Origin of the sequence: Klebsiella sp. CB_Kp196 (assembly GCF_040061575.1) — a bacterium.
GTDB classification, from domain to species: Bacteria; Pseudomonadota; Gammaproteobacteria; order Enterobacterales; family Enterobacteriaceae; genus Klebsiella; species Klebsiella michiganensis.
This window is the reverse complement of the sequence record NZ_JBEAFH010000081.1, coordinates 110590-167313: the sequence shown is the minus strand read 5'-3', so window position 1 is coordinate 167313 and position 56724 is coordinate 110590. Positions and strand designations below refer to the sequence as shown.

51 protein-coding genes (2 of these 51 cut by a window edge) are annotated in these 56724 nt (G+C 57.4%); 22 read left to right on the top strand and 29 right to left on the bottom strand.

The window, feature by feature from the left end:
- The 3 genes from ABLU87_RS27345 to iraM form a co-directional block, all read right to left on the bottom strand.
- Positions 1 to 922: the 5' portion of an EAL domain-containing protein gene (locus ABLU87_RS27345; RefSeq protein WP_196942019.1), read on the bottom strand. The gene continues 851 nt to the left of window position 1, outside the view; only the first 922 of its 1773 coding nucleotides appear in the window; it begins with the start codon at positions 920 to 922; its stop codon lies off the left edge, out of view.
- A 309-nt stretch (positions 923 to 1231) separates the two neighbouring features.
- Complete coding sequence (rstA, locus tag ABLU87_RS27340) at positions 1232 to 1948, bottom strand: two-component system response regulator RstA (protein WP_004851385.1); 717 nt, start codon at positions 1946 to 1948, stop codon at positions 1232 to 1234.
- A 348-nt stretch (positions 1949 to 2296) separates the two neighbouring features.
- Positions 2297 to 2644 carry an anti-adapter protein IraM gene (gene iraM / locus ABLU87_RS27335; protein ID WP_014229571.1) on the bottom strand — a complete coding sequence of 116 codons (348 nt, stop codon included), beginning with the start codon at positions 2642 to 2644 and terminating at the stop codon, positions 2297 to 2299.
- A gap of 1029 nt (positions 2645 to 3673) precedes the next feature.
- Here iraM and ABLU87_RS27330 point away from each other — a divergent pair.
- Positions 3674 to 4009 carry a GlpM family protein gene (locus ABLU87_RS27330; RefSeq protein WP_014229570.1) on the top strand — a complete coding sequence of 112 codons (336 nt, stop codon included), beginning with the start codon at positions 3674 to 3676 and terminating at the stop codon, positions 4007 to 4009.
- On the opposite strand, the gene folM is transcribed toward ABLU87_RS27330, so the two are convergent.
- The 3 genes from folM to ydgH form a co-directional block, all read right to left on the bottom strand.
- Complete coding sequence (gene folM, locus ABLU87_RS27325) at positions 4006 to 4731, bottom strand: dihydromonapterin reductase (RefSeq protein ID WP_014838648.1); 726 nt, start codon at positions 4729 to 4731, stop codon at positions 4006 to 4008. The genes ABLU87_RS27330 and folM overlap by 4 nt on opposite strands.
- A gap of 36 nt (positions 4732 to 4767) precedes the next feature.
- Positions 4768 to 6150 carry an amino acid permease gene (locus ABLU87_RS27320; protein WP_348865973.1) on the bottom strand — a complete coding sequence of 461 codons (1383 nt, stop codon included), beginning with the start codon at positions 6148 to 6150 and terminating at the stop codon, positions 4768 to 4770.
- 179 nt (positions 6151 to 6329) lie between these two features.
- Positions 6330 to 7280 (bottom strand): DUF1471 family protein YdgH, encoded by a 951-nt coding sequence (ydgH, locus tag ABLU87_RS27315; RefSeq protein ID WP_032748948.1) that lies wholly within the window; start codon positions 7278 to 7280, stop codon positions 6330 to 6332.
- 522 nt (positions 7281 to 7802) lie between these two features.
- Here ydgH and pntA point away from each other — a divergent pair.
- The 3 genes from pntA to ABLU87_RS27300 all read left to right on the top strand — a co-directional run bounded on the left by pntA (position 7803) and on the right by ABLU87_RS27300 (position 11064).
- A complete protein-coding gene (pntA, locus tag ABLU87_RS27310; RefSeq protein ID WP_004851372.1) occupies positions 7803 to 9332 on the top strand; it encodes a Re/Si-specific NAD(P)(+) transhydrogenase subunit alpha in 1530 nt (509 codons plus the stop codon).
- A gap of 10 nt (positions 9333 to 9342) precedes the next feature.
- The gene (gene pntB / locus ABLU87_RS27305) at positions 9343 to 10731 is read left to right on the top strand and encodes a Re/Si-specific NAD(P)(+) transhydrogenase subunit beta (protein WP_004851370.1); all 1389 of its coding nucleotides are present in this window, start codon (positions 9343 to 9345) and stop codon (positions 10729 to 10731) included.
- A 144-nt stretch (positions 10732 to 10875) separates the two neighbouring features.
- Entirely contained in the window at positions 10876 to 11064 is a 189-nt protein-coding gene (locus ABLU87_RS27300) for a YdiH family protein (RefSeq protein WP_004102581.1), read from the top strand.
- A 128-nt stretch (positions 11065 to 11192) separates the two neighbouring features.
- Here ABLU87_RS27300 and uspE read toward each other — a convergent pair whose 3' ends face one another.
- From uspE to ABLU87_RS27270, 6 genes are all read right to left on the bottom strand, one after another.
- A complete protein-coding gene (gene uspE / locus ABLU87_RS27295; protein WP_004851366.1) occupies positions 11193 to 12143 on the bottom strand; it encodes a universal stress protein UspE in 951 nt (316 codons plus the stop codon).
- Positions 12144 to 12280: 137 nt separating this feature from the next.
- Positions 12281 to 13033: a fumarate/nitrate reduction transcriptional regulator Fnr gene (gene fnr, locus ABLU87_RS27290; protein WP_004851364.1), complete on the bottom strand. Its 753-nt coding sequence runs from the start codon at positions 13031 to 13033 to the stop codon at positions 12281 to 12283.
- A gap of 194 nt (positions 13034 to 13227) precedes the next feature.
- On the bottom strand, positions 13228 to 13743 hold the full coding sequence (gene ogt, locus ABLU87_RS27285) for a methylated-DNA--[protein]-cysteine S-methyltransferase (RefSeq protein WP_014229564.1): 516 nt from the start codon (positions 13741 to 13743) through the stop codon (positions 13228 to 13230).
- Between the two features lie 454 nt (positions 13744 to 14197).
- Complete coding sequence (abgT, locus tag ABLU87_RS27280; RefSeq protein WP_122117362.1) at positions 14198 to 15724, bottom strand: p-aminobenzoyl-glutamate transporter; 1527 nt, start codon at positions 15722 to 15724, stop codon at positions 14198 to 14200.
- Between the two features lie 112 nt (positions 15725 to 15836).
- Positions 15837 to 17282, bottom strand: a complete 1446-nt coding sequence (locus tag ABLU87_RS27275) for a M20 family metallopeptidase (protein WP_032748956.1) — start codon at positions 17280 to 17282, stop codon at positions 15837 to 15839.
- Positions 17282 to 18592, bottom strand: a complete 1311-nt coding sequence (locus ABLU87_RS27270) for a M20 family metallo-hydrolase (protein ID WP_064357293.1) — start codon at positions 18590 to 18592, stop codon at positions 17282 to 17284. Before ABLU87_RS27270 ends, ABLU87_RS27275 begins: the two co-directional genes overlap by 1 nt.
- A 166-nt stretch (positions 18593 to 18758) precedes the next feature.
- On the opposite strand from ABLU87_RS27270, the gene ABLU87_RS27265 reads away from it, so the two are divergent.
- Together ABLU87_RS27265 and smrA are read left to right on the top strand one after the other, a co-directional pair.
- Positions 18759 to 19667, top strand: coding sequence for a LysR family transcriptional regulator (locus ABLU87_RS27265; protein WP_014229560.1), 909 nt, complete (start codon positions 18759 to 18761; stop codon positions 19665 to 19667).
- 82 nt (positions 19668 to 19749) lie between these two features.
- Positions 19750 to 20313 carry a DNA endonuclease SmrA gene (gene smrA / locus ABLU87_RS27260; protein WP_004851345.1) on the top strand — a complete coding sequence of 188 codons (564 nt, stop codon included), beginning with the start codon at positions 19750 to 19752 and terminating at the stop codon, positions 20311 to 20313.
- On the opposite strand, the gene ABLU87_RS27255 is transcribed toward smrA, so the two are convergent.
- Complete coding sequence (locus ABLU87_RS27255) at positions 20310 to 21116, bottom strand: IclR family transcriptional regulator C-terminal domain-containing protein (RefSeq protein WP_122117363.1); 807 nt, start codon at positions 21114 to 21116, stop codon at positions 20310 to 20312. The two genes, smrA and ABLU87_RS27255, sit on opposite strands and share 4 nt — an antisense overlap.
- Positions 21117 to 21283: 167 nt before the next feature.
- Between ABLU87_RS27255 and ABLU87_RS27250 the strand changes: the two genes are divergently transcribed.
- The 6 genes from ABLU87_RS27250 to pcaC are packed head-to-tail and all read left to right on the top strand — an operon-like array spanning position 21284 to position 26342.
- Complete coding sequence (locus ABLU87_RS27250; protein ID WP_122117364.1) at positions 21284 to 21970, top strand: 3-oxoacid CoA-transferase subunit A; 687 nt, start codon at positions 21284 to 21286, stop codon at positions 21968 to 21970.
- A gap of 10 nt (positions 21971 to 21980) precedes the next feature.
- Positions 21981 to 22637 carry a 3-oxoacid CoA-transferase subunit B gene (locus ABLU87_RS27245; protein ID WP_014229557.1) on the top strand — a complete coding sequence of 219 codons (657 nt, stop codon included), beginning with the start codon at positions 21981 to 21983 and terminating at the stop codon, positions 22635 to 22637.
- Between the two features lie 10 nt (positions 22638 to 22647).
- Positions 22648 to 23850, top strand: a complete 1203-nt coding sequence (gene pcaF, locus ABLU87_RS27240) for a 3-oxoadipyl-CoA thiolase (protein ID WP_122117365.1) — start codon at positions 22648 to 22650, stop codon at positions 23848 to 23850.
- A gap of 9 nt (positions 23851 to 23859) precedes the next feature.
- Positions 23860 to 25212, top strand: a complete 1353-nt coding sequence (locus ABLU87_RS27235; protein WP_122117366.1) for a 3-carboxy-cis,cis-muconate cycloisomerase — start codon at positions 23860 to 23862, stop codon at positions 25210 to 25212.
- Positions 25202 to 25969 (top strand): 3-oxoadipate enol-lactonase, encoded by a 768-nt coding sequence (pcaD, locus tag ABLU87_RS27230; RefSeq protein ID WP_048262166.1) that lies wholly within the window; start codon positions 25202 to 25204, stop codon positions 25967 to 25969. The genes ABLU87_RS27235 and pcaD overlap by 11 nt, the downstream gene beginning before the upstream one ends.
- Complete coding sequence (gene pcaC / locus ABLU87_RS27225; RefSeq protein WP_046876593.1) at positions 25959 to 26342, top strand: 4-carboxymuconolactone decarboxylase; 384 nt, start codon at positions 25959 to 25961, stop codon at positions 26340 to 26342. The genes pcaD and pcaC overlap by 11 nt, the downstream gene beginning before the upstream one ends.
- A gap of 80 nt (positions 26343 to 26422) precedes the next feature.
- Here the strand turns inward: pcaC and fumA are convergent, their stop codons facing one another.
- Together fumA and ABLU87_RS27215 are read right to left on the bottom strand one after the other, a co-directional pair.
- Positions 26423 to 28078 carry a class I fumarate hydratase FumA gene (gene fumA, locus ABLU87_RS27220; protein ID WP_122117367.1) on the bottom strand — a complete coding sequence of 552 codons (1656 nt, stop codon included), beginning with the start codon at positions 28076 to 28078 and terminating at the stop codon, positions 26423 to 26425.
- A gap of 52 nt (positions 28079 to 28130) precedes the next feature.
- Positions 28131 to 29636 (bottom strand): anion permease, encoded by a 1506-nt coding sequence (locus ABLU87_RS27215; RefSeq protein WP_004851326.1) that lies wholly within the window; start codon positions 29634 to 29636, stop codon positions 28131 to 28133.
- A gap of 626 nt (positions 29637 to 30262) precedes the next feature.
- Here ABLU87_RS27215 and ABLU87_RS27210 point away from each other — a divergent pair.
- Complete coding sequence (locus ABLU87_RS27210) at positions 30263 to 33040, top strand: flavocytochrome c (protein ID WP_122117917.1); 2778 nt, start codon at positions 30263 to 30265, stop codon at positions 33038 to 33040.
- Positions 33041 to 33107: 67 nt separating this feature from the next.
- The gene (locus ABLU87_RS27205; RefSeq protein ID WP_122117918.1) at positions 33108 to 34058 is read left to right on the top strand and encodes an FAD:protein FMN transferase; all 951 of its coding nucleotides are present in this window, start codon (positions 33108 to 33110) and stop codon (positions 34056 to 34058) included.
- Here the strand turns inward: ABLU87_RS27205 and dcuR are convergent.
- From dcuR to ABLU87_RS27190, 3 genes are all read right to left on the bottom strand, one after another.
- Positions 34039 to 34758 (bottom strand): two-component system response regulator DcuR, encoded by a 720-nt coding sequence (dcuR, locus tag ABLU87_RS27200; protein WP_004851320.1) that lies wholly within the window; start codon positions 34756 to 34758, stop codon positions 34039 to 34041. The two genes, ABLU87_RS27205 and dcuR, sit on opposite strands and share 20 nt — an antisense overlap.
- Entirely contained in the window at positions 34755 to 36368 is a 1614-nt protein-coding gene (locus ABLU87_RS27195; protein ID WP_032750118.1) for a sensor histidine kinase, read from the bottom strand. The genes dcuR and ABLU87_RS27195 overlap by 4 nt, the downstream gene beginning before the upstream one ends.
- A gap of 80 nt (positions 36369 to 36448) precedes the next feature.
- Complete coding sequence (locus ABLU87_RS27190; RefSeq protein WP_122117984.1) at positions 36449 to 37372, bottom strand: LysR family transcriptional regulator; 924 nt, start codon at positions 37370 to 37372, stop codon at positions 36449 to 36451.
- A 107-nt stretch (positions 37373 to 37479) separates the two neighbouring features.
- Between ABLU87_RS27190 and ABLU87_RS27185 the strand changes: the two genes are divergently transcribed.
- The 4 genes from ABLU87_RS27185 (at position 37480) to ABLU87_RS27170 (ending at position 42454) form a co-directional block, all read left to right on the top strand.
- Positions 37480 to 38220, top strand: a complete 741-nt coding sequence (locus ABLU87_RS27185; RefSeq protein ID WP_122117985.1) for an SDR family oxidoreductase — start codon at positions 37480 to 37482, stop codon at positions 38218 to 38220.
- Between the two features lie 231 nt (positions 38221 to 38451).
- A complete protein-coding gene (locus ABLU87_RS27180) occupies positions 38452 to 39357 on the top strand; it encodes an N-acetylmuramic acid 6-phosphate etherase (protein WP_196942021.1) in 906 nt (301 codons plus the stop codon).
- Positions 39358 to 39656: 299 nt separating this feature from the next.
- Entirely contained in the window at positions 39657 to 41312 is a 1656-nt protein-coding gene (gene mqo / locus ABLU87_RS27175) for a malate dehydrogenase (quinone) (protein WP_196942022.1), read from the top strand.
- A gap of 215 nt (positions 41313 to 41527) precedes the next feature.
- Positions 41528 to 42454 carry a LysR substrate-binding domain-containing protein gene (locus ABLU87_RS27170; RefSeq protein ID WP_004135593.1) on the top strand — a complete coding sequence of 309 codons (927 nt, stop codon included), beginning with the start codon at positions 41528 to 41530 and terminating at the stop codon, positions 42452 to 42454.
- On the opposite strand, the gene mdcH is transcribed toward ABLU87_RS27170, so the two are convergent.
- The 9 genes from mdcH to ABLU87_RS27125 form a co-directional block, all read right to left on the bottom strand.
- A complete protein-coding gene (gene mdcH, locus ABLU87_RS27165) occupies positions 42444 to 43346 on the bottom strand; it encodes a malonate decarboxylase subunit epsilon (RefSeq protein ID WP_122117000.1) in 903 nt (300 codons plus the stop codon). The two genes, ABLU87_RS27170 and mdcH, sit on opposite strands and share 11 nt — an antisense overlap.
- Complete coding sequence (locus ABLU87_RS27160; protein ID WP_049082733.1) at positions 43343 to 43963, bottom strand: malonate decarboxylase holo-ACP synthase; 621 nt, start codon at positions 43961 to 43963, stop codon at positions 43343 to 43345. The genes mdcH and ABLU87_RS27160 overlap by 4 nt, the downstream gene beginning before the upstream one ends.
- A gap of 2 nt (positions 43964 to 43965) precedes the next feature.
- Positions 43966 to 44925, bottom strand: coding sequence for an AEC family transporter (locus tag ABLU87_RS27155; protein ID WP_004851304.1), 960 nt, complete (start codon positions 44923 to 44925; stop codon positions 43966 to 43968).
- Between the two features lie 129 nt (positions 44926 to 45054).
- A complete protein-coding gene (mdcE, locus tag ABLU87_RS27150; RefSeq protein ID WP_048262146.1) occupies positions 45055 to 45855 on the bottom strand; it encodes a biotin-independent malonate decarboxylase subunit gamma in 801 nt (266 codons plus the stop codon).
- Positions 45855 to 46688 carry a biotin-independent malonate decarboxylase subunit beta gene (locus ABLU87_RS27145; protein ID WP_004851300.1) on the bottom strand — a complete coding sequence of 278 codons (834 nt, stop codon included), beginning with the start codon at positions 46686 to 46688 and terminating at the stop codon, positions 45855 to 45857. The genes mdcE and ABLU87_RS27145 overlap by 1 nt, the downstream gene beginning before the upstream one ends.
- Positions 46681 to 46980: a malonate decarboxylase acyl carrier protein gene (mdcC, locus tag ABLU87_RS27140; protein ID WP_004102520.1), complete on the bottom strand. Its 300-nt coding sequence runs from the start codon at positions 46978 to 46980 to the stop codon at positions 46681 to 46683. The genes ABLU87_RS27145 and mdcC overlap by 8 nt, the downstream gene beginning before the upstream one ends.
- A 17-nt stretch (positions 46981 to 46997) precedes the next feature.
- Complete coding sequence (locus ABLU87_RS27135) at positions 46998 to 47840, bottom strand: triphosphoribosyl-dephospho-CoA synthase (protein ID WP_048262144.1); 843 nt, start codon at positions 47838 to 47840, stop codon at positions 46998 to 47000.
- Positions 47840 to 49495: a malonate decarboxylase subunit alpha gene (mdcA, locus tag ABLU87_RS27130; protein WP_048262142.1), complete on the bottom strand. Its 1656-nt coding sequence runs from the start codon at positions 49493 to 49495 to the stop codon at positions 47840 to 47842. The genes ABLU87_RS27135 and mdcA overlap by 1 nt, the downstream gene beginning before the upstream one ends.
- 436 nt (positions 49496 to 49931) lie before the next feature.
- A complete protein-coding gene (locus ABLU87_RS27125) occupies positions 49932 to 50966 on the bottom strand; it encodes an AI-2E family transporter (protein ID WP_004119683.1) in 1035 nt (344 codons plus the stop codon).
- Between the two features lie 525 nt (positions 50967 to 51491).
- Between ABLU87_RS27125 and mdtJ the strand changes: the two genes are divergently transcribed.
- The 3 genes from mdtJ to ABLU87_RS27110 all read left to right on the top strand — a co-directional run bounded on the left by mdtJ (position 51492) and on the right by ABLU87_RS27110 (position 54432).
- Positions 51492 to 51854, top strand: a complete 363-nt coding sequence (gene mdtJ, locus ABLU87_RS27120; RefSeq protein ID WP_004851286.1) for a multidrug/spermidine efflux SMR transporter subunit MdtJ — start codon at positions 51492 to 51494, stop codon at positions 51852 to 51854.
- A complete protein-coding gene (gene mdtI / locus ABLU87_RS27115; RefSeq protein WP_004851284.1) occupies positions 51841 to 52170 on the top strand; it encodes a multidrug/spermidine efflux SMR transporter subunit MdtI in 330 nt (109 codons plus the stop codon). Before mdtJ ends, mdtI begins: the two co-directional genes overlap by 14 nt.
- Before the next feature lie 105 nt (positions 52171 to 52275).
- Positions 52276 to 54432, top strand: a complete 2157-nt coding sequence (locus ABLU87_RS27110) for a bifunctional diguanylate cyclase/phosphodiesterase (protein WP_122116999.1) — start codon at positions 52276 to 52278, stop codon at positions 54430 to 54432.
- A gap of 4 nt (positions 54433 to 54436) precedes the next feature.
- On the opposite strand, the gene ABLU87_RS27105 is transcribed toward ABLU87_RS27110, so the two are convergent.
- On the bottom strand, positions 54437 to 55249 hold the full coding sequence (locus ABLU87_RS27105; RefSeq protein ID WP_014229539.1) for a serine protease: 813 nt from the start codon (positions 55247 to 55249) through the stop codon (positions 54437 to 54439).
- 802 nt (positions 55250 to 56051) lie between these two features.
- Between ABLU87_RS27105 and ABLU87_RS27100 the strand changes: the two genes are divergently transcribed.
- Entirely contained in the window at positions 56052 to 56348 is a 297-nt protein-coding gene (locus tag ABLU87_RS27100; RefSeq protein ID WP_224373493.1) for a hypothetical protein, read from the top strand.
- A gap of 112 nt (positions 56349 to 56460) precedes the next feature.
- On the opposite strand, the gene asr is transcribed toward ABLU87_RS27100, so the two are convergent.
- Positions 56461 to 56724 carry the 3' portion of an acid resistance repetitive basic protein Asr gene (gene asr / locus ABLU87_RS27095; RefSeq protein ID WP_009654716.1) on the bottom strand. The gene runs 162 nt beyond the window's last position, so only the last 264 of its 426 coding nucleotides appear in the window; the start codon falls outside the window, past its right edge; its stop codon occupies positions 56461 to 56463.

Below are 56724 nucleotides of genomic sequence, written 5' to 3'. Positions count from 1 at the left end.
CTTCATGCAGTGCGCTCACCGCGCGCCGCAGAATTTCATTTGGCGTCATGTCGCTATCGCAAATACCGGAGTCACCCATGTGAATATTCAAATCCAGGGGAACGTCCGGGCCGATCCTGGCCTGGGTTCCCTGAAGCCGTAGTGCTATACCCTCCAATGACAGCGCCATGGGTTCCGGGGTGAAAAAGGCAAAGCGTCCCACCGCCACGGCGTAAAGTTTGCTCGCCATGGGCAGGCGCGCCTGCAGCGCGACGGTCATGTCACGAAGCAAATTCTCTACCGCCAGCATCCCCAATGAGCGGGCCATCTCGTAGGCAAATGGCATATCAATGCAGTCAATAATGACCAGCCTGAAAGTACCCTCCGCCGACACCTCAATGTCCTTGAGCAGGCGCTGCCGATTGGGTAAAAGCGTGACGACGTCGATATACCCCACTGAGTGCCAGGAGGCTAAGAAATCCGATATCAGCTCGGCCAGAGTCTTAAAAATAGCGATCTGCTCATCTGAAAGTGTCCTGGGTTGCGTATCTAAGATACTCAAGGTACCCACGGTCACTCCATCGCGGGTTTTCAGCGGGCATCCTGCATAAAAGCGAATGAATGGCGCTTCTCTGACCGCCCGATCGCGATGAAAGATCGGGTGCTGATGCGTATCAGGACAAAGGAGAGTCTCACCCTGTTTCAGGGTCTGTTCGCAAAATGCTCCGCCCAGGCTGGTGTCCGTGGGGGCGATATTCTGAGCGGATTTGATGTACTGCTTTTCATCGTCAAGGATTGACACAAAACTCATTGGCATTTTTAGCAACTGGCAGACCAGATGAGTGTATTTTTTTAACGCTTCGTCTCGCCCTTCGTCCGCGTTTTTTAACAGGTCAATCGCCGCGCGTCTTTTGCTTTCATCGCTGCTGAGATCGTTCAACATATAGATGCTCCCGTGCAGTAGATATTGCGGTCATCCCAACCCACTGAAGGTGTGAATCTCTATACTCACGACGGGTGTCGATACTGGCCAGGCGCCAGCGCTATCACTCCACAGTAGAATGTTTTCCGTTGATTGTCTGCAAAGAGTATCACCCGCCCGGCAAGTCGTGAGGCGCGCCGCGCGGTGAAGCGCGGGTTTTGCGTGGGAAAAGCAATTTCACCCCCTGTTTTAAAAATAATTAACAGGAGGTTGAATTGGCTCTGACGGCTAACTCCGCACAAACAGCTATTCCATCGCCATATGCCAAAATTAATTGTCCCAGGCGTGCGGGGCGAACAGGTAACCTTTATTGCGTACCGTTTTGATACGATATGGCTCAGTCGCATTATCGAGAAGCTTTTTACGCAGCCGCGAGATGGCGACATCGACGCTGCGGTCCATACCATCGTAGCTGACTCCGCGCAGATTTTTTAATAACGCGTCCCGATCCATAATTTGTCCAGCATGGGTCGCTAACTCCCACAGGAGATCGAAATCCGCAGTGGATAAGGCGACGCTTTCGCCGCCGAGCATCACCTGTCTATTCACCGGGTCGATACTCAGGGAGCCAAAAGCGATCGCTTTATGCGGGGTGAGCGAGGAGGGGACGCTGCCGTCCGGCACGGCGATATGCTGGCGCAAATGCAGGCGCAGGCGAGCTAACAGCACCGCGGGCGGCGTGGTTTTCAGGATATAATCGCTGGCGCCCATTTCGAGTGAGAGAATATGGTTCATATCGCTGTCCAGTGAAGTGAGCAATACGATTGGCCCCTGCCACTGGCCGCGTAAATCGCGGCACAGCGTCATACCGTCTTTACCCGGCAGCATGATATCCAGCAGCACCAGGTCCGGCTTTTCGCGCGCGATAACCTCTTCCGCCCGATCGCCGCGCGGTTCTACCACCACGTCCATATCGTGTTTGCCAAGGTAGGCCGCAATCAGTGCGCCGACCTCAGCATCATCCTCAACGAAAACAATTTTATTCATATTGTGTATGCTTGCACTCATCTTTTAATCGCTTGAATCTCTTTACCTGAATCGCGGCTGAGGTGGCGCATTCAGTATCTGAAGTCAGGTGCCTATTCATTCGCTACCGCCATTGTAAACCATCCGGACATTAATATGAGCTATATATTAGCCATGAAATTCGCTATGATTCCCGGAGCTGCGGTTCAGGACTATTTTTTGCGGAGCCAGACAATGATTCAGATACGAGCAGAAGCATTGCGCATTAAGGGAACAGGGTGCGGCACAATGTGGGCACGGGCTGTCAGGACAGCGCGTGCCCACATAGAAAATAAGTACCGGTACGCTAGCGCGAATGATGGGGAAGCCTTATTGCGGCCTCTTTTGCCTGGCGCCGTAGGGGCACAAGGCGAACTTGCAGAGGCTTCTTCGATTGCAGATGAGCAGCATAGGGTTCTGATTACCGGGGCATTCAATATTTTTTGAAAATGTTGACCATAAATTTTCCGTATAGGGGAATGCATGAATAACCTGTAAATCGCCGGGCACACCATTAATGAAAACTTCATTTTGTGTGATGTTAATAACCGAACCAATGCTCAAAAAATAATCCCCACTATACCAAATAATTAATTTCAGATTTTTGGCACTTGCCGCAACTGAAAAACCTGTTCCTGTTACAGGACATACAAGGCTATTTTCAATATTCCACTGCATGCTTGACGCTCTCCGGTAATTTACGAGCATTTTCGCGTTGATGAATATATTTTGATTAAGTTCATGGCCATTTTTACTTTGCGTGAAGCAGGTCCGAACATGGAGATTCCTTTAACTGGTTCTTATGCTGATTAATATAAAATAATAACAATTAGATGAGTGTCTAATACTAGTAATGATAATAGCAACAAGTAAAAGATTCGAAAAACTGGCATGAGCTGAACTAAATGGCTGCATTGAGGATTGTGAACAGAATAAAATTCTGTTCTGGATATCAGGAACAGATCGAAAGATTGTGAAATCATATAATTACGATCATATCTACTACCGCGCCTGTTATTAACGGCAAAGTATGCTTCCTTATGAAATCGGTTTTATATTGATGTAAATCAAAATAATTGGTTTTATTTAGCCATTTTGCTAAAAAATGGCTATGTGCGCTTATTCAGGATTTGCGCAAAAAGAATAATTTCAAAATAACCTCTTATGATAAAAATCAACCATATCAATTAACCACTTTTACTCTATTTTGCCAGTATTGATTTGAATCATTTAGTGCAAAACAATAGCTGCACTGAAACGGTGCGGTTATTGAGCTGGGTATTTTGTAAATGCCCGTCAGTCAAACGCTCGATGCTTAAAATCTGTGTAAATACGTGAGGAAGAGATGCGCCGAAAATAGGCTAATTTGATTTGTATCTAAAAATACGAAAAATAATATGTTATACGTATAACTCAACAATCAGAAAAAACATTCTCTTTTCGATTTAATGAATGTATTTAGCCGAAGAGTTTTTAAGGCAGCAAAAACGGCCATCTAATAACGCGCTCCGCTTGCCAGGGATATCATCCATGCGAACGGTTATCGCCAGGAGCGGATATTCGGCATAGGGGGGGGCGGCAGTGATGAGACCGCTAAAAAATAGGTCTTTTGCTTCTACACGGTATCGGCCGCTCTTGCGCGTTTATAATTGTCGGCGCTTCCGTTATGCTGCGGGGTCTTGTTGTTTAAATGTTAAGGCTAAAGGAATGGGGTTGTTGATAAAAGCGCTGCTCGGCGCGCTGGTCGTTGTCCTGATTGGCGTGCTGTCTAAAACGAAGAACTACTATATCGCCGGGTTGATTCCGCTCTTTCCGACCTTCGCCCTGATCGCGAACTATATCGTTGCCAGCGAGCGGGGGATCGAAGCGCTGAGAACCACCATCGTATTCGGGATGTGGTCGATCATTCCGTACTTTATCTATTTGCTCTCGCTATGGTATTTCACCGGCGTTATGCGCCTGCCGTTCGCTCTGGCAGGCGCAGTGGGGTGCTGGAGCCTCTGCGCGTGGCTGTTAATTATCGGCTGGAGCCGTTTCCACTAGCGCAGATGGCGGCCGCCGTCGACGGCAAATGAGCGACCGGTCACGTAGCGGCTGCTGAACAGGTATTCGATCAGGTCGCTAATCTCTTTTTCACCAGGCGCGATTTTCATCAGCGATTTATCAAGCGCCTGCTTGCGGTATTCCGCGTCATCGCCTTCGTTAAATAAAATCAGCGAAGGGGCGATAGCATTGACCTTAATTTCCGGCGCCAGCTTGCGGGCGAACGAGCGGCTCATATTATCCAGCGCCGCTTTGCTGGCGGCGTAGGCAATGTGTTTGTCGCTGCCGCGCTCCACAACGTAGTCAGTGATATGGATAATGTCGCTGGCCGCATGGCCGTGGCCGCGCAGCAGGCTCTCCAGGGCATGGTTGAGCAAGTAGGGGGCGTTGACGTGAATTTGCATCATGCTAGCGAGCACCGTGGTTAACGGCACCCCGGGCTTTTCCGCCATCCAGCCGCTGGCGTTATGGATGATGGCGCGCAGACCGCTGCCGGCGTGCGCCTTCACCTCTTCGGCGAACGCCAGAATGCTATCGTCAGTGCTGAAATCCGCGTGCAGACAAACGGCGCCCGCTTCACGTAGCGCGTCGATGGCGGGATACCAGGTGCGGTAGCTGATAATAACGGGCTGCTGCCGGGCCAGAAAATGGCGGGCCAGGGCGAGGCCGATACGACGGCCCCCGCCGGTAATCAGGATTGGACGAGGCTGGATGTCAGCCATGGGTATCTCCTTTGAGTTCAGCGGCAGGGTAACCGCTTACCCTACCAACATCCACGTTGCCGGTAAGGCGGCAACCAGCAAAAAACCAATCAATGCCAGGTCACGGCGTTTGAGCGGGCGATCGTGCTGGTGTGTACGACGGGCATACAGGAAAACCAGAAGACCCGGAGCGTAAAGTATCACTGACAACAATAAATGCACAGGGCCGGACGCATATAATAACCATAAGCCATAAATACAGGCACCGACACCGACGGCCTTGTGCAGCGGGCGCTCAGCAATCTTCAGCAAAAATGCGCCGACGAGAAAGTAGGGCACCAGGATCATCTCAGAGGCGATGGTCAGCAGCGTGTTGTAATCTGAGCCGGTAAGCCAAATCAATACCAGCGAAGCCTGTACGCTGACGTTGGTGAGCCACAGCGAAGCCGACGGGGCATTGTTTTTATTGGTCCGGGCAAACAGGCGCGGGAAGGCTTTATGAGTTGCTGCCAGATAGGGCACCTCCGCCGCCATAATGGTCCAGCTCAGATACGCGCCGCAGACGGAAATAATCAGCCCGGCGGCAATAACAATCTCCCCCCATGAGCCCATCATGTTGACCATCAGCCCGGCCATTGAGGGGTTGCGTATTTCCGCCAGCTCGCTACGCGGCACGACGCCTAACGAGAGAAGCGTCACCAGCAGATAGACCGCCAGCGCGGAGAGTACTGCCAGCAGCGTCGCGCGGCCAACATCCTGTTTATTACGCGCGCGTGCGGAAACTACCACCGCGCCTTCGACGCCGATAAAAACCCACAGGGTGATCAGCATGGTGTTTTTCACCTGCTCCCATACCGGTACGCCCAGCGCCAGGCCGCTGAAATCCAGGCGGAATGTCTCCATACGAAACGCGATGGCGGCCAGCGCGATAAACGCGCCGAGGGGCAGCAGTTTGGCCAGCGTCGCGGCCAGGTTGATACCCGCGGCCGTTTGTACACCGCGCAGCACCAGGAAATGGACAATCCACAGCAGGACGGAGGCGCCGACGATGGATTGCCAGGTGTTGCCGTCGCCAAACAGGCGCAGCTCGGGGGTATCGGTAAAGAAGCTTAGCGCAGAGAAGACGATAACCAGATAGGAGACATTGGCAACAACCGCGCACAGCCAGTAGCCCCAGGCGGAGCAGAAGCCTATCAACTCGCCAAAGCCTTCCCGGGCGTAGGTAAAAATACCGCCGTCGAGTTCGGGGCGAATGCGGGTGAGCAGCAGCATGGCAAAGGCGAGGAACAGGATCCCCACGCCGGTGATACCCCAGCCGATAAGCAGTGCGGAAGGGCTGGCGACGGCTGCCATATTTTGCGGCAGGCTGAATACGCCTGCACCCAGCATTGAGCTGAGAACCAGCGCGGTCAGGGCGCTAAGGCCCAGTTTCTTTTCCATTGCATTCCCGAGGTGACAATCATCAAACTAAGAATATTTATTTGGCGAAATCGCATAAAAATGGAGGATTGCGCTAAGGCGCGGGATTTTACGGAGTGTTTTGTATGCATGCAATGGCGAGAAATGAAAAAAAGAAAAAAGGCGGCAGATCGCCGCCTTTTTGTTCAGCTCAGACGCCGTTATTTATACAGGTCGGCGCTGATGGTGATGTTGCCACCGCGCTCCTGCCACTGGCGGGTAATATGGTAGTACTTCGCGCCTTTCTTCGCCGCGCGCTTAGCCGTCTGGTAGGAGATTTCCGTCATGTTACCGTAGTTACCGGTGAACTTGATGCTGTCGTATGGCACCATCTGCGCGGCGGTGATTTTGTTCACTTCCTCGACTTTGGTACCGTCCGGCAGAGTGACGGTGTAACGCCCGCCTTTAGATGATTGCGTTTCAAAGAAGCGGCCTACGCCGGTGCCGGAACCGACCGCTGCGGTGGTCGCTACGCCCGGGATCTCCACTTTCTTCGCGGCTTCTCCGCCTTCAGCCAGCGCAGCGCGACCGGCTTCTGAATCTGCCGGGATAGCGTCCGGGCTTTGCAGAACGCGTTTTTTGGCATCGGCTTTGTAGATATAGGCGGTGATTCGCTGGTTGCCGCCCTGGTTGGCATCAACCTGGCGCACGATAAAGAAGGAGGCGGCGCCCTTGGCCTTAGCGGCTTTGGTGATGGCGTCGTTAACTTCCGGCTGGCTGCGGTAGAAGCCCTGTACGGTGACGGTATCAAACGGCTCCAGCTCGACGGCCTGGTCCTTCGGTAATTCCATTACGCCGTTAATCACACGATTTTTCGGCGCGTCGGCCTGCGGGGCATTTTCTTTATAAAAATCGGCCGTTACGCGCAGGTTGCCGCCGCTGCCAAAATCAGACGTGTCGACAACATAAAAGGATGCTGCGCCATCTTTGTCTGCTTTACGGGAAACGGCCTGCACCGCGTCGCCAATGGCGTTAAAACGGCCGGTAACCACTACGCGATCGTAGGGCTTCAGCGCTGCCGCCTGCTCCGGAGTCAGCTCGGTCGCTGCATGGGCAGACAACGCGGTTGTAGCCAGAAGAGCAGACGCCAGGAGTGAGTTCTTAAGCTTCATAAAAATAATCCTTTGCCTTGCGCAAACCATGTACTGGTATTGTTGTTGACTGAAAACATTTGATTATTGCATTTATCGTGAGTGACTGTCTGCGTCAATTTTCAGTTGTCGCCCTAAACGTATACTGCAGAAATATAACATTTTTCGATATGTTGAAAAAACAGCCGCTTGACCAGCAAAATCGATAATCGATATCACTTTCATAAGTTAACGTAATGTTAATGCGATGATCAAGACGGCGATAAATGGTGAATTAACCCCTCTGCCAAGCGGATTATCAGGCGCTGGCATAAAAATAAGGTAAATATTGCTGCCTGGCACGGTTAGCCGTGCGTTTTACCAATAAAATCAAAATTTCTGTTTTATTGCTGTAGATCACAATCGGTATTTTCAGTAGGTTATAAAAAGTTTGTTACTGTTTTATTTTTTCAGACATATGTTGGAAGGCACGTTCATCCGCCTTCGCGACGGTCGTTTGTAAGAAAAGTAAACCATCATCAAAAACCGATGGAAGGGAAAACTATGCGTATTGGTGTACCAAAAGAGAGACTAGCCCTGGAAACCCGGGCCGCCGCCACGCCGAAAACGGTGGAGCAGCTGCTGAAACTCGGGTTCAGCGTCGCGGTAGAAAGCGGAGCAGGTAAGCTGGCCAGTTTCGACGACGAGGCCTTCGTTCAGGCTGGAGCGGAGATCGTTAGCGGTGATGACGTCTGGCAGTCCGACGTCATTCTGAAAGTGAACGCGCCCGATGACGAAGAGATCCTGCTGCTTAATCCCGGCACGACGCTCATCAGCTTCATCTGGCCGGCGCAAAACCCGCAGCTGATGGAAAAACTGGCGGCGCGTAATATCAACGTGATGGCGATGGATTCAGTGCCGCGTATTTCGCGCGCTCAGTCGCTGGATGCGTTAAGTTCGATGGCTAACATCGCCGGCTATCGCGCAATCGTTGAAGCCGCCCACGAGTTTGGCCGCTTCTTCACCGGGCAGATCACCGCGGCAGGTAAGGTTCCTCCCGCGAAGGTGATGGTTATCGGAGCCGGGGTTGCCGGTCTGGCGGCCATCGGCGCGGCTAACAGCCTCGGCGCAATCGTCCGCGCGTTTGATACCCGTCCGGAAGTGAAAGAACAGGTGCAGAGTATGGGCGCCGAGTTCCTTGAGCTGGATTTTAAAGAGGAAGCGGGCAGCGGCGACGGCTATGCCAAAGTCATGTCTGAAGCCTTTATCAAAGCCGAGATGGCGCTCTTTGCCGCGCAGGCCAAAGATGTCGACATCATCGTTACCACCGCGCTGATTCCGGGTAAACCGGCGCCGAAGCTGATTACCCGCGAGATGGTTGACTCCATGAAGTCCGGCAGCGTGGTGGTTGACCTGGCGTCGCAAAACGGCGGCAACTGTGAATACACCGTGCCGGGCCAGGTGGTTACCACCGCCAACGGCGTGAAGATTATCGGTTATACCGATCTCCCTGGTCGTCTGCCGACGCAGTCCTCACAGCTGTATGGCACCAACCTGGTTAACCTGCTTAAGCTGCTGTGCAAAGAGAAAGACGGCAATGTCGTTATCGATTTTGATGATGTCGTTATCCGCGGCGTTACCGTGGTTCGCGAGGGTGAAATCACCTGGCCCGCTCCACCCATTCAGGTATCTGCTCAGCCGCAGGCGGCAGCGAAAAAGGTTGAAGCGCCAAAAGCAGAGGCGAAACCGAGCTCGCCGCTGCGCAAGTATGCGCTGATGGCGCTGGCGATTATTCTGTTTGGCTGGCTGGCAAGCGTGGCGCCGAAAGAGTTCCTCGGCCACTTTACCGTTTTCGCGCTCTCCTGCGTGGTCGGTTACTACGTCGTATGGAACGTCTCCCATGCGCTGCATACGCCGCTGATGTCGGTCACTAACGCGATTTCCGGCATTATCGTGGTAGGGGCATTGTTACAGATAGGCCACGGCGGCTGGGTCAGCTTCCTGAGCTTTATCGCGGTGCTGATCGCCAGCATTAATATTTTTGGTGGTTTCACCGTCACTCAGCGCATGCTGAAAATGTTCCGCAAAGGATAAGGGGTAACAAATGTCTGGTGGATTAGTTACAGCTGCATACATTGTTGCCGCGATTCTGTTTATTTTTAGCCTGGCGGGGCTTTCCAAACACGAAACCTCCCAGCAGGGGAACTACTACGGCATTGCCGGGATGGCGATTGCGCTGGTGGCGACCATTCTGGGGCCGGATAGCAGCAACGTCGCGTGGATCCTGCTGGCGATGGTTATCGGCGGCGCGATCGGTATTCGTCTGGCGAAGAAAGTTGAAATGACCGAGATGCCGGAGCTGGTGGCGATTCTGCACAGCTTCGTGGGCCTGGCGGCGGTACTGGTTGGCTTTAACAGCTATCTGCAGCATGAAACCGGTATGGAACAGATTCTGGTCAATATTCATTTGACCGAAGTGTTCCTCGGTATCTTCATCGGCGCGGTGACCTTTACGGGTTCCGTTGTGGCGTTTGGCAAGCTGTGCGGCAAGATGTCTTCTAAGCCGCTGATGCTGCCGAACCGTCATAAGCTAAACCTGGCGGCGCTGGTCATTTCTTTCCTGCTGCTGATCGTTTTCGTGCGTACCGACAGCATTGGCATGCAGGTACTGTGCCTGCTGGTGATGACCGTGATTGCCCTGGCGTTTGGCTGGCACCTGGTGGCCTCCATCGGCGGCGCGGATATGCCGGTCGTGGTATCAATGCTGAACTCCTACTCCGGCTGGGCGGCGGCGGCGGCGGGCTTTATGCTCAGCAACGACCTGCTGATCGTAACCGGTGCGCTGGTAGGTTCTTCCGGTGCAATTCTGTCCTACATCATGTGTAAGGCGATGAACCGTTCGTTCTTCAGCGTGATTGCCGGCGGTTTTGGTTCTGACGGCACGGCGTCCACAGGTGATGAAGAAGTGGGCGAGCACCGTGAAATCAGCGCCGAAGAAACCGCTGAGATGCTGAAAGGTTCTCAGTCGGTCATCATCACCCCGGGCTACGGCATGGCGGTTGCGCAGGCCCAGTATCCGGTCGCGGAAATCACTGAGAGACTGCGCGCGCGCGGAATCAAAGTGCGTTTCGGTATTCATCCGGTTGCCGGGCGTCTGCCGGGCCATATGAACGTCCTGCTGGCGGAAGCGAAAGTCCCGTATGACATCGTGCTGGAAATGGATGAGATCAACGATGATTTCTCCGATACCGACACCGTACTGGTCATCGGCGCTAACGACACGGTGAACCCGGCCGCGCAGGACGATCCGGGCAGCCCGATCGCCGGTATGCCGGTGCTGGAAGTGTGGAAAGCGCAGAACGTCATTGTATTTAAACGTTCAATGAACACCGGCTACGCTGGCGTACAAAACCCGCTGTTCTTTAAAGAGAACACCCACATGCTGTTTGGCGATGCCAAAGCCAGCGTCGATGCGATTCTGAAAGCGTTGTAAGGCCTGGTCGTTTAAAACCTGTGCTTCTTAAGCCGTCTCTTCTGAGACGGCTTTTTTATATAGGTGACGAAGGGGTTATTTGCTCATAAAATAATCAGGCGAAGGTGTTACAATAGGCTGTTTTTCACCCAAACTGAGGATATTATGGATACCGAGTTAACCCCCACGCAACTGGCCATCGAATTTCTGCGCCGTGACCCCGCTGCTTTAACCCCCGCGCAGTATCTGAAAAAGCTGAAATTGCTGGAACTTGAGTTCGCCGATTTAATGGCGCTTTCGTCCATGGAGCTTAAAGAAGAGATCGATCACGCCTGGCGCTTAGGTATCCACTAACGTTTTCGTTACCCACAAAGCTGTTGAAATCGGGGCCAAATGGCCCTTTATTTTTGTTAATGGGATGCAAAAAAATCCCCCGCGCGGGCGGGGGATGACGTCTTATTACCACGAATGAAGTCAACGGACTAATCGTCTTCTTCGTCGTCCAGCTCAACCGGCGTCTGGTACTGGTCCGGCTTCAGCGCCAGCAGGTCGCAGCGCAGGTGGTCAATAACCTGTTCAGCGGTATTGCCGAGGAAGGCTGCCGAGAGTCCGGTTCGACCAATCGTACCCAGTACCACGATCCCCGCCTGAAGATGCTCTGACAGGTCGGGAATGACCTCCTCAGGTAACCCTTTTTCAACGTGGGTGCGGCCTTCATCGATGCCGAATTTTTGCCGCAGCGCTTTCATGGCCAGCAGATGCTGACCGCGAATGGCGTCGTTATAGACGCTGGGGTCAAAATCAGGGAGCTCAATCGCGATATTGATGGGCGTGACGGGATAGGCGCCCACCAGGTGAACCTCTGTATGGTTAACCTGTTCCGCCAGCTCAATGGTTTCTCTGACCAGTTTTTCATTGAGCGCGTTGTGGTAGTTCTCTTCACTGGCGAGATTGACCGCCACCAGCGCTTTACCGCCTTCCGGCCACGGCTGATCTTTGACCATCCAGACCGGGCATGGGCATTTACGCAGCAGGTGCCAGTCCGTTGGGGTGAAAATCACCGCTTCCAGCTTGTCGTGCTGGTGCGCCATCTTCAGCACTAAATCATGCTTGTCGCTGATGATTTCCTGAATAATGGCTTCGAAGGGACGATTGTGCCACACCACTTTAATATCAATGGGCACGCCGGACTCTATATAGAATTTTGCCTGCTCGCGGATCCAGGCGGTACGCTGCCCGATGACGCCCTGGCGCATGGCCGTGCGTTCGTCGGGGGAGAGCAGGGTGGTCATTTCATAAGAAAAATCATAGATCGGCAAAAAGGCTTTGATGCGGCCACCAATCCGTTGGTGCAGATACACCGCGCGCCGCAATGCAGGCTGGTCGTCCTGATTGGGGTCGATTACTACCAGCATGTTCTGATACTTCGCCATACAGGGTCTCCTTACAACTGTAACTACAGTCTGTATTAAAAAGATAACCTATATGGATGAAATGAAACAGGGGATGAGCCTGGCCAGATCAACAAATTAGAAAAAAATTCGCGATCCGGCCGGATACGGGAGGACTATCAGGCGACGTTGCGGGCCTGGCCAGCAAGCTGCGCCAGCAGGTCGCTGTTTTCGATGGTGATATATTTGCCTTTAACCGCCAGCATACCGCTTTTCTGGAAACGTCCCAGCAGGCGGCTGATGGTTTCTACCGTCAGGCCCAGATAGTTGCCGATATCGCCACGGGTCATGGTGAGGCGGAACTCACGCGGCGAGAAGCCGCGCTGCGCGAAACGGCGGGACAGATTGTAGATAAAGGCCGCCAGGCGCTCCTCTGCGTTCTTTTTAGAAAGCAGCAGGATCATATCCTGATCGCCTTTGATCTCGCCGCTCATCAGACGCATCATCTGCTGACGCAGGTTCGGCATCTTACCGGAGAGGTCGTCCAGCGTTTCAAACGGAATCTCGCAGACCATTGAGGTTTCCAGCGCCTGGGCAAAGCTCGGGTGGTGGGCGGTGCCGATAGCGTCAAAGCCGACCAAATCGCCGGCCAGATGAAAACCGGTGATCTGCTCATCGCCCTGTTCGGTGATGGTGTAGCTTTTAATGGTGCCAGAACGAATTGCATACAGCGATTTCAGCTCATCACCGGCTTTGAACAAGGTCTGTCCTTTCTGGATAGGCTTTTTCCGCTCGATGATGTTATCAAGCTGGTCAAGCTCATGCTCGTTCAGAGTAAAAGGGATGCAAAGCTGGCTAATGCTGCAATCCTGGCAATGGATTGCACAACCGCCAGACTGAATGCGTCGTATAATTCGCTTTTCCGGGATCATAAGTCTGCTCAGGCTTTAATTGATATTGGTCAATTTTAACATCTTTTTGGTGAGCAGGTAAGTCTCGAACCCCTGAAACACGTAATATTAAAAGGGTAAATCAGTTACCCATTTTATCTCATTGATTATGAATAAGTTATCTGGCGATATTGGATTGTAAAATTACCGGAAGATTCCAGAAAAGGCACTTACGGTCAAAGGAGCAGATAGCCTTCGTGACGCAATAGCCACTCTTTTCGCTGCACGCCGCCGGCGTAACCCGTCATGGTGCCGTTACGCCCGATCACCCGGTGGCAGGGCACCACAATACTGACAGGATTTGAACCGTTGGCGGCACCCACGGCGCGCGCCGCGCCCGGACGTCCCAGCGCCTCCGCGAGCTGACCGTAGTGCATGACCTGGCCGCAGGGGATGGTGCGCAGCGTTTGCCAGACTTCCCGCTGAAACGGCGTCCCGCCGGTGGCGGTAGGTAAGGTGTCGATAACGGCGAGATCGCCCGCGAAGTAATCGCTAAGCTTACGGCTCAGGTTACCGGGATTACGCGAATCAACGCGTTGGTAGCCTTCACGGCGATAATGAACATCCAGCAGTTGTTCCATGCGGTCGCGGTGCTGATCCCACTCAACGGCCCGCAGGTTAAACTGCTCATCGCAAATCACCCACAGCGGCCCCAGCGGGGTGTCAATTTTATCTTGCAACAGCGTGAGCATCGGTCCTCCTTCAGCGAGGTTATTTTGGCAGGGCATCACCATAGCACGACGCGATGTGGGCAAACCATACTCCGAAAAGGTCAACAAACAGGGTCAGCATGGACTATTAATTATGAGGTGAGGAAAGCGATGTTTATTTTTACATTCACTCGCAGACGCGTTGGCAAGGCGATTTTGCTACCTTTATCCGGCGGCGAATTCACCGGCAACCATCCGGCGCGGCAGATAAACAGACTGGCTTTCCTTGAGTCCATGATTTCCCGGCGTTTCTGCGCGGGTTTTTACCAACAAAGGTGGTGATATGCAATATATGATGACTGGCGTTGTAATTGTGATTATCAGCGGCTTAGTAATTCATCTGATCGCTTTGGCGATTGAAGGACTGTATAAAGTCATCAGTAACCGCACGACCTGGCGTTAACGTTTTTGTGGCCTTCCCTGGCCTGTCGCGACGTTAAGGTAATCGCGGATAAATACCCGGTCCGATGGGCAGCCCCACGAGGTACCAGCCAACCAGCAGCAGTAGCCAGACGGCAAGGAATATTAATGGATAAGGCAAGACCAGCGAGTAGTAGGTTCCAAGCTTAGCGTCGGGCCGGTAGCGCTGTAAGAAGCCGAGAAATAGCGGCACAAACGGCGATACCGGCGCCAGCGGCAGCACCGATGAGTCGGCGATGCGAAACAGAATCTGCGCGAATGCCGGGTGAAAGCCCAGCAGCATAAACATCGGCACGAAAATCGGCGCCAGAATCGACCAGATTGCCGAACCGCTGGCGATAAACATACACAAAAAGGCGGATAGCAGCGCCAGGCCGACAAACGCCGGTACGCCGTTCATTCCCGCGCTCTCCAGCAGATCCGTCAAGCCGACGGCCATAAATTTCCCCATATTGCTCCAGTTGAACATGGCGACGAACTGGGCCAGCGGGAAGACCATCACGATAAAACCTGCCATCTCTTTCATCGGCTCAATCATCAGCTGAGGCAGATCGGCCTGGCGGCGAATTTTGCCGGTGGCGATGCCGTAGGCCAGTGAAACGACGAAGAAGAAAAAGATAATGAGCGGGACGATCCCTTTTATAAACGGCGAAGGCATCACGGTATGCTTGATGGGATCGCGCAGGATACCGTTTTCCGGCACGACCATCAGCGCGATCGCCGCCACGAATAACAGCGCGGCCACGCCGGCCACGCGCAGGCCGAAGCGCTGTTCCGGCGTCAACGTCTGCAGCGTTTCATCGCTGTTGCCTTGCCATTGCCCTAACCGCGGTTCCACCAGTTTATCGGTAATCAATCCGCCAACCAGAGTGAGAACGATCACTGAGGTTGCCATAAAATACCAGTTATCAATCACGCTGACGTGGAGCGAGGCGTCAAGGGTTTTTGCCGCTTCGGTGCTGATGCCAGAGAGCAGGACATCGGTGGTGACGATGAGCAGATTGGCCGTGAAGCCGCAGCCGACGCCGGCGATGGCCGCCAGCAGCCCGGCAACCGGGTGGCGGCCGACGGCGAGGAACATCAGGGCGCCCAGCGGCGGCATAATCACCAGCGCGGCATCGGAAGAGATGTGGCTAAAGAAGGCGATAAACAGCACCATATAGCTGGCGTAACGGGCGCTAACGTGGGATGACATTTTCACCATCAGCGAAGGCAGCAGGCCCACTCGTTCCGCAAAACCGGCCCCCAGCACCAGAGCCAGAATGGCCCCCAGCGGCGCGAAACCGCTGAAGTTCTTAATGACGTTCGGTAAAAACCAGTGCAATCCTTCAACGCTAAGCAAATTTTTCACCACCACTCGCGAGCCGTCGGTGGGGTTCTGTACCCCGACGTTCAGCGCCGACAGGATGGCGGTGGCGGCCATTAACGCCACAATCAGATAGATAAACAGTAAAAACGGATGCGGGACCTTGTTACCTATTTTTTCAACCCAGCCATAAAGCTTACCGGTGGGGGAAGGCGACGGTATGGATGACATACTCATGGGCGTTCCTCAGTTGTCGTTGTTGTGTTGGTTGTCTCTTTACCCCTGGGCGTGTCAGCCGTTGTTTTTTTGGCGATTACCGCGTTGCCGTACTCCATCCACGGGGCTTTTATTATTTTAAAATCGACGGCTTGACCTCCTGTGGAATGGGGCACCGGTAGGGCCTTTCGGCTAAGACCTGCGCCAGTTCCTGCTGGCTGGCGGTCAGTAACGCCCTGTCGCTGAACAGACGAATGGCCGTCGCGCCCAGCACTTTCCCCGCCAGCAGCATCCCTTTGTGGGCGATGGAGGTTCTGCCCTGGCTCACCAGTTGCCAGGAGTGCAGCGGCGTCCCGACGGCAAAACAGGGGCTGAAGCACTGGGCCACGGGGGCCTTCCAGCTCACGTCGCCGACGTCGGTAGAGCCCGCAAGGATGTTGTCCGTTGCCGCCCACGGCGCCACTTCATCGATCAGGCGCGTTTCGCGGTGGCGGCGGGCGAACGCTTTCCCGTCCTCGCCGCCGGTGTCGGCAATGTTTTTCAGGCTGTTATTGATATCGTTCGCGCTCAAGGTTGCGCGAATTTCGGCGGCGAATGCGCGCTCTTCCGCGCTCCAGGGCGGCGTGCCGTAATGGCAAACCGCCTGATACATCGCCGCTTCCAGCGTGCGGTTGGGCAGATAGCTGGAACAGGCTTTTTCGAAGCGACAGCTGACGCGGGTCTCGGTCATCAACGCCGCGCCCTGGGCGATTTTCTCGATCCGGGCGAAGATTTGCTGCGCGTCGGCCATTTCCGGCGCGCGAATGAGATACAGCACCTCCGCCTGCGCCTGGACAACGTTGGGCGAGACGCCGCCGGTATCGGTGATGGCGTAGTGCACCCGCGCCTTTTCGATAATATGTTCGTTAAGGAAGTTGCTGCCGGTGGTCATCAGCGTCACGGCATCCAGCGCGCTGCGGCCCAAATGCGGCGAGTTTGCCGCGTGCGCCGCGGTGCCGGTAAACCGCCACGCCGCCTGAATGTTGGCAAGGGTGCGGGTGCTGAACATCCCGGCCCAGGCTTCCGGATGCCAGGTCAGGGCGGCATCGATGTCATCGAATAACCCCTCGCGGACCATGAAGGTTTTCCCCGAGCCGCCTTCCTCGCCGGGGCAGCCATAGAAGCGAAGCGTGCCGGCGCCGCCCTGTTGCTGCAGCCAGTTCCTGGCGGCGAGCGCGGCGGCGAACGCCGCCGTACCAAGCAGATTATGCCCGCACCCGTGGCCGTTTTCTCCCGGCGTCGAAGACGCGGGTTCCGCGCAGTGGGCCTGCTGGCTGAGCCCCGCCAGGGCGTCAAATTCGCCGAGGAGGGCAATCACCGGTTGGCCCGCGCCGAAGCTGGCGATAAAGGCGTTGGGGATCCCGCCGGCATTGCGGGTCAATTGAAAGCCTTCCGCTTCCAGCGCATCGGCCAAACGCGCAGCGGACCAGAACTCCTGAAAGCGGGTTTCCGGATGGTCCCAGATATCATCGGCAATGGCGCAAAAATCGTTGCGCCGCCCCTCAATAACGTCATCGACAAATTGATAAACGTGTTCCATTACACACCTCGCTGCCAGGGAAAGTTCAGGGCGACGCGTGCTAACGTTTCGACGGCCAGGGTCATCACGTTCTCGTCGAAATCGAATTTTTCATTGTGATGACCGGCGCTCAGTTCCGTGCCGAATATCATGTATGAGGCGAGACCGCCGCGCTCCTGGACCCGGGCCATCATCAGGGTGGCATCCTCGGAACCCGCCGGGGCAGCGATACGATCGACAGCCTGTTTAACGCCGGGGACCTGGGCCGTCTGCTGGCGCAGATAGTCCACCCACGCCGGCGACGGGGCGCTGGAGGTGGCCGCGCCCATCAGCTGCAGCTGGTAACTGGCTTCATACATAGTCGCCGCGCCGGCGATCGCCTGTTTAGCCCGCTCAAAGACGTACTGGTTAATGGCATCGGTTTCGCCACGGGTTTCGACTTTTAATAGCGCGGAGGAGGGAACCACGTTACGCCCGGTACCGGCCTGCATGACGCCGACGTTAACCCTTGACGCCCCGGCGCTGTGCGGCGCGATGGCGTGCAGGGCAAGGGCGGCCTGGGCCGCCGCCAGTAGCGCGTTACGGCCATCTTCCGGTTTACCACCAGCGTGGGCGGCGACGCCGCTGAACTGCACATCGAATTTGGTGGTGGCCATAAAGTTATCGCCGCCGCAGACGACGGTGCCGGCAGGGACGCCGGTACCGATATGAATGGCGGTAAAGTAATCCACCTCATCAAGTACGCCCGCCGCGACCATGGCGCGCGCGCCGCGGGTACCTTCTTCTGCCGGCTGGAAAATCAGCACCATCGTCCCGTTGAGCTGCGCGGCATACTCCTTCAGCACATGCGCCAGACCCAGCCCGATTGCGGTGTGACCGTCGTGGCCGCAGGCATGCATCATGCCGTCGTTGCAGGAGGCAAAACGATCGCGATGCGGACGGTGACTATCGTCATGCTGCTCGTTGAGATCGAGCGCATCCATGTCGACGCGAAACGCCAGCGTCGGCCCCGGCCGCCCGGTATTGAGGGTCGCCACCACTCCGGCGAAGCCGCCTTCAAACGCCGGTAGCCAGCGTTCAGACGCACCCTGCGCGCGGGCGCGCTGGAACGCCTGCGCCAGGGTCTCTTCATCAGGCAGGCCCATACGGCTATCGGCATCGATAACGTCACGCCCCAGCGCCAGCTGATAACCCAGACCGTCTAATACTTCCGCCACTTTGCTGGCGGTGCGGAACTCCAGCCAGCCGGATTCCGCATGCAGGTGAAAATCGCGACGCCATTCGGTCATTTTTGGCGCCAGCTGGTTGATGAAATCATAAAGTTGCGGCATAACCTTTCCCGTTATAAGCAAAAACTGTGATGGTGTTCACGAAGTGATAGCCTTTACTTATCACCCATCACTTTCATGCACTCTCATCCTTAACCTGCCACAGCACGATCGATTACAGTAGATGTCATTTTCTTCTGTCTGATAAACAATGGTTATCACTCACAACATGTCATTTCAGATTAAATTTCACCACATTCGCGCCTTCGTTGAGGTCGCGCGCGAAGGAAGTATTCGCGGCGCCAGCCGGGCGTTGGCGATTTCGCAGCCGGCGTTGACCAAAGCGATTAAAGAGCTGGAAGAGGGGCTCTCCGCGCAGCTGTTTGTGCGCCGTAGCCAGGGGGTGGCGCTGACCGAAAATGGCGAAAGCTTTTATCAACATGCGAGCCTGATCCTGGAAGAGCTACGGGTGGCGCAGGATGAATTGCTGCAACGTCAGGGCGAGCAGGCCGGGCAGATTAATATCGGCCTTGGCGCCAGCGTAGCGCGTTCGCTGATGCCTTCGGTTATTTGCCGCTTTCATCAGCAGCATCCGCTGGTGAAGGTGCGGATTATGGAAGGACAGCTGCTGGCGATGATTAATGAACTGCGCCAGGGTGAGCTGGATTTCACCATCAATACTTACTATCCCGGCCCCTACGATCATGAATTCAGCTTTGAGAAGCTATTTGAAAAACCCTTCGCGGTATTCGCCCGCGCCGGTCACCCGGCGGCACACGTCACTTCACTGACCGAGCTGCTCGATCACCACTGGACGATGCCGACGCCGCGCGGCAGCTACTTCAAACAGCTGCAGGAGATGTTTAACCAGGCCGGGCTGGCGCCAAAGGTGGATATCGTTTGTGAGACCTTCTCTTCGTGCATTAGCCTGGTGGTGAAAAGCGATTTTCTCAGCATTCTGCCGGTCGAACTTGGCAACGACCCGATGATGGCGGATAAGCTGGTGATGATCCCCATCCGCGAAGCGTTACCCAAAGCCACCTATTTTCTGATTCAGCGCCGCGATACGCGGCAAACGCCCTTAACCGCGTCATTAATCACGCTGTTTCGTCGTCAGAGCCGACAACTGTTTCCATAATCGCGCAGAGGTGGTTAAACGCGTTGAGGAGGCGCCGCGAGACGGCTATAGTAACCACCCGGTAGTAGCTGGAGGAGCGCGCATGAACCTTGACGACAAATCCCTATTTCTTGGCGCCATGGAGGACGTTCAGCCTCTGAAACATAATCACGACGTTCACTGGCACCCCGCGCGCAATACCCGCGCCGCGCAGCGGATTGATCCCCTGCAGCTGGATAACTTTCTGACCACCGGCTATCTCGATATTGTGCCGCTGGCAACCGCTCTTGAGTTTAAGCGGGAAGGTCTGCAAAGCGGCGTACTGGAGAAGCTCCGGCGCGGCAAATACGGCCAGCAGGCAAGCCTCAATCTGCTGCGCCAGCCGGTGGAGAAGTGCCGACAGAATCTGTTTGCTTTTGTGGTCCAGGCGCAAAAAGAGGGGCTGCGTAATGTGCTGATCGTGCATGGCAAAGGGCGCGACGATAACGCGCACGCCAATATTATTCGCAGCTACCTGGCGCGCTGGCTGGTGGAACTCCCGGAAGTCCAGGCGTTCTGCGCGGCGTTACCGCATCACGGCGGCAGCGGCGCCTGCTACGTGGCCCTGCGGAAATCGGCGGAGGCAAAGCAGGAAAACTGGGAGCGCCACGCCAAGCATAGCCGCTAGCGCATCAGCAGCGTCAGTTCCCGGGCTGCTTTCTGTAGCTCGGGTAACACCCGCTCCAGCATCTCGTGCGTGGAGACCTGCCCGGCGTGTACGCCGACGTTCAGCGCAGCCTGAATCTGCCCCTGAGGGTTAAACAGCGGTACCGCCAGCGAGCGCAGCCCCATCTCGAGCTCCTGATCGTTAAGCGCGTAGCCCTGCTGGTGCACGCGCTTAAGTTCGGTACGCAGCTTCGCAACCGAATCAACGGTTTGCGGGGTATAGCGAATCATCGTGACCCTGCCCAGCATATCGTTCAGCTTCTCTTCCGGCTGATAGCTCAGCAGCACGCGTCCCATGGAGGTCGCCCAGGCGGGCAGGCGGCTGCCGATGTCGAGATCGATGGTCATAATGCGTGAACTCGACGCGCGAGCGATATAAAGAATGTCGTCGCCGTCGAGAGTGGCGATGGAGCAGGACTCATTGATCATTTCGCTTAAATGCTTCAGCACCGGCTGCGCCGAACGCGCCAGCGGCGTGGAGGCAAGCCAGGCGTGGCCCAGCGCCAGAATTTTCGGTCGCAGCTGGAAATTTTTACCATCTTCGGCGTAAACAAAGCCCAGTTTGCTCAGCGTATACAGGCAGCGGCGCACCGCCGCGCGCGGAATGCCGGTCTTTTGGCTGATCTGCGAAATTGAGAGCAGCGGGCGCTGCGGAGTAAACGCCTGGATCACCTCCAGCCCGCGCGCCAGCGAAGCCATAAAGTTCGGATCGCCCTTAAACGGATCGCTATCGCCCGTCAGTAAATCATCTGGATGCTTCTCCATTTTCTTCTCCGTATTTGCCGTCGATCACATTCTTTCGCTAAACATACACGATGTTCGATTATCGCACCATATTTCGATTATCGCCCTTGACCAGCATCGTTAAGCGGGTCACATTTTGTGCGAACAACGAATAAAAGTGCGATTACCGCACATACAGGAGCGACCTGATGATTGATAAAAGCGTGTCGACGCTACGTGATGCCATCGCCGGGATCCACGACGGGGCGACCATAATGATTGGCGGTTTTGGCCCTGCCGGGCAGCCGACGTACCTGATAGATGCTCTGATAGAACAGGGGGCCCGTGATTTAACCATTATCAATAACAATGCGGGCAACGGCGAAGTCGGCCTGGCGGCGCTGCTGAAGGCCGGTCGGGTGCGAAAAATGATCTGTTCGTTCCCACGTCAGGTTGATTCGCAGATTTTCGATGAGCTTTATCGCCGCGGCAAAGTTGTGCTGGAGCTGGTACCGCAGGGCAACCTCGCGGCGCGGATCCAGGCGGCAGGCGCTGGCCTCGGCGCGGTGTTTACCCCCACCGGCTACGGTACGCCGCTGGCAGAGGGGAAAGAGACCCGCGAAATCGACGGGCGTCATTACGTGCTCGAATACCCCATCAGGGCCGACTTCGCGTTGATCAAAGCCCACCAGGGCGACCGCTGGGGAAACCTGGTTTATCGCAAAGCGGCGCGCAATTTTGGCCCGATTATGGCGACCGCCGCGAAAACCACCATTGTAGAAGTTTCGCAGCTGGTGCCCTTGGGCGATCTCGACCCGGAAAGCATCATTACCCCGGGCATTTTTGTGCAGCGCGTCTACTCCCTGGAAAACCTGATTGCCGCTAAAAGCGCCTGAGGAACTCTTAATGCAAAAACTGACTCGCGATGAGATGGCCCAGCGCGTGGCCCGCGATATTCCCGAAGGCGCTTACGTCAATCTGGGGATCGGCTTGCCCACCCGCATCGCCAACTATCTTCCTGCCGATAAAGAAATCTTTCTGCACAGCGAAAACGGCCTGCTGGGGATGGGGCCGAAACCGCTGCCGGGGGAAGAGGATCCGGAGCTGATTAACGCCGGGAAAGAGTATGTGACTCTGCTCAACGGCGGCTGCTACTTTCACCACGGCGACTCCTTCGCCATGATGCGCGGCGGGCACCTCGATATCTGCGTGCTTGGCGCCTACCAGGTTTCCGCCAGCGGCGATCTGGCGAACTGGAGCACCGGCGCGCCCGACGCCATTCCTGCCGTCGGCGGAGCGATGGATCTGGCCATTGGCGCTCGTCAGGTCTTCGTGATGATGGATCACCTGACCCGCGACGGGGAGTGCAAGCTGGTAGAGCACTGCACCTATCCGCTGACCGGCGTCGGCTGCGTGAGCCGTATCTACACCGACCTGGCGGTCATCGATATCAGCGAAAGCGGCCCGGTGGTGCGGGAAATCTTTAACGGCCTCTCTTTTGAGGAACTGCAGCGCATCACGCCGGTGGCGCTGACTTTTGCACAACTGGCGGAAAGCGCGTAAGGAACCTATGATGAATCAGGCATTTATCTGTGATGCGGTGCGGACGCCGTTCGGCCGCTTTGGCGGTACCCTGGCCACCCTGCGCGCCGACGATCTGGCGGCGCTGCCGCTGAAAGCGCTGCTGGAGCGCAACCCGGGACTCGATCCGGCGCGTATTGACGATGTGATTTACGGCTGCGCTAACCAGGCGGGGGAAGATAACCGCAACGTCGCGCGCATGGCGCTGCTGTTGGCCGGTCTGCCGGAAAGCGTACCGGGCAGTACCGTAAACCGCCTGTGCGGTTCCAGCCTTGATGCGATCGGTATCGCAGCGCGCGCGATTAAAAGCGGCGAAACTCAGCTGATGATCGCCGGCGGCGTGGAGAGCATGTCGCGCGCGCCGTTTGTGATGGGCAAGGCCGAAAGCGCCTTTAGCCGTACGATGCGGATGGAAGATACCACCATCGGCTGGCGCTTCATTAACCCGCAGATGAAAGCGCTGTACGGCGTGGATTCGATGCCGGAAACGGCGGAAAACGTGGCGGCCGATTTCGCCATTTCGCGGGAGGACCAGGATACGTTTGCGCTGCGTAGCCAGCTGCGTACGGCGGCGGCGCAGGAGGCCGGACGCTTTGCCGACGAGCTGATTGCCGTCTCGGTGCCGCAGCGTAAGGGCGAACCGCTACTCTTTAGCCGCGATGAGCACCCGCGCAGTACCACGGCGGAGGCGCTGGCCAGGCTGCGCGGCGTTGTGCGCGCCGACGGTACGGTGACGGCAGGTAACGCTTCCGGAGTCAACGACGGCGCCTGCGCGCTGCTGCTTGCCAGCGAGCAGGCGCTGGCCGCCAATGATTTACAGCCGCTCGCCCGCGTGGTGGGCGTCGCGACGGCAGGGGTGGCGCCGCGTATTATGGGATTTGGACCGGCGCCGGCGGTACGTAAGGTGCTGGCGCAAACCGGGCTAACGCTTGGGCAGATGGACGTCATTGAACTGAATGAGGCCTTTGCCGCTCAGGCGCTGGCGGTCACGCGCGATCTGGGTCTGCCCGACGATGCGGCGCACGTCAACCCTAACGGCGGCGCGATAGCCCTCGGACATCCGCTTGGCGCCTCCGGCGGCCGTCTGGCAATGACCGCGGCGTACCAGCTGCGCCGTACCGGCGGGCGCTATGCGCTGTGCACCATGTGTATCGGCGTCGGTCAGGGGATCGCGCTGATTATAGAACGCGTTTAAGGAGCCATAATGAGTTTGTTGACCCCGATGATGCGCACCAGTCCGCTGACCGCCTGGTTCAGCGATGCGCAGCGGGTACAGGGGATGCTGGATTTTGAAGCCGCGCTGGCTCGCGCTCAGGTCGAATGCGGCCTCGTGCCGCAGGCGGCGCTTAATCCCATTATTGAGAGTTGCCGGCACGAAAACATCGACTTCTCCGCGCTGGGGCAGGCCGCCGCCAGCGCCGGGAATCTGGCGATCCCGCTGGTCAAACAGCTGACCGCGCGGGTTAAACAACGGGATGACGTGGCGGCGCGCTACGTACACTGGGGGGCGACCAGCCAGGATGCTATCGACACCGGCTTTATCCTGCAACTGCGCGGCGCGCTGGCGGAAACGGACTCCCTGCTGCAGCAACTGCTCGACGCGTTAGCCCATCAGGCGGCGCGCTATCAGGATACGGTGATGCCCGGGCGTACCTGGATGCAGCATGCGCTGCCGGTCACCTTCGGTCTGAAACTGGCCGGGACGCTGGATGCGCTGCTGCGCTGGCAGGTGCGTCTGCGAGAGATGCGCTCAAGGGTGCTGGCGCTGCAGTTTGGCGGCGCGGCGGGCACCCTCGATTCCCTTAAAACGCAGGCGCCGCGGATCGCCGGCGCGCTGGCGAAAACTCTCGACCTGCAGCTTCCGGACGCGCCGTGGCACAGCCAGCGCGACCGGCTGCTGGAGGTGGGGGCATGGTACGCGGGCGTCTGCGGCACGCTGGGTAAATTCGCCAATGATTTTTCTCTGCTGATGCAAACCGAGGTTGCAGAGGTGGGTGAACCGGTCGCCGAAGGACGCGGCGGATCGTCTACCATGCCGCACAAACGCAATCCCATCTCCTGCGCCGCTATTTTGACCGCCGCCCAGCGTACGCCCGGACTGGTGGCAACGCTCTATGCCGGGCAGATCCAGCAGCACGAGCGGGCGCTGGGCGGCTGGCAGGCGGAGTGGGAAACGCTGCCGGAGCTGATAACCCTCGCCGGCGGCGCGCTGGCGCAGAGCGAAACGCTGGTCCGCGACATGCAGGTCTTCCCGCATAAGATGCGCGCCGACCTCGATATCACCCATGGCCTGATTATGGCCGAGGCCGTCACTCTGGCGCTGGCGGAGTTTGTCGGCAAAGCCGAGGCTCATCACCGGGTTGAGGCGCTGTGTCGCCAGGCGCTGGATGCGTCACGTTCGCTGTTAAGCGTGCTGGAAACCGATCCGCTGGTCAGCGAGCATCTCTCCGCCAGCCGCTTAACCCAACTGCTGGACCCGACAACGGCGACCGGCAGCTCAGCACTCTTCGTGCGCCAGGTTGTGGCGCGCTATAAGGAGCAACGTTATGAATGTTGATTATCAGATAGACGGGCCGCAAGACGCGCCGGTCATCGTTCTCTCTAACTCGCTGGGCACCACCCGGGCGATGTGGCAGCCGCAGCTTGAGTCGTTAACGCAGCATTTTCGCGTGCTGCGCTACGATACCCACGGCCATGGCGCCACCCGTAAAAACGGTAAAGTGACGCTGGCGCAGCTCGGCGAAGATGTGATTGCGCTGCTCGATCATCTTAATATCGCTAAAGCCTGGTTCTGCGGGATTTCAATGGGCGGCCTGACCGGCCTGTGGCTGGGGCGCTTTGCCCCTGAACGTTTTCAGGGGCTGGTCGTTGCCAACACCGCTGCGCGTATTGGCGACCAGGCCGGCTGGCTGTCGCGTGCCCGCACGGTGCGTCAGGAAGGGATGGCAGTGGTCGCCGCAGGCGCCGCGGACCGCTGGTTTACCCACGCATTTCGCCAGAAGACGCCGGAAGTGGTGGAAGCATTGTGTCACCAGCTGACCCATATCGATGCTGAAGGCTATGCGGCCTGCTGCGAAGCGCTGGCCGCCGCCGATCTGCGTGGAGAGGTCGCGCAGATCGCGATTCCGGTGCTGATCGTCGCCGGAGAAAGTGACCCTGTCACAACGGTGGCGGACGCCAACTTCCTGCATCAGCAGATCCCGGTCTCTGAAGTCGTCGTGCTGGCGGCTTCGCATTTATCGAATATCGAAGCGCCGGGGGCGTTCAGCTCGGCGCTGCTGGGTTTTGTTCAGGGGGAAAAGCATGGACGATAAACAGCGGTATCAGCGGGGAATGGAGGTCCGGCGGAAGGTGCTCGGCGATGCTCACGTCGATAAGACGCTGGAAAAGCTGACGCCGCTGAATGAAGAGTTCCAGGATTTTATTACCCGCTACGCCTGGGGAGAGACCTGGACCCGGCCGGGGCTCGATCATCATACCCGCAGCATGATCACCATCGCCATGCTGATTGCGCTGAACCGCGAAGCAGAGCTGAAAATGCATCTGCGCGCGGCGTTTAATAACGGCGTCACCCGCGATGAGCTGAAAGAGCTGATTATGCACTCCGCGCTCTACTGCGGCCTGCCCGCCGCCAACGCCACGATGCATCTGGCGCAGCAGGTATTTGAAGAGATGGATGCCGTTTAGCCGCCAGGCAGGTTTGTCGCTCATCTCAGGCCGTCATGCGACGGCCTTCGACGGTTACCCGCCGCCAGGGGCGGGTAATATCATCCTCTTTGCTGCGAACAGCCTGCGCACTGCTTATTCTGGATCTGCTGGAAGAAGTCATTGCCTTTGTCATCCACCAGAATAAACGCCGGGAAGTTTTCCACTTCGATTTTCCAGATGGCTTCCATCCCCAGTTCAGGATAGGCCACGCACTCCAGGCTCTTGATGCTCTGCTGCGCCAGCACCGCCGCCGGGCCGCCGATGCTGCCGAGGTAAAAACCGCCGTGCTTGTGACAGGCATCGGTCACCTGCTGGCTGCGGTTGCCTTTGGCCAGCATCACCATGCTTGCGCCGTGGGATTGCAGCAGGTCGACGTAAGAGTCCATGCGGCCTGCGGTGGTCGGGCCAAGGGAGCCGGACGCATAGCCTTCCGGGGTTTTCGCCGGGCCCGCGTAGTAGATCGGATGATCTTTGACGTACTGCGGCAGTTCTTCACCGTTATCGATAAGCTCATTCAGCTTCGCGTGGGCGATATCGCGGGCCACAATAATGGTGCCGTTGAGCGTCAGACGCGTCGAGACCGGATGGGCGGAAAGCTGGGCCAGAATCTCGCTCATCGGCTGATTAAGATCGATGCTGACGACCTTGCCTTCGCCCTGCTGGCGCAGATGTTCGGGAATATACTGACCCGGGTTGCTCTCCAGTTTCTCAATCCAGATCCCCTGGCGGTTGATTTTGGCTTTGATATTGCGATCCGCCGAACAGGAGACGCCCATGCCCACCGGGCAGGAGGCGCCGTGGCGCGGCAGGCGGATGACGCGGATATCGTGGGCGAAGTATTTGCCGCCGAACTGCGCGCCGAGACCGAGGTTTTGCGCCTCCACCAGCAGTTCCTGCTCCAGCTGAATATCGCGGAAGGCCTGGCCGTGTTCGTTGCCTTCGGTCGGCAGTTCGTCGTAATAGTGGGTAGAGGCCAGCTTCACCGTTTTTAGCGTCGCTTCTGCCGAGGTACCGCCAATCACAAAGGCGATATGGTACGGCGGGCAGGCGGCGGTACCGAGCGTGCGCATCTTCTCAACGAGATAGTTTTTCAACTTCGCCGGAGTGATTAACGCTTTGGTTTCCTGATACAGATAGGTTTTGTTGGCCGAGCCGCCCCCTTTGGCCATACAGAGAAATTTATATTCGTCGCCGTCGACGCTGTAGAGGTCGATTTGCGCAGGCAGGTTAGTCCCGGTATTGACCTCTTTGTACATATCCAGCGCGGCGTTCTGCGAATAGCGCAGGTTATCCTCGGTATAGGTGTTATAGACGCCGCGGGCGAGGGCCGCTTCATCACCGCCGCCGGTCCACACGCGCTGGCCTTTCTTACCCATAATAATCGCCGTGCCGGTATCCTGGCAGGTGGGCAGCACGCCTTTAGCCGCGATTTCAGAGTTGCGCAGGAACTGCAGCGCCACGTACTTATCGTTATCGCTGGCTTCAGGGTCGAGAAGGATCTGCGCGACCTGTTTTTGGTGGGAAACGCGCAGCATAAACGCCGCATCGTGGAAGGCCTGCTGTGCCAGAAGGGTGAGGGCCTGAGGGTCTACTTTGAGGATCTCCTGGCCTTCAAATTCGGCCACGGACACGTGCTCTTTGCTCAGCAGATAGTATTCAGTCTTATCTTTTGCTAGCGGAAAGGCTTCCTGATAGACAAATGGTTTAGTCGACATTGCTTTGCTCCCTAAGAGTAAAACCGCCGGGGTTCGGCCCGACGGTTATGAATCAGAACATCATGGACATCCACGGATAGCCAATCAGCAGCAGGGCGGCCAGGAAGATGGCGCCGAAAATCGTGCCGAGACGCCAGTAGTCTTTGGTCGGCAGATAGCCGCTGCCGTAGTAGATTGGGCTGGGGCCGGTACCGTAGGGGGTGATAATCCCCATCACGCCGAGCGAGGTCACCATCAGCAGTACGAACACCTGCATATTCATCCCCGGAATGGTGGAGGCGATAGTCAGCATGGCCGGCAGCAGCGCGGTGGTGTGCGCGGTGGTGCTGGCGAACAAGTAGTGCAGCAGATAGAACGCCAGCAGCAGGACGACGGTCGCGACGCCCGGGGAGATGCCGCTCATCAGCGCGCCGCCTTCTTTACCCAGCCAGGCGATAAAACCGGTGGAGGAGAGGCCGTCGGCCAGCGCCACCAGGGTCGCGAACCAGGCAAAGGTATTCCACGCCGCTTTGTTGCTGGTGATATCGTTCCACGAAAGTACGCCGGTCCACAGCATCAGCACGATAACCAGCAGAGCGGCCAGCGCCGGTTCAATCCATTCGGCGGCGAAGATCCACATCATCAGCGCAAAGCAGACGAAGACCAGCAGCAGAATTTCATTGCGCGACAGTCGGCCAAGTTTTTCCAGCTCGCGGGCGGCCCACAGCGGCACTTCATCGTTGACTTTCACTTCCGGCGGGTAGAACCAGTAGGCCAGCAGCGGCATTGCCAGAATCAGCAGGATACCCAGCGGCAGGAAGGCGATAAACCAGGTGCCCCAGGAGATATTAATGCCGACGATGCTTTTCACCAGCGCCAGCGCCAGCAGGTTCGGCGCCAGTGCGGAGAGAAACATCGAGCTGGTGATACAGGCGGCGGTAATGGCCACCCACATCAGGTAGGAGCCGATACGGCGCGCGCTCGGGTCGTTGGGCTTAGAGCCGTACAGCGGCGGCAGGTTAGCGATAATCGGGTAGATAGTCCCCCCGCTGCGCGCGGTGTTGGAGGGGGTAAACGGCGCCAGCAGCAGGTCGGCGAAGGTAATGGCGTAGCCCAGCGTCAGGCTGCGGCGGCCGAGGTACTTCACCAGAATAAGCGCCAGACGGCGGCCAAACTGGGTCTTATCGTAGCCGGCGGCAAACATAAAGGCGCCGAAGATAAGCCAGACGGTGGAGTTACCGAAACCGCTCACCGCCCATTTAAAGGAGGCGCCGGCAAGCTTGAACCCTGGCGCGGCCAGCTGTTCAGGGCTGAACAGCAGCCACTGGCTGCACAGCGCAATCACCACCACGCCGGTAATACCGATGACCGCGCCGGGCAGCGGTTCGAAGATCAGACCGACGATCACGCCGACAAAAATGGCAAAGTAGTGCCAGGCGTAAGGGGGAAGGCCGTCGGGCACCGGGACGAATAAGAGTAAGACGGCAACGATAATGGGCATCGCCATCATCAGCAGACGTTTATAAGCAGCATTTGTTGCTGCACCGGCAGGCGGTATGGTTGTCTTTTTCTCTTTCATAATGAGTATCTGCAAGTAGTTAAAAATAGGGTTTGGTCATCGCTTAACCGTTCGATTTCTTTAGTTGCAAAACTTTCTTTAATTATTAATTGTCGATTTTGGTTATTGCGCTGACCGTTATTTAACGCGCTTCGTTGGGCGTTAAATTAAAATATTGGGTTATTTATATATTGCGCTTTCATGCGCCGTTGCAATTGATTTAGATCAAAAAAAGCGGGTTGTTAGCCACTTTTTTATTATTACGAATAACCCTGTTTAGTGAGGTGTTTATTTGTCTGAAATTTGGCTTAATGTTAAATCACGAATGATTTCATGAACTGATAATGTATTTATCTTATTGAATTTTATCCTTTTATTTTGATATCCTCCTGGCGATGCATGTTAAAAATGGTTTCAGATTTGTTATTGGTTATATCCACTATGTGAACGAATTATATTTAATTAATAATACAAAGGAGGTATCGATGTTATTGTTGGTATTAAATAGTTTTTTAATTAACGTAATTATTTTGGTAACTAAAAAAGCGCTATATTATTGGCATGACTTAAGGGATTACCAAATACAAACAAAAACAATTCCGTCACCCAATTCTCAATTTTCAATATTTAAAATCTGGAGCGTCATTATGACCAGTCATCCACGAATTTTGCGTCCTTTTACTTTACCGAACGGTACTGAGCTTAAAAACCGCCTGTTAATGGCGCCGATGACCACCTGCACCGGTTATTTTGACGGTACCGTGACCAGCGAACTGGTTGAGTACTACCGCGCTCGCGCAGGCAGTATCGGCACCATTATCGTTGAATGCTGCTTTATTGATGACTACGGTCTGGCGTTCCCCGGCGCCATCGGTATCGATAATGATGAAAAAGTGGCTGGCCTGGCGAAAATTGCCGCCGCCATCAAGGCGGAAGGGTCAAAAGCGATTCTGCAGATCTACCACGGCGGCCGGATGGTCGACCCGCAGCTTATCGGCGGACGCCAGCCGGTTGCCCCGAGCGCGATTGCCGCGCCGCGCGATGGCGCAGCAACCCCCCGCGCGCTGAGCGGCGCTGAAGTCGAGGGCATGATCGCGAAGTTTGGCGAAGGCGTACGCCGCGCCATTCAGGCCGGTTTCGACGGCGTCGAGATTCACGGCGCGAACACCTATCTGATCCAGCAGTTTTATTCGCCAAATTCTAACCAGCGCGACGATGAATGGGGCGGCAGCCGCGATAATCGTGCGAAATTCCCGCTGGCGGTACTGGACATCACCCACAAAATGGCCCGCCAGTGCGCCGACGATGCCTTTATTATCGGCTACCGGTTCTCCCCGGAAGAGATGGAAGTCCCCGGTATCCGTTTTGCTGACACCATGTATCTGCTGGAAAAGCTGGCCGCCCGCGGCGTCGACTATCTCCACTTCTCGGTTGGCGCCACGCTGCGCCCGTCGATTGTCGATATCACCGATCCCACGCCGCTGATTGAAAAATATTGCGCCATGCGCTCTGAAACCCTGGCTCAGGTGCCGGTGATGGGCGTGGGCGGGGTAGTGAACGCGGCCGATGCCGAGCAGGGTCTGGATCACGGCTACGACCTGATGGCGGTGGGCCGCGCCTGTATCGCGTATCCTGACTGGACGGCGCGCATTGCCGCCGGCGAAGAGCTGGAGCTGTATATTGACAGCACCCAGCGCGAAGCGCTGAACATCCCGGAACCGCTGTGGCGCTTCTCGCTGGTGGAGGCGATGATCCGCGATATGAGCATGGGCGATGCCAAATTCAAACCGGGGATGTTCGTCGAAACCGTTCAGGACGACGCTAACGAGCTGGTGATCAACGTCAGCCTGGAAAACGACCGCATTGCCGATATCGCACTGGCGGCAAGCCCGGTACAGACCGTCGAGTTCACCACCAGCTTTGAAGAGATCCGCGAGCGGATCCTCAGCGCCAACACCCCACACGTGGATGCGATTTCCGGCGCAACCAGCCAGAGCGAAGCGGTGAAAAAGGCGGTTTCCAAAGCGATGCTGAAGTCCAGTAAAGCGCTGGCCGCCGAAGAGGGCGCGGGCGATGCGGCGCCGAAAAGCTACGATGTGGTGGTGGTCGGCAGCGGCGGAGCCGGTCTGGCGGCCGCAATTCAGGCGCACGATGAAGGCGCGAGCGTTCTGATCGTTGAAAAAATGCCGACCATCGGCGGTAACACCATTAAAGCTTCTGCCGGGATGAACGCCGCAGAGACCCGCTTCCAGCGCGTGAAAGGTATTGAAGACAGCAAAGAGCTGTTTTACCAGGAAACGCTGAAAGGCGGTAAGAACAAAAACGACCCGCAGCTGCTGCGCCGCTTCGTGGAGAATGCGCCGGAGGCCATTGAGTGGCTGGCGCGTCGCGGCATTATGCTTAACGATATCACCACTACCGGCGGGATGAGCATCGACCGCACCCACCGTCCGCGCGACGGGTCGGCGGTCGGCGGCTACCTGATCAGCGGCCTGGTGCGTAACATCACCAAACGCGGTATCGATGTCCTGCTGGATACGTCGGTGGAAGAGATCCTGATGACCGACGATGAGGTGAGCGGCGTGCGCCTGCTCACCGATGAAAACGAATCCGTAGTGGTACAGACGAAGAGCATCGTGGTGGCTACCGGCGGCTTCAGCGCCAACAGCGCGATGGTGGTGAAATACCGCCCGGATCTGGCGGGCTTTGTGACCACCAACCATAAAGGGGCGACCGGCGGCGGTATCGCGCTGCTTGAACGCATCGGCGCGGGCACCGTGGATATGGGTGAAATTCAGATTCACCCGACCGTCGAGCAGCAAACCTCGTACCTGATTTCCGAGTCGATTCGCGGCGGCGGGGCGATACTGGTGAACCCGCAGGGCAACCGCTTCTTCAACGAAATGGAGACCCGCGATAAGGTTTCCGCCGCGATTATCGCGCTGCCTGAGCACTTCGCCTATATCGTCTTTGACGAGCACGTCCGGGCGAAAAACAAAGCCGCCGATGAGTACATCGCTAAAGGTTTCGTCACCAGCGCCAGCTCGCCGCGTCAGCTGGCGGAGAAACTGGGGATGGATTACCATGCTTTTCTCAATACGCTGGAACGCTACAACGGCTTTGTTGAAAAACAGCATGACGATGACTTTGGTCGTACCACCGCGCTGCGTGCGCCGATCAATGAAGGCCCTTACCATGCGATTCGTATCGCCCCGGGGGTTCACCACACGATGGGCGGCGTGACCATTAACACCGATACCGCGGTGCTGAATGCCGGTCATCAGGTGATTGTGGGCGCGTTTGCCGCGGGCGAAGTGGTTGGCGGCATTCACGGCGGTAACCGTATCGGCGGTAACGCGGTGGCCGATATCATTATCTTCGGGACCCTCGCGGGCCATCAGGCGGCGAAACGCGCCAGAGGTTAAACGTCAGCGACACCCGCCGGGCTGGCAAATAGACGGCCCGGCTTCTTATCTCTCTGAGGAGTGCGATATGTCCGACAACCGCGTCTACAGCTACTCCGCCGTACTGATGGGTTCGCCCATTCTCCTCAAGCTCTACGTTCATGATGAACCGCTCGCCTCCCGCGTCTTTCAGCTGATTAAAGGCTATGAAGATCTTTTCACCGTTAACCGCGCGCACTCCCAGGTGATGGATATCAACCATGCCGCCGGGTGCCATCCGGTGACGGTGAGCCGCCCGGTGTATGCGCTGATTAAATGCGCCAAAGCCGCCAGCATGGTGCGGGACAGCGCGTTTAACCTGGCGATCGGCCCGCTGGTGAAGCTGTGGCGCGTTGGTTTTCAGGGCCAGAGCGTGCCCGCCCCGCAGGATATTGCCGCTCGCCTGACGTTAACGCGTGCGCAGGATGTGATCCTCGATGACGCCGCCAGCAGCGTCTACCTTGCGCGGACGGGAATGGAGATCGATCTTGGTGCCATCGCGAAAGGCTATATCGCCGACCGGGTGCGCGACTATTTGCGGCAGCAGGGCGTGAACGCCGCGCTGATTAATCTCGGCGGCAATGTCCATACCCTGGGCGAATGGTCAATCGGGCTGAAAAAACCGTACTCAGCGGCGGATGCGCTGATTGGCAGCATTGCGGTGGCGGGGCAATCGGTGGTGACCTCGGGCATTTACGAACGCTACTTCGAGCAGGACGGCAAACGCTGGCACCATATTCTCGACCCGCGCAGCGGCTACCCGCTGGATAACGAGCTGGAGAGCGTAACGATTATTTCCGCCGACTCGCTGGACGGTGATATCTGGACCACCCTGATCTACGGTCTTGGCGTAGAGAAAGGCTGCGCGGCGCTGCGCCAGCGCGAGGATATCGAAGCGATTTTCGTCACTAAAAATCGCGACGTTATCCTCTCTTCACAGCGTCGTTTCCGCTTTCAGCTGCTGGATGACGGCTACCGGCTTACTGGCTGTACTGCTTAAGCAGGCCGTACTGTTCCGCTATCAGGTGGTAGCGGTACACCGGACGTCCCGTGGCGCCGTAGTGGATACTGGTGTACAAAATATTAATTTGCGCCAGCCAAATCAGGTATTTGCGGCACGAAACCCGGGATATATTTACCGCTGCCGCCAGCTCGTCGGTGGAGAACTCCACGTCCGGATGGGCATCAATCCACTGACAGAGGGTGCGCAGCGTCTGGGGCGTCAGGCCTTTCGGCAACTTGCGGGCGTCAGCGGCTTCCGGTACGCCGCCGTGCAGCAGCCGGTCGACATCCGCTTGTTCATAATAGGGTTGACCGGTCATCAGCTTACGCTTTTCGCGCCAGGCGGTGAGCGCCTCTTCAAACCGTGGAAACTGGAAGGGTTTGATCAGATAGTCCACCACGCCGTAGCGCATCGAGGCCTGAACCGTCGCGGCATCCGCGGCGGAAGTAATCATAATCACGTCGATGGCCCGTCCGGACGCGCGAATGGCGGGCAGCAGATCCAGACCGCTATCCTGCTGCATATAGACATCCAGCAGCACCAGGTCTATCTCCAGATCCTTGTCGTTAATCATCTCCCTGGCTTTACTCAACGTAGACGCCGTGCCGCTGCAGCGGAAGCCGCTGACCCGTCCCACGTACAGGCGGTTCAGTTCGGCAACCATGGCATCATCGTCAACAATTAATACATTTATCACGCACTTTTCCTTTTACTGTCCCACGGGAGATGAACAAAAAATTGAGTAAATACGCCGGGTTCGGATTCCACGGCCAGCGATCCGCCCAGTTCGCGAAGCTGCTGGCTGGCGAGAAACAGCCCGACGCCGCGGTTTTCGCCTTTGGTGGAGAAGCCTTTATTAAAAATATCATCGATAAACGCTTCCGGGATACCGGGACCATCATCGCTGACTTCGCCGCTTAACCAGCCGTTCTGGTAATGCAGCAGCAGGCCGACTTCGCCTTCGGCCTGGCCGCTCATGGCATCCAGCGCGTTCTCGATTAAATTACCCAGAACCGTAACCAGTACGGTGACCTGTTTTTCATTCGGGCAGTCCGGCACCAGGCTCTCATCGGCGAGAGTGAGGGTAAAACCCCGCTCCTTAGCGCGCTGAATTTTACCGATCAAAAAGCCTGCCACTACCGGTGATTTAATCCGGTGCTGGATTTCGCCGATATCCGCCTGATAGGTGTGGGCGGTCTGCAGCACGTACTCTTCCAGCTTATCGTAGCTTTTCATATTCAACAGGCCGAGGATCACGTGCAGCTTATTCATAAATTCATGGGATGTGGTACGCAGGGCGTCCACATAGTTCACCATCCCGTCAAGCCGCTGCAGCAGCTGGCTGACTTCGGTTTTGTCACGGAAGGTGCTGATGGCGCCGACCACGTCATCCTCGTCGCGGACGGGGACCGTGTTGCTGATCAGCAGCAGACCGTTACAGCCCAGCTCCCGATCGTAAATCGGCTCGCCGGTTTGCAGCACTTCCTGCAAATCCGCCAGCAGCGGCGTTTGCGCGATATCGTTCCCGGGGCCGTTAAACAGAATGTCGCGCGCGGCGGGGTTAATCAGCGTCACCTTGCCGTCCGTATCCACCGCCACGACGCCCTCTTTTAATGAGTGCAGCATCGCCTGGCGCTGCTGGAACTGCGTTGAGATCTCCTGCGGCTCAAGGCCCAGCAGGACGCGCTTCAGGCCGCGAACCAGGCTCCATGTACCGACGGCGCACACGAGCGCGCTGAACAGCACGGTCAGAATCACATCCCAGCGGCTGGCGGCGATCTGCGTATCGACTTTGCTCAGCGAAATGCCAATCGCCACCACGCCGATTTGCCGGCGGCTATCGTCAAACACCGGGGTGAAGACGCGCAGCGCCGGAGCCAGCACGCCGTGGTTGACGGCAACGTTCTCTTTGCCCGCCAGCGTGGGCCGGATGTCATCGCCGATAAAAGGTTTGCCGATAATCTGGCTATTGGGATGCGAGTAGCGAATGCCGTCCATATTGGTGACGACGGCAAACAGCAGGCCATTGCGCCGGGTGACGGCCAGCGCCAGCGGCTGAATAATGCCGCTGTCCGGCGGCAGCGTCAGGCCGCGCTTGACTTCCGGGGTGTCGGCCAGCGTCCGCGCCACCGCCAGCGCCGTATCTTTCACGCCGTCGCGGGTGGCGCCGCTAATCTGCATAAACCACAGGGCATAGACCAGAATCAGTACTGAACCGATGACGCTGCCGATCATTAAGGTCACGGCGGTGCTCAGCTTCATGCTCATTGCGCGTTTACGCGCGGGCTGCTGCGCGAATTCATTCATACCGACCCCAGGAGAAAACGGATAGAGGCGTATTATCGCTGAATGCGCGGTTTTCATAAAGCCGCGTAATAAAAGCAAAATCAGCCAGACGGCAATTCTGGCGGACGCGATTTGCCGCCGACGGCCAGCAGATAGTCAATAAACGCCCGCAGCGGCGATGCCATCTGCTTACGGCTGGGGTAGTAAACGTAAAACCCGGGAAAAGCCGGGGTCCACTCTTTCAATAGCTGGACTAGCTGGCCTGTCTCAAGCCAGGGATCGACCTGATGGGCAAACTGATAGGCAATACCGATGCCCTTGAGGGCTAACGGCGTCAGCATGGCCGGTTCATCGACGACGATCGGCCCTTTGACCGCAATCTCGTAGCGTTCACCGTCGCGCTGAAACTCCCAACGATAAACGCTGCCGTCGCTGGGCCTGCGATAAGTCAGACAGGGGTGCTGTAGCAAATCCTGCGGCTTTCTCGGCTGCGGCGCTTGCGCCAGATAGTGCGGAGAGGCGACGACTTTCATTTCAAGGTCGCCGCTCAGCCTGACGGCAACCATATCCTGATGGAGCTTTTCACCGAGACGAATTCCGGCGTCAAAACCGGAAGAAACGATATCGACTAAAGCATCGTCGGTAACAATATCCAGCTCAATGTTGGGATAGCGTTGCATAAATCCGCCCAGCAGCGGCGCCAGATAATGAATCGCGGCGATGCGCGACACATTGAGGCGCAGGCGGCCCGCGGGCGCGCTGGCCGTCCGGGCATCGGTAACCGCGTCTTCCAGCGCCGCCAGCGCAGGAGCCAGCCGCTGCATCATGCGCTGGCCGGCCTCGCTCGGCGCGACGCTGCGCGTTGTCCGGTGCAATAAACGTACGCCGATGCGCTCCTCGAGACGACGGATGGTTGCGCTTAAGGTGGAGGTCGTGACGCCGAGATGCGCCGCCGCCCGGGTAAAACTGCCTTGCTCAACGACCATCGCGAAGGCTCTTAATTCCGCAAAATCACTTCCGCGCATTATGGCTATTACCCCAAACAGTCATATTGATAATACTGGTATTATCAAACAGTTCTTCGCTGGTTACCATCCTGATAAATGTGATTACGCAGAGAGGGGCAATGACCATGGCGAGATTTAGCGCAAAAAGAGTTCTTATCACCGGTGCGACAAGCGGAATCGGGCTTGCCGGGGCAAAGCGCATCGATAGCGAAGGCGGTTGGGTGATCGCCACCGGGCGCGATCCCGGACGGCTGGCGTCTCTTCGCCGGCAGCTCTCGGATCGGGCGCGGGTCATTGACAATGATGCCAGCGATCCGCTGACCGGCGCGGCGCTGGCCGAGGCGATTGATTCATCCGGCGGGCTTGATGGCCTCTGGCTCAACGCCGGATACGCAGCGGTTGGGGAGCTGTCGCAGGTGGATGCCGCGGCCTTTGATCGCATGATGGCGACCAACGTGCGCGGGCCGGTTCTCCAGATGGCGGCGCTCGCCGGAAAGCTTAATGCGGGAGCCTCGGTGGTGGTGACGGCGTCCACTTCCGCTTATGAAGGGGCTGCGGCGGCAAGTCTCTATTCGGCGACTAAAGGCGCGCTGATTTCGTTAACCCGCTGCTGGGCCGCGGCGTTAGGGGAACGAAATATCCGCGTTAACGCGCTGGTTCCCGGCCCGATTGACACCCCATTTCGCCATTTTATGCGCGACGAGGTGCGCCGCGAATTTGAAGCCTCGGTGGTGAGCCGCCTGGCGCTTCACCGCCAGGGGACGGCGGCTGAAGCGGCTGATGTGGCGCTGTTTCTGCTTTCCGACGCGGCGTCCTTCGTGAGCGGTAGCCAGTATGTCGTGGATGGCGGGCTGACGTTGCGCTAATAGCGCATTGGCCACGCCTCGCAACCTCGGCGCGCCGAACGCGCCGCTGGTTGGATAACGACCAATCGGCAGCTGAATGGCTTCAGGGGGATGAAAACTGTGACTCCGGTGGCGGTAAAGCGCGTCGCTTAAGCCTTACACTGCCATTAATAGCCATGGTCAATGAAAGGGTTTGCCTCAGGCCTGCGCTTTCGTCCCGGAAGGTTCTTTCGCGTTTAAATGGAGGTTTTTATGAGCAGTAAGCCAACCGCTTCAATGATGGAACGACGCCACCCTGAAACCACCCATATTGATAGTCTTGCCACCCTCGATATGCTGACGCTGCTGCATAAGGATGATAAGCGGATTGCCGATGCCGTTGAGGCCTGTTTGCCGGCTATCGCGCGCCTGATGGATAACGCGACGGCGACGCTCAGCCGGGGAGGGCGGCTGGTGATTGTGGGGGCAGGGGCATCGGGTCAAGCCGCCGCGCAGGCGGTGAATGAATTTACCCCGGAGGGAAAACATTCGCTTGTCGCCCTTATCGCCGGAGGAGCGACCGCCGCGCGGCAGGAGATGGAAACCGCCGCGAGTCATTACGATCTTGGAGCTTTCGAACTTGAGGCTCTGCGATTCAGCAACCAGGATATGCTGCTGGCGCTGACGGTTAGCGGCAAAACGCCGTGGGTCTGGGGCGCGATGCGCCACGCCTGGTCGCTGGGGGCGCCGATTGCGGTTGTGACGCAGCAGCCCGCCAGTGAAGCCGCGCAGCTGGCGGATATCATTATCGCCCCGCAAACCGGGCCGGAAGCGGTGGCGGGTTTCGGGAATCCGAAAGCGCGCATTGCGCAGCGGCAGATCCTGACGATGCTGACCACCGGGCTGGCGATTCGCGAAGGACGGGTCTATGAAAACCTGCGCGTCGATCTGCAGGCCAATACGCCGCACGAGGCCGAGCGGCAGATAGCGATCGTGATGGCGGCGACGGGGTGCTCGCTCAGCGAGGCCAAAGCCGCGCTGGCCAGCTGCAATCAGCACTGCCGGACGGCAATACTCATGCTCCTCAGCGGGCTGGATGCCTGGCAGGCGCGCGAGCTGCTGGCAGAGCATAACGATCATCTGCGGATTGCGCTACGCGCGGCGCAGACGGTTGCCTGAACTTAACCCGACGGCGCGTATTTCCACAATACGCGCCGGATGACGCAAAATAATCTGGTCATACACAGCATCGTTATTCCATACTCTTCATCCGCTTACCGGGTTTAATTCCCCTTCTGAAAATGGCGATCGCAAGGCGTATTTATTGCTGCTGGCGAGGTATTTACTTTTTTAAGTTAAAAAACCAGGTTAACAATAATTAGCTATGTGTGCGCATGTGTAAATGATATTTTAAAATAAAGTAAAAGTGCGTTAATATGCACGCTCTTATTACACTTGTGCTATGTGATATTTCTATTATGCCTGCAATTAAAAATACGATTATATCTATGACCGCATTAGCGATGTTCGTCAGCTCGGCGACCTTCGCAAATGACGATACCTCGAAAAAAACTGATTTCCTGCTGATTGGCGGCGGTATTATGAGCGCGTCGCTGGGGACCTGGCTGCAGGAATTACAGCCGGACTGGAAACAGGTGATGGTTGAGAAGCTGGATGGCGTCGCGCTGGAGTCCTCTAACGGCTGGAACAACGCCGGTACCGGGCACTCCGCGAATATGGAGCTGAACTATACGCCGGAACGCCCGGACGGCACCATCGACGTCAGCAAAGCGCTGGATATTAACGAACAGTTTATGATCTCCCGCCAGTTCTGGACGGCGCAGGTCAAACGCGGCATTTTGCACGATCCGCACTCTTTTATTAACTCCACGCCGCACATGAGTTTCGTCTGGGGAGATAACGTTGATTATCTGCAAAAACGCTACGCCGCGCTGCAGCAAACGACCTTATTCCAGGGGATGAAATTCTCCACCGATCACGCGCAAATAAAACAGTGGGCGCCGCTGGTGATGGAAGGGCGCGATCCGCAGCAGCGCGTTGCGGCAACCTGGACTCCGGTGGGTACCGACGTTAACTATGGGGAAATAACCCGCCAGCTGATCGGTAGCCTGAAGAAAAATAATAACTTCACGCTGCAGACCTCTTCAGAAGTCACCGATTTTAAACGCAATGCCGATAATTCCTGGCACGTGACGATTAAAAACGTTAATAGCGGTGAAGAGCAGGCGATCGATGCGAAATACGTATTTATCGGCGCCGGCGGCGGCGCGCTGAAATTACTGCAAAAAACCGGTATTCCGGAAGCGGATAACTATGCGGGTTTCCCGGTAGGCGGCTCTTTCCTGATGACCGAAAACCCGGCGGTGACCAATGCGCACCAGCAAAAAGTTTACGGTCAGGCCTCTGTAGGCGCACCGCCGATGTCGGTCCCGCATCTTGATGCCCGTTTCCTCGACGGCAAGCGCGTGGTGCTGTTTGGGCCATTCGCCACCTTCTCGACGAAATTCCTGAAAAACGGTTCGTTCTTCGACCTGCTTAGCACCACCACCACCGATAACGTTCTGCCGATGACCCACGTAGGTCTGGACAACTTCGATCTGGTGAAATACCTCATCAGCCAGGTGATGCTGAGCGACGACGACCGTTTTGCGGCGCTGAAAGAGTATTATCCTGGCGCGCGTAAAGAGGACTGGAAGCTGATCCAGGCCGGTCAGCGCGTGCAGATCATCAAAAAAGATGCAGAGAAGGGCGGCGTACTGAAGCTGGGTACCGAAGTGGTGGTCGATCAGCAGAAAACCCTCTCCGCGCTGCTGGGCGCTTCGCCGGGGGCTTCTACCGCCGCGCCGATTACCCTGAACGTTCTTAAGCAGATGTTCCCTGAGCAGTTCCATTCAGCGGAATGGCAGCGCCGTATTCACGATATCGTCCCGAGCTACGGCCAGAAGCTGAACGGCAACGTCGCGCTGACCCAGCAGGTTTGGGATGATACCGCGGCGGCGCTGCAGCTGACCAAACCGCCGGTGATTGAGATGAACGCCGCCGCGCCGGTGATGACCGCCAAACCGGCAGAGCCGAAGGCGGAAACGTCGCCGCAGCACGATATGGCGCTGTAAGCCCACGTCGTTGACATTGCCCGGTGGCGGCTGACGCCTCACCGGGCCTACTGGCCTCTCTTCGCTGCCCCGGCGAAAACGTGACATTGCTCTAATCTCTCCCCCCGCGCTGATATCCCCCTTCCGGCTAATCCTTCATTCGTTAATTGTGGTTATACTGTCTTGAAATCACGAAAGAAAATGCTAATGAAGACCGAAACGCGGAGCCCAGGGCAATGAAAGACGACATTAATCAGGACATCACCTTCCGCAAGCTGTCGGTATTTATGATGTTTATGGCGAAAGGGAACATCGCCAGAACCGCTGAGGCCATGCAGCTGAGCGGCGTCAGCGTCCACCGGGCGCTGCATACGCTGGAAGAGGGCGTCGGCTGCCCGCTGTTTATTCATAAAGGGCGCAACCTGCTGCCGCTCCCGGCGGCGTGGACGCTGCTGGAGTACTGCCAGGACGTTATGAGCCTGATGACCCGCGGCCTGGAAGCGACGCGTAAAGTAGCCGGCGTCGGGCAGGGCCGGCTGCGCATCGGCACGCTTTATTCCCTGACCCTTGAAACCGTGCCGCGCATTATTATGGGCATGAAGCTGCGTCGGCCGGAGCTGGAGCTGGATCTCACCATGGGCTCCAATCAGATGCTGCTGGATATGCTGGAAGATGACGCGCTTGATGCGATCCTCATCGCCACCAACGAAGGTGAATTCAATAATTCGGCTTTTGATGTGGTCCCGCTGTTTGAGGACGATATCTTCCTCGCCGCCCCGGCGACGGAACAGCTGGATACCACCGCTCCCGCCGAGCTGCGCGATTACGCCAGGCGCAAGTTTGTTTCGCTGGCGGAAGGGTTTGCCACCTATGCCGGATTTCAGGACGCCTTCCAGGTGGCCGGATTCGAGCCTGAAATCGTCACCCGGGTTAACGATATCTTTTCGATGATTAGCCTGGTGCAGGCGGGCGTAGGCTTTGCGCTGCTGCCGGGACGAATGAAAAAGGTGTATGAAAACGACGTACAGCTGCTGAAGCTGGCGGAGCCGTATCAGATGCGCCAGCTGATCTCCATTGTCTACTCACACCATCGCGAGCGCGACGCCGACCTGCTGGCGCTGGCGGCAGAAGGGCGGATGTACGCCCGCAGCCTCAGCCGTTAAGCCGGTTCGCCAGGTGACGGGCAACGTCGATACCGCTGCGCTCCAGCGCAATACACTCCCCCTGCCAGCCCGCCTGGCGGGTGAGACAGGTCAGCACGCCGCCGGGTGGCATCTCGATCGCCAGCCGCGCGTCCCGTTCATCAGCGGCGATCATCGCTTCCTGCCAGCGCACGGTTCGCGCCATATTCCGCGCCAAATCGTCGGCAATGCTTAACGGGTCCCATAAAACGCGCGCCGTGGAGCCGCTCAGATAGGCGCAGCGCGGGCGCTGCAGCGTGACGTCAGTGAACGCTTTTGCCAGCTTAGCCGCCGGTTCATCCAGCAGCGCGCAGTGGGAAGGGACGCTGACCGCCAGCCGCTGTGCTTTACCGGCGCCAGCCGCCAGCGCCAGCCGGGCCACGCGGGCCATCTCGTCGTCGCGTCCGGCAATGACAATCTGCGTTTCCGCGTTCAGGTTGGCAATATAGAGGTCGCTGTCGGCAATCAGCTTTTCCACACGGTCGAGCGTCAGGCCCATAATCGCCGTCAGCCCGTAGCCGTGAGGATAAGCCTGCTCCATTAAATCGCCGCGCAGCGCCACCAGCCGCAGGGCGTCGGTGAAATCCAGCGCGCCGGCTATCACCGCCGCCGGGAAAGCCCCTATCGACAGGCCGCTGACCATGTCCGGATTTACTCCCTGACGCTGCAGCTCCCGCGCCCAGGCTGTGCCTGCGATCAGCAGGCACAGCTGCACCGCACGGGTATGTTTTAACGCGGCGGCGGTATCTAAATGGTCTACTTCATCGCCGAGCACGGTTCGCGCTTCAGCGAGGATATTCTGGCGGTCTGGAAGCGCGGCGAGCATGTCAGGCCGCTGGTTTCCCTGACCGGGAAAGGTAAAGAGAATTTTCATGCTTCCTCCCTGTTCCACGGCGCAGCGGTCAGGCGCGCGCCGCGGGACGTTTTCAGCAGGACGCGGCCATCGCGCAGCCACTCATTTAGCGCGAAAGCCCCTGCGGGCGTTTCGACCTGGGTATCCGCCCGGCAGGGCAGCTGCGCGACGCGGGACTGCCAGGCGAGCAGCGCTTCGCGAGCGATCGGCTGCGGCGCGCGGATCAGCAGATCGAGATCGCTGGCGGCGTGAAGTACCGGAATCTCGGTGGCCAGCGCGTAGCCGGTGCTGCCGGTAATGCCCCAGCGCCACGGCCAGGGGTGTAAGGTCAGTGATATCGCCGCCTGCACCGGCGGCTGGGAGACAAACGGCGAGCGCAGGAGCTGTTGGCGATCGGCGAGGATTTCCGGGCTGACGGTACGGACGATATTTTCCCTCTGTACCCAGCCTGCGGCCCGCTGATCGCGCTTCATCCCCCGTACGCCCACCGGAATGCGGGCGTTAGCATCAACGTCGCGTCGTACCACCACCGGCAGGCTAATATGCCAGTGCTGTGCGACCCAGGACTCCTCAATCGCCTCCAACGCGGCGGCATTATTCAACCAGACTAAATCATGAGGACGCGGCGTTGATGACATCGTTAGATTCCTGACGTTAAGGTGATAAACAGCGGCAGCGACAGAATACACAGAACCGAGCTTAACAGCAGCACCGCTTCCGCATCCGGCGACTGCACGCCAAAGCGGTTGCCGAAGACCACACCAAAGAAACCGGCCGCCAGCGCAATCATCAGAATGGCGGTAATGGCGATAGAGCCGTGCAGCCCCAGCAGCATCACCAGACCCCAGGCGATAAACGGCTGCACCAGCAGTTTGACGATAGTGGAAGTGGCAATCAGCGCATTGAGCTGCAGCTTACGCGCCGACAGAATCACCCCGGTCAGGAACAGCGCGGCGGCGGTCGCCGCCAGGCCCAGCGGTTTGATAGAGGCGAGCAGCAGATCCGGCATTTTGATACCGATGGCCGAAAGCACGACCCCCAGCAGCGGACCCCAGACAATCGGTTTTTTCACCGAACGCCACATCAGAACCGGCAGCATTGCCAGCGTCGAGCCGCTGTTCTCTCCGGCGGCGAGCGCTTTTTCACGTTCCAGAATCAGCAGGCAGAACGGCGTCATCAGTACCGATCCGCAGGCGATGGAAACGGCGACGGAGAGGGAGGTGGATGCGCCTTCGCCGAGCACGCTGCCCAGAATCGGCAGGCCAAGCGCGGCGTAGTTAGGCAGCGCGACGGTCAGGGTCAGCACGGCGGCATCCTGCGGCGAGCGCTTGAAGACGCGGGTCGCGAGGAAGTAGATGGCCGCATAGGTAATCCACATCGCCCCGGTCAGCACCAGCACCAGCGGCGATTGCGCGACAATACCGCTCCACGGCGTTTGCACCGTGGCGCTGAACAGCGTGGCGGGCAGGGCGAAGTCCATCACGAAGATGTTGAGTAAAGAGACGTTTTTGTTATCGACCATTTTGGCCTTGCCGGCCCAGAAGCCCAGCAGCATGATGACAAAAATCGGCGCGAGGGCATGAATAATCACATAAGTCATAAATCACCTGTAAATGAAAATAGAGTACTGGCGCGATTGTTATAATTTCTAAAAGCGGTTTATTTCCGGGGCGCGCGATGGCGCCCCGGGCGGCCGCTTCCGGCAGGTTTTCTTCTACTTAGGGACTGACTACCAGCTGGCGCGCATGCGATCGCGCACCTGTTGGGAACTACGGCGGTTCTCCGCGCCAAGGCGGCACTTCAGCGAGACATCCCGGCGGGCGTCAGCGATGGCGTCGCGCAGGGTGTCGGTGACCAGCGTCAGATCGCGGGCGTCCGGCGCGTCAGGATTGCTGATATCCAGCAGGGCGGAGAGCAGGCCGAGCGTTGCGTAGTTGCTGACGTCATAGGCCATCGGCGGAATGGTTGCCGCCAGTTTCTCCAGCGCCTCAACGGTGCGCAGGGTGATCCGCGCGGCGGACTCTTTACCCATCGCATGCACCAGTACCCCGGCGTCGTTAAAGGCGATCAGACGATTGGCCTGGTAGCCGTGGGCGAGAAACGCCCCGGACATCGCTTTGCCGACGATCAGACCAATCACCGGATGTCCGGCAAGCCGCGCCTTGGCGTAGGCGCCCGCGGCGCCCGCCAGCGCCTGATGAATACCGAACGCTTCTTCGCGACGGCCATAGGCCTGGCTGGGGACATCGATAACCGCGATAATCGGGCGCTTCACCGCGTTATTGGCATCGGCGTCGATGGTTTCGTTGACCACTTTGGCCAGCGTCCAGCCTTCGAGCAGGCCGACTTCACCCTGAGCGGCGCGTGGATAATGGTTATTAGCATCCGGCACCACGGCGATAAAACGGGCGGTTTCACCGTTAAAATCGGCATCGGCAACCTGCACCGAGGGGCACAGACCGGTCATTAGCGGGGCGTTCGGCGCCAGCTGGTTTAGCCACAGCGCGGCGCGGTTTGTGAACTGGTTCATTATTTCTCCTCCCGGGCGAATAGCTGTTTGATCTGAGCGGTATCCGCCTGCTGGCGGGTATCGAAATGGGTCAAACGGGTCAGGAAATCTTCATATTTGTCGCTGCGATGCTGCGCGGGCACGCCTTTGGCAATGGCTTCGTTCATCGCGCTTTTCACCGCGTTGATGCCATCGCCCACCAGGGCATCCACCAGCCCGCTGGCGTAGCGAATTTCGCCGCCGGTCATGCTCCAGATAAACGGACGGTCGCGGGAGTCGTACTCTTCAATCCCCGCTTCCTGTTCAATAACCTGCGGTCCGTTGAGGCCCAGACGCGCTTCACGGGTGACAATCAGGTAGCTGCACAGCGCCGCGGCGATGGACATCCCGCCGAAGCAGCCGACGGTACCGGCGACAATGCCGATTACCGGGGTGTAGCGGCGCAGGTCGACAATCGCGGCGTGAATATCGGCGATGGCGGCAAGGCCCAGATTGGCTTCCTGCAGGCGCACGCCGCCGGTTTCCAGGCACAGCACCGCCTGGGTAGGAATGCCGTTGCGGTTATCTTCCGCCGCCAGCTCAAGGGCGGCGGCCATTTTCGCGCCGGAGACTTCGCCCATGCTGCCGCCCTGGAAGGTACCTTCGATGGCAATGACTACCGCCGGCTGGCCGTTAATGGTGCCTTTTGCGACGACCATACCGTCGTCGGACTGCGGGACGATGCCCTGCGCGCCGAGCCACGGGGACATAATGCCGTCAAAGGGATCCAGCAGTTCGCGATAGCTGCCGTCATCCAGCAGGGTGCGGGCGCGTTCACGGGCGCGGAGTTCAATAAAGCTGCGATCGTTACGCATGAGCCACCTCCTCAAAAACCTGTTCAATACGGATCCGCGCGACGCCGGGCGTGGCGCCGAAATCGTGGATGATCAGCTGTCCGCCGGGCAGGCCGTTAATCAGGCTCAGTCGTTCGAACAGCGCGTTCCAGCGCGCCTGGCTGTTGTCCACGGAGGTGGTGATTTCGACGTTGAGCGTATCGCTCTGTCCGGCGGTATAGAGCACTTCCATATCGCCGGAGCCGACAACGCCTGCCAGCGCTTTGCCGCTGAGGGCGCGGTTGGCAGGGAATGACAATTTAATCTGTTCCATAACATCCTCTGAATGCGTTAAGCGGAAACCCGGTCGAGAAACAGGGTGGCGGCAAGAAGATCCGCCGCGCCACCCGGCGAGGCGTTCTGCGCCAGCATCTGCACGTCGAGACGCGCCAGCGCGGCGCGCCCCCTGGCTGTCGCACATCCTCCTGCCGCCAGCACCTCGCCTGCGCCTTGCCGCATCGCCTCAAGGCCCGCCATTCCGGCGCGGGAGAGCACGCAGGTATCGCTAAGCGAGGTCATAATCGCCATCAGCGCGTCAAGCCGGGCCTGATCCTCGCTGGCTCCCGCGGCCCGACTGCGCAATAGCTGCGGCAGCGCCAGGGTGGTGATGTGCGGAAAAGCGCGCTGCGCTTCTTCCCGCGCGCCGGGAACCTGCCAGCGGCGGCTGGCGCGCAGACCTTTACTGAAGGTCCTTGGCGCGCAGGCGTCCGGCAGACGGGCCAGGGCGGCGGCGGTTTCCGTAATTCTCTGTGCCTGACCCTCCCCCCCGAGCATCGCCGTCGCGCTGACCAGCAGGCCCAGCGCCCAGATAGCGCCGCGATGGGTATTGACCCCGGCGGTCGCCTGCATCATCCGCGCTTCGCCTTCGCGGCCAAGCCGGCCAACGGTTTCGCGCAGGGCAACGTCGGCCGGACGCCGCCAGCTCTGCTGAGCCAGCGCGTGAAAGGTCGGCTGCAGACTGTGGGCCGAACGCTCCATCAGGGCCAGGTTCAGGTCCTGATGCGCGCCGTTGCCGCGGCTATCCACCAGGCCCGGCTTGGGGCTGAGTCGCGCTTCGTCAACCAGGCAGGCGCTGGCGGTCTGGGCCAGCCAGCGGGCCCGGGTTTCAGCAACGTGGGGAGAGAGTTTTTTCATTACCAGCTCCGGAATTTTGCCGGTGGGTTGTACAGACCGTCGGACCACTCCACCAGATCGGCTACGCTGCCGGCGGCGAGCAGAGAGCGGGTGGCGTCGCTGCGGCGGATACCGATATCTTCCGGATAGACGACTTTGCCGCTTTGGCGCAGTGCGGCCACGCGTTTGGCGTCAATGCCGAGCCCGATATCGGTGATCCCGGCCACGGCCGCCACCATTGCCCGGCGCTCTTCCAGGCTTTCCGCCCGATAGAGATAGGCGATGCCTTCTTCGGTCAGCACGTGGGTGACGTCATCGCCGTAAATCATCACCGGCGCCAGCGGCATTCCGGAGGTTTTGGCGACCTCAACGGCGTCGAGTTTTTCCACGAAGGTCGGTTTCACGCCCGCCTGGAAGGTTTCCACCATCTGAACGACCAGCTTTTTACCGCGCTGCATCGGATCCGGTTCGGTGATCATGTTGAGCCATGCCGGCGTAGCGTGGCGGCGACCGTGCGGGTCGTGGCCCATATTCGGCGCGCCGCCGAAGCCGGAGAGGCGGCCGCGGGTCACCGTCGAGGAGTTGGCGTAGCCGTCAACCTGTAAGGTCGAGCCGATAAACATATCTACCGCATACTGTCCCGCCAGCTGGCAGAACGCGCGGTTGGAGCGCATGGAGCCGTCGGCGCCGGTGAAGAAGATATCCGGACGCGCGCGAATGTACTCTTCCATTCCCAGCTCGCCGCCGAAGCAGTGCACGCTCTCGACCCAACCGCTTTCAATTGCCGGAATAAGGGTGGGGTGCGGGTTCAGCGTCCAGTGTTTACAGATTTTGCCCTTCAGGCCGAGCTGTTCGCCGTAGGTCGGCAGCAGCAGTTCGATGGCGGCGGTGTTAAAGCCGATCCCGTGGTTCAGGGATTGCACCTGATGCTCGGCGTAGATGCCTTTAATCGCCATCATCGCCATCAGGATATGTTCCTGCTTAATCAGACGCGGATCGCGGGTAAACAGCGGCTCGATAAAGAACGGTTTATCCGCGACGACCACGTAGTCAATCCACGAACCGGGGATATCCACGCGCGGCAGATCGCACTCGTCATCGACCAGTTCGTTAACCTGCGCAATAACGATGCCGTCATGGAACGCGGCGGCTTCCACCAGCGCCGGGGTATCTTCGGTGCTCGGCCCGGTGTACAGGTTGCCCTTGCGGTCGGCTTTGTAACCGGCGATCAGCGCGACGTTTGGCGACAGGTCGACGTACAGGCGAGAGTAAAGCTCGATGTAGGTGTGGATAGCGCCGATTTCCAGCAGGCCATCTTCCAGCAGCTGCGAAATACGCAGGCTTTGGGTACCGGAGAAGGAGAAATCAAGCTTGCGGGCGATACCTTTTTCGAAGAGGTCCAGGTGCTCGCTGCGCCCGACGCTCGGCATAATCATATGCAGGTCGTGAATTTTTTGTGGGTTAACTTCCGCCAGCATCCGCGAGAGGAAATCAGCCTGTTTCTGGTTGTTGCCTTCCAGCACCACCCGGTCGCCGGGGGCCAGCAGCTGCTCAAGAACGGCGACCAGCTGGTCGGTGGGGATCACTTTGCCCGAGACCTTCGCCTCGGTCAGTCGCCGCTGTTTTTCCGTACGGCGACGGTTCCAGACGCGTCCCGTCGTTTGTTCGGCACTCATTATTAACCTCCTGATTCGACGAATCGTTTTGATTGTCCTGGTGTGGAAGTAAGTGTGCGTCGCGAGGTGGCGGGCATCAATTAAGGCCGATGGCGAATCGTTAGCGTAAGAGTAATGATTGGCGGGGCAGAGATGTGATGACGATCAATAATGATTGCGAATGATTGGTCTACGAGCAGGGGACGTACCGGGTTGAGGCATTGGCACGGCTTCCCGGCTCGCACTGCGTTTAGCCGGGCTACGGGTTAAGGGCGTCTGCGGGCCGGTAGCCCGGACAGATGCGCCGCATCGCCTCCGGGGAAGTTCAGCGGCTCCGCGCTCTGCTCCCGGGGGCGGCGCAAAGCGCCTGCCCGGGCTACAGGTTAAGGGTCGTCTGCGGGCCGGTAGCCCGGACAGATGCGTCAGCATCGCCTCCGGGGAAGCGTGCGCAATGGCGTTAGTTTTTACTCAAATCACTCAGCAGAAAGGCAATACTTTGCCCGGCCACCGTCTGTTCGAGGGCGATTTTGACGATAATCGTCAACGGTACCGAGAGTAGCATACCCACCGGGCCCAGCAACCAGCCCCAGAAGATCAATGACAGGAAGACCACCAGCGTCGACAGCCCCAGCCCGCGGCCCATAATGCGCGGTTCAAGAATATTGCCGAACACCAGGTTAATCACCAGATAGCCTGCCAGGACCACCAGCGCTTCGTACAGACCGCCAAACACCAGCACCTGCAGGATCGGCGGGATCGCCGCGAGCACCGAACCAATGTTGGGAATGTAGTTGAGCGCAAAGGCCAGCAGTCCCCACATAAAAGCAAAGCGGACGTCCAGCAGCACCAGCATTCCCCAGACCACCAGGCCTGTCACCAGGCTGATGGCGGTTTTTAACACCAGGTAGTGGGAGACGCTATCCAGCGCGCGCTGAATCGCGCCCATTCCCTCCACCGGCCGCGACATCAGCTGCTGCAGCTTCGCGGGAAGCTGCGGCACTTCCAGCAGCATAAAGACCACCGTCAGCAGCAGCAGGAAGATAGAGGACATCGCGTTGGAAAGCTGGGTGAGCAGGCCGGTCACCAGCGTCATCACCGCGTTGGGGTCAATATACTTGTTCAGCTCCACCACCGACACGGTAAAGCCGAAGCGCTGTAGCCAGGGCGCAACGGTCTGCATCGGTTCATAGAGATAATTACGGTACTGCGGCAGGGTGCGCGCAAGCTCGTTAAGCGACGTGCCGAGCGAGGCCAGCAGCACAACGGCCAGCAGGACAATCACGCCGACCAGGAGCGAAATAGCCAGCACCCGCGGTACCCGGCAGCGCACCATGAGCTGAACCAGCGGGTTTATCACCACCGCCAGAAAGATCGCCAGAACAAAAGGAACGATAATATCCGCCGCGAAGCGAATGCCTGTCAGAATGATAACCAGCATGCCGAGCATGATGACTATTTTTAAGCCGTTAAGCGTGATGATGGGTTTGGCCATACCGCTCCCTGCGAGAGAAAAAATGGGGTCTAATGTGAGTCATTGTAGACGTTGGCAAAGTCGGCGTCTCAGCGCGTCGCGTCCGCTAAAATGAAAAAAAACGACCAATTAATCAATAATGGCCGGAACGATATCATAATGGTGATTGCGATCGGAAAAAACTAATCCAAATCAAATACCAGAGGTAAAGAACTGCAAAGACTTTGAGTTAAATGTGGCGTTATGGTACAAATCTGCGTGTGTATAACTACAGAGGACAATTTTGATCCGCAAATGACGAGAAGCAATACCGCGGATAATTGTAATTTTATGGACAATCAGTTCAGGATGTATATTTCTTTTCACCCTGCAGTATCCCTCTCTCACTCCCGCTTTCTCGGCGAGCAGCACTGGCGCTCGGCGCTTTAGTCTTCTTCTCTCTGCCTGAGCTGGCGCGCTGCGCACGGCTAATTTAACGTCAGAATTTTTCCGGTTTACTTCTCTGTAAGCCGCCATGGATTATATTCTCAAGCAGGAGAAGGGATCATGTTTTATTGGATTTTATTAGCTTTAGCTATCGTTGCTGAAATTACCGGCACGTTGTCGATGAAATGGGCAAGCGTAAGCGGCGGCCATACTGGTTTTATTTTAATGCTGGTCATGATCGCGCTTTCTTATATTTTTCTGGCTTTCGCGGTGAAAAAAATCGCCCTCGGCGTGGCCTATGCCCTCTGGGAGGGGATCGGCATTTTACTGATCACTATCTTCAGCGTCCTGCTGTTTGATGAGACGCTGTCGACGATAAAAATCGCCGGCCTGGTGACCCTGGTCGCCGGGATTGTTTTGATTAAATCGGGGACGCAGAAAGCGGTGAAGCCGGGCAAGGAGAAAGCGCATGCAACAGTTTGAGTGGGTCCACGCCGCCTGGCTGGCGCTGGCGATTGCGCTGGAAATTTTGGCCAACGTTTTTCTGAAATTTTCCGACGGCTTTCGACGTAAATTCTACGGCATTATGTCGCTGGCGGCGGTCCTGGGCGCCTTTAGCGCGCTTTCGCAGGCGGTCAAAGGAATTGACCTGTCGGTGGCCTATGCGCTGTGGGGCGGTTTCGGTATCGCGGCGACCATTGCCGCCGGCTGGGTGCTGTTTGGCCAGCGGCTGAATCATAAAGGCTGGGCCGGTCTGCTTCTGCTGGTGGTCGGCATGGTGTTAATTAAACTCGCCTGATATGATGCCGCCTGTGAATGCGGGCGGCAAATTCTGCTCTCTGTATTACGCTTAAAAAAGAGCCAGTTCGGCGTATTTTGCTGCCGGCCGATATGAGGGCAGAACATGATTCATTTGCCAGGCTGGCGCAATATTCCCTCCGCCAGAACGCTGTCCATCATGATTGTCCTCGCCGGGATCGGCTTAATCGTGTCCATTGTTTCGCTTCTTTATCTCACCCAACACCTGATCGGCCTGAAAGCAAACGAAATTGATAAGCATCGTTCCGTGCTATCGGTGGATGGGGCGGTGCAGACCTCGGTGAACCGCGTGCTGTCGCTGGTGATGGATAACGCTATCTGGGATGATGCGGTGCATCAGACCTATGCCGACAGGCTCGATCCGCAATGGCTCTACAACTCATGGGGATCGGGTTTTAAAATCAATAATCTCTATGACGGCACTTTCGTACTCGACCAGCACTATCGGGTGCTGTGGGGATCGTTTCGCAGTGAGAGCTTTACCGAGCAGGATACCCAATTCCTCGGCAACGGTTTTCGTGCGCTTATCTCGCAGCATGCCGCCGCGCTGCGCAGCGGTAAAAGCGCTTATGCCGGCATCACGCGAACCCGCGCCGGTATTGCGTTTATTGGTATTGGCCTGATTCGCCCGACGGCAGGGCGGCTACAGGTGCATGATGATACGCGTCGCTATCTGGTGATCACCCGCCATATCAACTCGCAAATGCTTGAGCGCCTGGGCGACACGTTTCAGATTCGCAACCTGCACGTCACGCCAGGCGGCGGTGAATACAGTATTCCGCTGCGCACCCAGGCCGGGGAGATCGTGGGTCACCTGAGCTGGCAGCCGGGGCTTCCCGGCGCGGAAGCCGCGCGGGCGGCCTCCGACAGTATGCGGCTGATTGCCGCCGTGGCGGCTGGGCTGATCCTGCTGTTTATTCTCTTCAGCTACCTCGGGCTTTACAAGCTGGCGCGCGGCGAAAAGCTGGCGCGCGACAGTGCCATGACCGACTGGCTGAGCCGCCTGCCAAACCGACGGGCGCTGATCGAACGCCTTAACCAGGTGTGCGAAACCTCCCAATACCAAATGCAAAGCGTGGTATTTATCGATCTCGACGGCTTTAAGGATGTTAATGATAACTACGGCCATGACGTTGGCGATGCGCTGATTATTCATATCGCTAAAGAACTTCGGGAGCGCGTTCCGCCTGAAGGGATGCTGGCGCGTATGGGCGGCGATGAGTTCGCGATGACGGTAAGCGGCGAACAGGCGGTAAATCAGGCGCTGGCTTTTGCCTGGGCGGTACTGGAACTGTTAAAAGCGCCCGTTATCCTCAACGAGCGAAAAATTTATATCAGCGCCAGTATCGGTATCGCCAGCGGCCTCCCGGCAAGCTGCTCCAGCACCGAGCTTTTTCGCCGCGCTGATATTGCCATGTACCATTCGAAGAAAACCGGCAAAGGGCGCACGACCTGGTATGACGAAGCGCTCAGCGACGCGCGGCAGTATCAGCTGAATATCGAAAATGGCATTCGTCAGGGACTGGAGAACGAAGAGTTTGATGTCTGGTATCAGCCGATTGTCAACGCCGATACGCTGGTTATGGAAGGCGTGGAAGCGCTGCTGCGCTGGCCGCGGCGTCCTCAGGGGGCACTGCCGCCGGATGCGTTTATCGGTATCGCCGAAAGTAGCGGTTTGATCTACGCGCTTGGCCAGTTTGTGCTTGAACGCGCCTGTAGCGAACTGCAGCCACTGGACGATCTGCTGCTGTCGGTGAATATCTCCCCGGCGCAGTTCCGCGATCCGGAGTTTGAGTCGCGGGTGGTGCAGGTGCTGGGCCGCTGTCATTTCCCGGCCCGTCGGTTACAGCTCGAAGTCACGGAGAGCTACGTTCTGGAGAATCCCGAGCGGGCGAAGTCGGCCATTGAGAATTTAAGGGCGCTTGGCATCGCGGTGGCGCTCGATGATTTTGGCACCGGCTATTCCAGCATCGGCTATTTACGCAGCTTCAGCTTCGACAGTCTTAAAATCGACAAGTCCCTGGCCGGGCTGGTGGATGTGGATACCCAGGCGGCGGAGCTGGTGCGCGGGACCGTCCGTATTGCCGGAGCGTTAGGCATCACGGTGGTGGCGGAGGGCGTTGAGAATCAGCAACAGCTGGCGCTGCTGCGGCGGGCGGGATGCGACAGATTGCAGGGTTTCTTTTTCAGCGAGCCGATGCCCGTCGCGTCGTTATTGCAGCTGCGCCAGCAGCAAGGCTGACCGCTTACTGGGCAGCCAGCGCTTCAAGCTTATCGCGAAAGCCGGTGACGGAGATGGCGCGGTTGTCCGCCCGCCAGCGATCTTTTGGTCCAGGCGCCGAACTCTGCACCGCAATCACCTGCCAGCCGTCGTCGGTTTTCAGCAGCAGCGGCGAGCCGCTATCCCCCGGCAGCGTATCGCACTGATGAGAGAGCACCGATGTCTGCGCCCAGCCGGTGACTACGCAATCCTGGTGGGTATAGAGATTATCCAGATGATCTTCCGGATAGCCAGACTGAGTCACTTTTCGTTCTGCGGTTTTTAGCGCGGCGGTCAGATCGGCTTTGCTGCCGCTAAAAATCGGCACCGGCGTAATGCCGGAAGGGGCGTAGCGCAGCACGATAAGGCCAAAATCCCACGGCGCCGCGGCGCTGGGAACTATCCAGCCATCGCCGTCCGCCTTAAGCCGTTTCCCCAGCGAAGGATCTACGCGGCCTTCAATACCGTGAATTTCGTACACCCAGCCGCCTTTACGCGAGATAAAACGCAGCGCGACGGGTTTATCCGGTTTGCCTTTGGGCGGCGTGAGCAGGCAGTGCCCGGCGGTGAGCGCCAGATTGGGGGCGATAAGCGTGGCGGTACAGAGATTACCGCTGGCGGTTTCCAGTTGCCCAATCGCATCCCAGGGATCGTCCGTGGGGTTGCTGACCGGTTTTCGGTCGTCGTGACCAAAAAACAGCGTCTTAATATCTTTTGCACTCATGCCATCATCGTCAGCCTGGACCAGCGCTGGAAACAGGGAAATTGAACACAGTAATAACAGGACGTCTCTACGCATATCACTCTCTGGGGAGATAATTATGTATATTGAAAGTAGCAGCAGATTTAAGTTTATGAAAGTTAAGAATAATTTTAATTAAGCCAGGCGGCAGGCGAAATCAGCAAAAAACGCCAGTCGCTTACGGATGAATGGCGTGAATTCAATATGTTAACGCCATTTTCCTGCGGCGTTATTTCCGCAGAAAAGGGCAGCGGAAGCAACATAAATCGTGTATCCGAACGTACAACCGGCGGGTGCCGAATAAAGGATTTGCTGTTCAGCTTTTTCTCAAGGCAGTTAATGGCGAAAACGGCCAATATCACGCAAAAAAAGAGATATCTTCACAGGAAAATCGGACTTCTTTACCTGTTTATCACTTACTTTCAAAGCGAAACATTTTCTCACCGAAAACGTTGTTATTGCTATCACCTTGTTGAGCAAACAGAGATGTTATCCCGGCGATGATATCTGCAATGTCAAACACCCGATGTACGGGAGGATTTATGTCTAAACAAGGTATTCGCGCATTGGTTTACGTTTCGCTGGTATCAGCAATGATTTGGGGCGCGACGGGCTATCTGCTGGTGACGGCGGTTCACGTTCTTTAATCCGCGGCCTCATCGTGGCGGAACCAGGCAGGTTTAAGCGGCGGGCTGAGCGCGTTTTGCGGCCAGCGCCGCCCGTTCCGGCGTTTGATTGATAGCTAAATCCCCGGGCAGGCCGCCGGTGTTCTCGTCAGCAAAATTTTCGTCCCTTACATTTTCTCTTCCGGGCGCTAACGCTGCCGGCACTATTGCGTGAAGGTGCCGTTGCGCAGCAGGTGGCAACAAAGCGTAGCGGGGTGATGGCAGGTTTGGCGACCGCATTAAGCGACCCCAACGATATTCTCTTTTTTCCGCAGTCTATTCATATCGCCGACGGTATCGGCTGCTGTGTGGGGCTGTTGACGGCGGTGTGGGTGCGTATCGACCGGAGCGTGCTTTCGCTTGATATTCTGGCGGTTCGTCGTTGGCTAACGGCGCGTTACGTCAAACGTTTGACGACGGTCTCGGCGACAACCTGTGGCAGCAATAGGTTTAGTAAAGAAAAAAACGGCTGGCGACCAGCGCGCAGATAATCAGCAGGATCAGGATGAGCTCAAAACGATAGCGCCGCAGCATGGTGCTCTCCAGAAAAAAACGGCGCTGAAGCCAGCGCCGATATCATATCACATCGCTTAACCCGGGAGATTAAGCAGCCGGTTGTGCAGCTGGTTTAGCGGTATGATGTTTGGTGGTTTTGTGGTGTTTTTTCGCTGCCTGTGCTTTCTGAGCTACTGGTTTAGCAGCGGCTTTTTTGTGTTTCTTAGCGGCCTGAGCTTTCTGGGTGGCAGCCGGTTTAGCTTCTGCTTTTTTGTGCTTTTTAGCGGCCTGCGCTTTCTGGGTGGCAGCGGGTTTAGCGGCTGCTTTTTTGTGCTTTTTCGCAGCCTGCGCTTTCTGCTCAGCAGCCGGTTT

What these genes read in the sequence shown, in the direction of transcription:
- mdcC (WP_004102520.1), bottom strand. Translation starts at nt 46,980, where the DNA reads ATGGAACAGATTAAATTGTCATTCCCTGCCAACCGCGCCCTCAGCGGC.
- ABLU87_RS27160 (WP_049082733.1), bottom strand. Translation starts at nt 43,963, where the DNA reads ATGTCATCAACGCCGCGTCCTCATGATTTAGTCTGGTTGAATAATGCC.
- mdcA (WP_048262142.1), bottom strand. Translation starts at nt 49,495, where the DNA reads ATGAGTGCCGAACAAACGACGGGACGCGTCTGGAACCGTCGCCGTACG.
- mdcH (WP_122117000.1), bottom strand. Translation starts at nt 43,346, where the DNA reads ATGAAAATTCTCTTTACCTTTCCCGGTCAGGGAAACCAGCGGCCTGAC.
- ABLU87_RS27205 (WP_122117918.1), top strand. Translation starts at nt 33,108, where the DNA reads ATGTCCGACAACCGCGTCTACAGCTACTCCGCCGTACTGATGGGTTCG.
- ogt (WP_014229564.1), bottom strand. Translation starts at nt 13,743, where the DNA reads ATGCTCACGCTGTTGCAAGATAAAATTGACACCCCGCTGGGGCCGCTG.
- ABLU87_RS27210 (WP_122117917.1), top strand. Translation starts at nt 30,263, where the DNA reads ATGACCAGTCATCCACGAATTTTGCGTCCTTTTACTTTACCGAACGGT.
- ABLU87_RS27250 (WP_122117364.1), top strand. Translation starts at nt 21,284, where the DNA reads ATGATTGATAAAAGCGTGTCGACGCTACGTGATGCCATCGCCGGGATC.
- ABLU87_RS27255 (WP_122117363.1), bottom strand. Translation starts at nt 21,116, where the DNA reads ATGGAGAAGCATCCAGATGATTTACTGACGGGCGATAGCGATCCGTTT.
- pcaF (WP_122117365.1), top strand. Translation starts at nt 22,648, where the DNA reads ATGAATCAGGCATTTATCTGTGATGCGGTGCGGACGCCGTTCGGCCGC.
- abgT (WP_122117362.1), bottom strand. Translation starts at nt 15,724, where the DNA reads ATGAGTATGTCATCCATACCGTCGCCTTCCCCCACCGGTAAGCTTTAT.
- pntA (WP_004851372.1), top strand. Translation starts at nt 7,803, where the DNA reads ATGCGTATTGGTGTACCAAAAGAGAGACTAGCCCTGGAAACCCGGGCC.
- ABLU87_RS27215 (WP_004851326.1), bottom strand. Translation starts at nt 29,636, where the DNA reads ATGAAAGAGAAAAAGACAACCATACCGCCTGCCGGTGCAGCAACAAAT.
- ABLU87_RS27320 (WP_348865973.1), bottom strand. Translation starts at nt 6,150, where the DNA reads ATGGAAAAGAAACTGGGCCTTAGCGCCCTGACCGCGCTGGTTCTCAGC.
- ABLU87_RS27110 (WP_122116999.1), top strand. Translation starts at nt 52,276, where the DNA reads ATGATTCATTTGCCAGGCTGGCGCAATATTCCCTCCGCCAGAACGCTG.
- uspE (WP_004851366.1), bottom strand. Translation starts at nt 12,143, where the DNA reads ATGGCGAAGTATCAGAACATGCTGGTAGTAATCGACCCCAATCAGGAC.
- ABLU87_RS27190 (WP_122117984.1), bottom strand. Translation starts at nt 37,372, where the DNA reads ATGCGCGGAAGTGATTTTGCGGAATTAAGAGCCTTCGCGATGGTCGTT.
- ABLU87_RS27170 (WP_004135593.1), top strand. Translation starts at nt 41,528, where the DNA reads ATGAAAGACGACATTAATCAGGACATCACCTTCCGCAAGCTGTCGGTA.
- ABLU87_RS27270 (WP_064357293.1), bottom strand. Translation starts at nt 18,592, where the DNA reads ATGCCGCAACTTTATGATTTCATCAACCAGCTGGCGCCAAAAATGACC.
- ABLU87_RS27275 (WP_032748956.1), bottom strand. Translation starts at nt 17,282, where the DNA reads ATGGAACACGTTTATCAATTTGTCGATGACGTTATTGAGGGGCGGCGC.
- ydgH (WP_032748948.1), bottom strand. Translation starts at nt 7,280, where the DNA reads ATGAAGCTTAAGAACTCACTCCTGGCGTCTGCTCTTCTGGCTACAACC.
- pcaD (WP_048262166.1), top strand. Translation starts at nt 25,202, where the DNA reads ATGAATGTTGATTATCAGATAGACGGGCCGCAAGACGCGCCGGTCATC.
- ABLU87_RS27135 (WP_048262144.1), bottom strand. Translation starts at nt 47,840, where the DNA reads ATGAAAAAACTCTCTCCCCACGTTGCTGAAACCCGGGCCCGCTGGCTG.
- fumA (WP_122117367.1), bottom strand. Translation starts at nt 28,078, where the DNA reads ATGTCGACTAAACCATTTGTCTATCAGGAAGCCTTTCCGCTAGCAAAA.
- ABLU87_RS27155 (WP_004851304.1), bottom strand. Translation starts at nt 44,925, where the DNA reads ATGACTTATGTGATTATTCATGCCCTCGCGCCGATTTTTGTCATCATG.
- iraM (WP_014229571.1), bottom strand. Translation starts at nt 2,644, where the DNA reads ATGCAGTGGAATATTGAAAATAGCCTTGTATGTCCTGTAACAGGAACA.
- ABLU87_RS27125 (WP_004119683.1), bottom strand. Translation starts at nt 50,966, where the DNA reads ATGGCCAAACCCATCATCACGCTTAACGGCTTAAAAATAGTCATCATG.
- mdtJ (WP_004851286.1), top strand. Translation starts at nt 51,492, where the DNA reads ATGTTTTATTGGATTTTATTAGCTTTAGCTATCGTTGCTGAAATTACC.
- ABLU87_RS27145 (WP_004851300.1), bottom strand. Translation starts at nt 46,688, where the DNA reads ATGCGTAACGATCGCAGCTTTATTGAACTCCGCGCCCGTGAACGCGCC.
- pcaC (WP_046876593.1), top strand. Translation starts at nt 25,959, where the DNA reads ATGGACGATAAACAGCGGTATCAGCGGGGAATGGAGGTCCGGCGGAAG.
- ABLU87_RS27180 (WP_196942021.1), top strand. Translation starts at nt 38,452, where the DNA reads ATGAGCAGTAAGCCAACCGCTTCAATGATGGAACGACGCCACCCTGAA.
- rstA (WP_004851385.1), bottom strand. Translation starts at nt 1,948, where the DNA reads ATGAATAAAATTGTTTTCGTTGAGGATGATGCTGAGGTCGGCGCACTG.
- ABLU87_RS27105 (WP_014229539.1), bottom strand. Translation starts at nt 55,249, where the DNA reads ATGCGTAGAGACGTCCTGTTATTACTGTGTTCAATTTCCCTGTTTCCA.
- ABLU87_RS27245 (WP_014229557.1), top strand. Translation starts at nt 21,981, where the DNA reads ATGCAAAAACTGACTCGCGATGAGATGGCCCAGCGCGTGGCCCGCGAT.
- ABLU87_RS27330 (WP_014229570.1), top strand. Translation starts at nt 3,674, where the DNA reads ATGGGGTTGTTGATAAAAGCGCTGCTCGGCGCGCTGGTCGTTGTCCTG.
- ABLU87_RS27185 (WP_122117985.1), top strand. Translation starts at nt 37,480, where the DNA reads ATGGCGAGATTTAGCGCAAAAAGAGTTCTTATCACCGGTGCGACAAGC.
- ABLU87_RS27300 (WP_004102581.1), top strand. Translation starts at nt 10,876, where the DNA reads ATGGATACCGAGTTAACCCCCACGCAACTGGCCATCGAATTTCTGCGC.
- mdtI (WP_004851284.1), top strand. Translation starts at nt 51,841, where the DNA reads ATGCAACAGTTTGAGTGGGTCCACGCCGCCTGGCTGGCGCTGGCGATT.
- mdcE (WP_048262146.1), bottom strand. Translation starts at nt 45,855, where the DNA reads ATGAACCAGTTCACAAACCGCGCCGCGCTGTGGCTAAACCAGCTGGCG.
- ABLU87_RS27195 (WP_032750118.1), bottom strand. Translation starts at nt 36,368, where the DNA reads ATGAATGAATTCGCGCAGCAGCCCGCGCGTAAACGCGCAATGAGCATG.
- ABLU87_RS27265 (WP_014229560.1), top strand. Translation starts at nt 18,759, where the DNA reads ATGTCATTTCAGATTAAATTTCACCACATTCGCGCCTTCGTTGAGGTC.
- folM (WP_014838648.1), bottom strand. Translation starts at nt 4,731, where the DNA reads ATGGCTGACATCCAGCCTCGTCCAATCCTGATTACCGGCGGGGGCCGT.
- mqo (WP_196942022.1), top strand. Translation starts at nt 39,657, where the DNA reads ATGCCTGCAATTAAAAATACGATTATATCTATGACCGCATTAGCGATG.
- fnr (WP_004851364.1), bottom strand. Translation starts at nt 13,033, where the DNA reads ATGATCCCGGAAAAGCGAATTATACGACGCATTCAGTCTGGCGGTTGT.
- pntB (WP_004851370.1), top strand. Translation starts at nt 9,343, where the DNA reads ATGTCTGGTGGATTAGTTACAGCTGCATACATTGTTGCCGCGATTCTG.
- smrA (WP_004851345.1), top strand. Translation starts at nt 19,750, where the DNA reads ATGAACCTTGACGACAAATCCCTATTTCTTGGCGCCATGGAGGACGTT.
- ABLU87_RS27235 (WP_122117366.1), top strand. Translation starts at nt 23,860, where the DNA reads ATGAGTTTGTTGACCCCGATGATGCGCACCAGTCCGCTGACCGCCTGG.